The organism is Streptomyces sp. NPDC001157 (genome assembly GCF_053598255.1).
This window is the reverse complement of the sequence record NZ_JBSFJW010000009.1, coordinates 113,992-169,901: the sequence shown is the minus strand read 5'-3', so window position 1 is coordinate 169,901 and position 55,910 is coordinate 113,992. Positions and strand designations below refer to the sequence as shown.

Here is a 55,910-nt window from a genome sequence, read left to right as displayed (position 1 = left end):
TTCCGCGAGGTGCACGGCCTCGTGGCCGCCGCTGTCGAACTCGTGGACCTGGGTGCGGCAGCTGAAGCCGTCGGCGAGCACCACGGTCGAGTCGTCCGCCTCCCGCAGCCGGGGCAGCAGGACGCGTTCCGCGCAGGCCTCGCTGACGTCCAGGTGCCCGCGTTCGAAGCCGAAGTTGCCGGCCAGCCCGCAGCAGCCGGACTCCAGTTGCTCGGCGTCGACCCCGGCCCGGCCGAGCAGTTCGCGGTCGGCGTCCCAGCCGAGCACCGCGTGCTGGTGGCAGTGCACCTGCGCGAGCGCCCGCGCGGAACGGTCCGGCACCTGCGGCGGCTCATAGCCCGGGGAGTGCTGGGTGAGCAGTTCGGACAGCGTCACCGTCTGCTCGCTGAGCCTGCGCACGTCACGGTCGCCGGGGAAGAGCTCGGCCATGTCCGAACGGAACACGGTGGTGCAGCTCGGCTCCAGGCCGACCACCAGCCCGCCCGCCCGGACATGCCCGGCGAGACGGCGCACCGTGCGGCTCAACACCCGCTCGGCGACGGCGAGTTGCCCGGTGGAGATCCACGTCAGCCCGCAGCACAGCGGTTCGCGGGGCATCTTCACCCGCCAGCCCGCGTGTTCCAGCAGCTCCACGGCCGCCTGTCCGATGTGCGGGTGGAAGAAGTTGGTGAAGGTGTCCGGCCAGAGCATGACGGTGCCGCGCCCCCCGTCGCCGTAGGTCTCCCGGCGGCCCGCGAACCACTGCTGCAGCGTCCGCCCCGCGAACAGCGGTACCTCCCGGTTCTCGACCCCGGCCACCGCCACGGCCGCCCGGGACAGCGGCGGGGTGTGGGTGAGCGCGTTGACGAGCGGCCCGAGCCTGGCTCGGCCGACGGCCTGGGCGACGGCCGGCAGCCAGCCCATGGACAGGTCGGAGCGGGGCCTGCGCCAGGGCCGGCCCGCGTAGTGGTGGGACAGGAACTCCGCCTTGTAGGTCGCCATGTCCACATCGGCCGGGCAGTCCTTCTTGCAGCCCTTGCAGGCCAGACAGAGGTCGAGCGCGTCCCGCACCGCCTCCGACCGCCAGCCGTCCCGGATCGCGCTGTCGCCGTGCCCGTCGAGCATCTCGAACAGCAGCCTCGCCCGCCCCCGCGTGGAGTGCTCCTCCTCCCGGGTCACCTGGTACGAGGGACACATCACCGCGCCGCCCTTGTTGGTCAGCTGCCGGCATTTGCCCACGCCGACGCACCGGTTGGCGGCCTCGGCGAACGACCCGCCGTCGTCCGGGAAGCGGAAGTGCAGGTCACGAGGGGCGTACGGGGCCCAGTCGCCGCCCAGGCGCAGGTTCTCGTCCAGCCGGTACGGTGCCACGACCTTCCCGGGGTTCATCCGGTCGAGCGGGTCGAAGACCGCCTTCAGCCGCCCGAAGGCCTCCACCAGTTCCTCGCCGAACATCCGCGGCAGCAGCTCACCGCGGCTCTGCCCGTCCCCGTGCTCCCCGGAGAAGGACCCGCCGAACTCGGCGACCAGATCCGCCGCCCGTTCCATGAACCGCCGGTAGGCGGCCACCCCGTCGGCCGAGTACAGGTCGAAGGGGATCCGGGTGTGCACACAGCCCTGCCCGAAGTGGCCGTAGAGACTGGGCCCGGTGTCGCTGAGGTACCCGAACTCGTCGTAGAGGCGGCGCAGTCGGCGCAGATAGTCGCCGAGCCGCTGCGGTGCCACCGCCGAGTCCTCCCAGCCCTCGAAGGTGTCGGGCCTGCCCGGGATGTGCGCGGTGGCGCCGAGGCCGGCCTCGCGCACCTGCCACAACTCCTCCTCGTGGGCGGGGTCGTCGAGGAAGGCGACCTCGGCGTCATGCTCGGACTCGTGCAGGCCGTCGAGCATCCGGTGCGCCCGCTCGTCCGCCTCCTCGACCGTGTCCCCGCCGAACTGCACCATCAAGAAGGCGTTGCCTTCGGGCATCTGGGCGCGGGCCTTCGGATTGAGGTGCTTGATCCGCTCGTCCTTGACGAGCCGCGCGTCGACGCCCTCCAGCGCCATCGGCTCGTACGGCAGGATCGCCGGTACGGCGTCGGCGGCCACGGAGATCTCCGGGAACCCGAGCACGACCAGCGTCCGTTCCTTGACCACGGGCACCAGCTCCAGTTCCGCCCGCAGGACGGTGACCAGCGTCGACTCGCTGCCGACGAGCAGCCCCGCGATGTCGAAGCCGTGCTCGGGCAGCAGCGAGTCCAGGTTGTAGCCGGAGACCCGGCGCGGGATGTCCGGGTAGCGGCGGCGGACCTCGTCGCCGTACCGGTCCCGCAGGGCGCGCAACTGCCGGTGGAGGGCGGCCCGCAGATCACCCTGCCGCTCGATCTCGGCGTACTCCTCGTCGCTGGTCTCGCCGCACCACAAGCGGGTGCCGTCGTAGAGCAGCACCTCCAGCCGGGCGATGTTGTCGACGACCTTGCCGGTCGCCTGCGCGGTGGCGCCGCAGGAGTTGTTGCCGATCATGCCGCCGATGGTGCAGTTCATGTGGGTGGCGGGTTCGGGGCCGTAGCGCAGTCCGGTCGGGGCGAGCTGCCGGTTGAGTTCGTCGAGGACGATGCCCGGCTGGACGATGCAGGTGCGGGCGTCAGGGTCCACGGACTCCAGCCGGTGGCAGTACTTCGACCAGTCGATCACCACGCCCGCGTTGGTGCACTGCCCGGCGAGGCTGGTCCCGCCGCCGCGCGACAGGACGGGCGCCTCGTACTCGCGCGCGACGGCCACCGTCTCCGCGGCCGCCTCCGGGGTGCGGGGCACGACGACGCCGATCGGGGTCTGCCGGAAGTTGGAGGCGTCGGTGGAGTACGCGGCCCGGCTCCCGGCGTCGAAGCGGACTTCGCCGTCGACCCGCTCGCGCAACGCGGCCTCCAGTCCCGCCACGTCGACCGGCGGGGCGGCTCCGCTGCGGACGACGGGTTCGGGCAGGTCGAGTGCGCCCATGGAGCCCTCCTGCGATCGCCGGCACGGGACCGCCGAGTACCCAGGAGCGGGTGGGTCACCCCGCGCTAGGGCTGCTCGGACTCCTCGGCGAGCGCGGACTCCCTGGCGCGTTCTGCCTCCTTGGCCAGCTCCGGCAGCAGGCCGCACATCGCCTCTTGCTGGTCCGGGCCCATGACGTGGGTCAGCGCCCGGGTGACCGTCGAGGCGAGGCTGCCGGAGGCCTCCTCCAGGAGGCGGCGGGCCTTGTCGGTGAGGGCGACCTCGATGCCCCGCTTGTCGCCGCAGACCGACTTGCGGGTGACCAGCCCGGCGTGCTGGAGACAGGCGATCTGATACGTGAGCCGGGTCTTGGGGCGGCCGAGGAGTTCCGCGATCCGCGTCATGCGCAGACCCGTCCTCGGCTGCTCGGCGAGCAGGCACAGGATCAGGAACTCGTCGTGCGAGACGTCGAGGCGCTCCTTCACGACCGACCGCAGTTCCTGCTCCACCGCCCCCACTGCCCCCAGCATCACCATCCAGGCACGCAGTTCCCCGGGCAGCAGTCCGCCACCCTGCGCGGACGGGCATTCGGGCAGGTCGGTGGGGTGCTCCTCTGGGTCGGCCATGGTGTTGAGTCTACCTGTTGTTCAAATTTGGACTGGAGGGTTGTCCAGATTTGGATAATGGTCTACGGTCATAGTCATCCAAATTTGAAGTACTTGCGTCCCTCGAATCCCCCGGATCCCTCGGACTTCCGCTCAACGCTCACCGATACTGGAGAAGATCATGACCGTCGCCGTCGAAACCGGTGTCTGGCAGCTCGACGCCGCCGCTTCCACCGTCGCCCTGCGCCACAAGACGATGTGGGGCCTCGTCACCGTCAAGGGCACCTTCGGCGCCGTGGGGGGACAGGGCGAGGTGCAGCCCGACGGCTCCGCCACCGGCACCCTGACCCTGGACGCCGCCACCCTCGACACCAAGAACAAGAAGCGGGACGAGCACCTGCGCTCGGGCGACTTCTTCGACACCGCGAACCACCCCGAGATCACCTTCGCCGTCCGCAGTGCGAAGGCCGGTGCCGGCGACACCGTCGAGGTCTCCGGTCAGCTGACCGTGCGCGGCATCAGCCGTCCGCAGACCCTCACCGCGCGCCTGGCCGGCGCGGACGACGACGCGCTCACGCTCGACACGGAGTTCACCGTGGACCGCGGCGAGTTCGGCCTGGGCTGGAACCAGCTGGGCATGATCCGTGGCCTGACCACGGTCGCCGCCACGCTCCGCTTCGTGCGTACGGCGGCCTGACGCCTCTCAGCCGAACCGGCCGGCCCGCCCGCCGGTACCGCCCACCCACAGGTGGAGGTCCGTGCTGGACAGCGTCTGCGGTGTGGGCGTGAAGGCCCGCAGCCGAAGCCGGGCATGCGGCCCCGGCAGGGTGTACTTCCCGTGGTCCGGCGGTCGGATCACATAGTCGGCCGAGGCGTGCGCGGGCAGGGTGGCCGGTCCCTTCAGGACCGTCCAGTACTGGCTCAGGCCCTGGCCGACGGTGAGCATGAAGTGCGGTTCCAGGGCGCTGCCGTCCGTGTTGGTGACCCGCAGGGTCAGCCGACTGAGGACGTTCGCGTCCGCCGCCGTCCGGCGCACGGAGGCGATCTCCATCCTGAGCGGCGGCTTCCCGGTGACCGCCACGACGGCGCTCACCAGCGCCGGGGCGACCAGCAGCGTGGCCGCCGCGACCAGCGCCGGACGCCGGTGGGGGCCGGTCAGCAGACGCGGACGCGGCTGCCAGGCCCGCGCGAACTCGGACGGCGGCGCGGTGATGGCGGTCGCCAGCCACAGCGGCGTCATCATCAGGTAGTAGCCGTCCTGGGACCGGGTCGCCAGAAAGAAGGCGCACCAGGGCAGGACGGTCGCCGCCGGCCCCAGCCGGCGCATGAACAGGATCAGCAGACCGAGCAGGGCCGCGGCCAGCAGCATGCTCGCGTGCCCGTACCAGTCGACCCGGTCGCTGCCGTTCGTGTAGTACAGGGACACACCCACGATGCCCTGCCCGTGCAGCGTCGCCCCCTGGGTCAGCGGCAGCGCGATGCCACCGATCCAGGTGCCCGGCTCGCTCACGACGAAGTACGTGTCGATCAGCAGCCACACGGTCGCGGCGACCCCGGCGATCCGCGCCACCACCAGCGCCGCGGCCCGTCCGCCCAGCTCACCGCGGCGCACCGCGTAGATGCCCGCCAGCAGGAACGGCGTCAGGAACCAGGGCAGTTGCTGTGTGGCACACGCGGCACCCAGACATGCGGCCCGCGCCACACCGGCCGCCCCGAGCCGTCCGCCCTGTCCGATCCGCGGCCAGCGCACCACCACCGGGATCAGCAGGGCCAGCGCGGTGATCGCCGGGTAGCCCTCACGGCCGTAGGTCGGCAGGAACCCGAAGCCGAGGCACGCCATGGTGGCCGCCGACCGCCACTGCACCGGCAGCATCCGCCACAGCACGACGGTGCCCAGGATCAGCGCGCCCGTGCTCACCGCCGTCGCCGGGGCGCCGCCGTGGCCGATCCACAGCAGGGGGGCGGTCAGCAGCGGGGCGAGCGGGGGATAGCCGTAGGTGTAGTCGTAGCCGCCGTCGAAGGTCGTGGTGAGGGCGATGCCCCTCTGGAAGAGCCATGGCCACGCATGCCCGTAGACGGGGTGGCCGGCGACCAGCTCCTTGGCGGCCTGGGTGGTCAACACCGCCTCGTCCGAGCCGCCGTGGTTCATGGCCCACGCGCACAGGGCGAGGACCACGGCGGTCACCAGCACGACCGCGTCCAGCCGTGCGAGCGAGCGGGTCCGGCGCACCACGAGCGCCAGCACCCCGCACACCAGGATCGAGGCGTAACACAGCGAGATGACGGCGGCCACGGCCGGCCGGTGACTGGCCGCCTGCGCCCACACCGTGCGGGTGCCGATGAACAGGCTGACGTTCGCCAGCGAAGTCAGTACGCGATGCCATTGCGCGGGGGGTTCCGGTGCGGCGGACACCGCCGACTGCGTCCGCCGGCCGGGCGTCACCGGCTGGGTTTCTGCCAAGTGCACGTCAGGGGACGCTAGCCGCACGCGGTGAGCAGTACGTGGCCGGAGGTGAAGAGTCCGGTGTGAGGCGGGTAAGAAGCCTTGTTCGGGCAGGAACCGGACCATATCTGGCCGCTGCTGGTCGCCGCCGAAACGGTTGTGACGGTCGCGGACCGTGTCGCTGTTGGGCCGAACGGGTGACTTGGCGTAAGAATTGGCTGGTGCAGGCAATGAGTGCGAGTCAGTTCGAGGGGGAGCCGGTGAACAGCCACGACGTCACCGATGAGCAGTGGGAAGGGCTCGCCCAGGTTGTGCCGCTGCGGGGACGCGACGCCTGGCCGTCCGCGGTGGACCATCGCGCGCACCCGGAGGCGGTGACGGAGGCCCGTCGCCGTTTCGTGGTCCTCAGGGTCAATGTCTTCGCCGACGCCCGCGAGGTCGCCGAGACCCTGATGGCGGGCATACCCGTCCTGCTCGACCTGAGCGGTGCGGACAGCGACGTGGCCAAGCGCGTCCTCGACTTCAGCACCGGAGTCGTCTTCGGCCTCGGGAGCGGCATGCACCGCGTCGACCGCAACGTCTTCCTGCTGGCCCCGGAGGACACCGAGGTCACCGACCTGGTGGAGAGCGCCGGAGCGTCCGGCTCCTGACCCCGGTCCCCCGATCGTAGGAAGCTCCCGACGCCGTAACGGTTCACCTTCCGGGCAAAGCCCTACGGTCCCGACATGACCGTGTCATCCGTGTCGCCCGAGGCGACCGCTACCTCGTCCCCGCTCCGTACCGTCGCGGACCGCCCGCGCCCGGACCGGCCCTGTGTCACCGAGCTGCGCCTGTCCGCCTTCGCCGGGCACCGGCGGGCCGGGTTCGCGCTCGGGCCGGTCACCCTCTTCGCCGGGGGCAGCGGCTGCGGGAAGACGAGTGCGCTGCGGGCGTACGAGGCGCTGGCCCGGCTCGGCGGTGGTGCCGACGTCGGGGAGGTGTTCCCCGACGCGGCCGACTGTGTGCCGCAGCGGGCGCGGCCCGATGCGCAGCGGCGGCGCGGGTTCCGTATCGGCTGTACGGCCGACGGGCCCGAGGGGCCGGTCCGGCTCGACGTCGCCGTGCAGGCCGAGCCCGAACTGCGCATCGTGGGCGAGCGGTTGACCGCGGGCGGTCTGGTGCTCCTGGAGACCGCCCTGCGCGACCCCTCCCGCCGCACCGTGCAGGCCGCCTGGCACACCGCGGGTTCGGCGCCCGTGACGCGGGCGCCGCTGCCCGACGACCGGCTCGGCACCGCGCTGCTGCCGCTGCGCGTGGCCGGCAAGACAGACGGACAGCGCCGGGTGCTCGCCGCCGCGGAGCAGATGGTCGTCGCTCTGCGGTCCGTCTTCGCCTGCGATCCGCACCCCGCCCGTATGCGCGCGCCCGCCCTGCTCGGCTCCGGTCTGCTCCTCGGCGGCTGCGACAACCTCGCCGACGTCCTGTGGCGCACCCGCGCCGAGTGCGGACGCCGGCACGCACAGCTCGTCGAGGTGGTGCGCGCCGGATGCGCGGGGCCGGTGGCCGACGTGCTCGCCGAGCCGCTGGGTGACGGCACCGTGCAGGCACTGCTCGACCGCGGCGACGGTTTCCGGACAGCTCTGCGGCGCCTGGGCGAGGGCGAGTTGAGATACCTCGCCCTCGCGCTGGTCCTGCTGACCGGGCCGGGCGTCCTGGAGGTGGACGCCGCCGGGGAGGTGCCCGCGGCCATGCAGACCCTCACCGTCCTCGCCGACGGCTTCGACCGCTCGCTCGACCCACGGCAGCGACGGGAACTGCTGCGGCTGGCCCTGCGGACGGTCGGCCGCGGCCACATCCGTCTCGTGGCCGCGGTCAGCGACGCCTCATGGGTCGCCGGGGTGGCCGGGCCGGATCCCGTCACGGTGGTACACCTGGAGCCGTGACCGATCCTCTCGACGTGGCGAAACTGCAGCGCAGGCTGGCCGACTTCGCCGCCGCCCGCAACTGGCAGCCCTACCACACCCCCAAGAACCTCGTCGCCGCGCTCAGCGTCGAGGCCTCCGAACTGGTCGAGATCTTCCAGTGGTTGACGCCGGAGGAGTCGGCCCGGGTCATGGACGACCCGGACACCGCGCACCGGGTGACGGACGAAGTCGCGGACGTGCTCGCCTACCTGCTGCAGCTGTGCGACGTACTCGACATCGACCCGCTCGCGGCGCTCGACGCGAAGATCGACCGCAACGAACGGCGGTTCCCGGCGCCGTAGTCGGTCGGGGGAGATGCCGGGAGTGGTTCAGTCCACTTTCACTCTCCGGAGTCAAAAACCAGCCTGAAATCGATTTGTTGTCCACAGATTTCGGTCTTCCTCTGGCTTTTCGTCCCGCACGCCCTCACTCTGGGTAGTGGACAGCGGAGTTCGGGCGGACGTGCGGGCAGCGCGTCCAGACAGACGGGGGCAGCGGCATGGACGCTGTGCGGCTCATCGTGACGAGCAGACGTGCCCTTGCAGGGAGCGGCGGCGCTCCGGAGACCATGACCGAGGTGTGGCAGGCGCAGGCCCTGGCACAGGCGATAGGCAGCCGCCTCGCGGTCTCCGGCCCACCCGAACTGCGCGGCGAGGCACTGGGGTTGACGGAGCTGGCGGGCCGCGGCTGCGGTGTCCTCGACACCCCGCACCTCGCCACCGAGGACCTGCGCGCGGCCCAGCTCACCGACCTGGGCGACGCCCGCCAGGCCCTGCTCTGTCTCGGCGGCCTCCTGGGCGAGGTGGGCATCGCGCTGGTGGGACTCGCCTGCGCCGCGGACGACGAGAGCACCTACTGGCAGTGCATGGAGGCCATCGACGCGGCGGACGAGTCCAGGGACCGGGTGCGGGAGATGCTGCGCAGACTCGCGGACCGGGAGGAGGCCTTACCCGAGAGGGAGGCGGGTTAGAACAGGCCCCAGGGGCCCGGTCTCAGCCGGCCTCGCTCTCCTCCACACCCCGCCCCGCGGACTGCAGATCCGCGTCCAGCGCCGACAGATCCGCGTTCAGCGCCGCCATCAGCTCCTCCATCTGCTGCAGCAGGCCCTTCGGCCGGCTGGTGCCCCCGCCCTGCTGCGGCACGGACTCTTCGGACATGACGGCCTCCTCGGCCCCAGGCCCCCGCGGGGAGGCCGATCGGGTGTCGTCCCGGCGACGGCCGCCGGCGCGGGTGCCGGGCGGTCCGGCTCCGCACGAGCCAACGACCACCACCAGAACCGGTCACTGGCCCAGGGTTGCCCCCAGCCGGGCGACCACGGATTTTCACCCGACCGTGGACGGGAGTGCCCGGAGGGACCGGTGGGGTTGACCGGCACCCTGGCGTGCAGGATGGAGGTATGGATCTTCGCATCTTCACCGAGCCCCAGCAGGGGGCCTCCTACGACACACTGCTCGCGGTGGCCAAGGCCACCGAGGACCTGGGTTTTGACGCCTTCTTCCGCTCCGACCACTATCTGCGCATGGGCTCCGTGGACGGCCTGCCCGGCCCCACCGACGCCTGGATCACCCTCGCCGGACTGGCCCGCGAGACCAAGCGCATCCGCCTGGGCACCCTCATGACCGCCGGCACCTTCCGCCTGCCCGGCGTGCTCGCCATCCAGGTCGCGCAGGTCGACCAGATGTCCGGCGGCCGCGTCGAACTCGGCCTCGGCGCCGGCTGGTTCGAGGAGGAGCACAAGGCGTACGGCATCCCGTTCCCGAAGGAGAAGATCGGCCGGCTGGAGGAGCAGCTCGAGATCGTCACCGGCCTGTGGCAGACCAAGGTCGGCGACACCTTCGACTTCCACGGCAAGTACTACGACCTCACCGACTCGCCCGCGCTGCCCAAGCCCGCCCAGGACAAGATCCCGGTCCTGATCGGCGGCCACGGCGCGACCCGCACCCCGCGGCTGGCCGCCCGGTACGCCGACGAGTTCAACATGCCGTTCGCCTCGATCGAGGACAGTGAGCGCCAGTTCGCCCGGGTGCGCGCCGCCGCCGAGGAGACCGGCCGGCGGCCCGAGGACCTCGTCTACTCCAACGCCCTGGTCGTCTGCGTCGGCAAGGACGACCAGGAGGTGGCCCGCCGGGCCGCCGCGATCGGCCGCGAGGTCGACGAACTGAAGACGAACGGCCTGGCGGGCACCCCGGCCGAGGTCGTCGAGAAGATCGGCCGCTATGCGGAGATCGGCGCCCGTCGCGTCTACCTCCAGGTCCTCGACCTGGACGACCTGGACCACCTGGAGCTGATCTCGTCCCGGGTACAGGCACAACTGTCGTAGCCGCCCGGCCCTCCGCCCCGGCCTCAGGGTCGGGGCGGTTCCATTTCCGGACGCGTCTTGATTGCTTACACCGCCCGTAAGGAAAAATTGCTCCGACGCAATTCAGGGCCTTCTGGGCCGTAATGTAACGGGCGAGTTGCGGAAATGCGGGATTGAGTTGCCGATGCCGCACTCTCCCGCCCGTTCCGGTTTTTCTTCCGCATTCCCAGGGTCCTTTGACAAGCCGGTGTGCCGGTTTCTATTCTCGGCGGGTATTCAGAGCCCCGGCGTCGTGGCTCTCGGCACTGACCTGGTCGGTGGGGGACGATGTACAGGTACTTGCCCAGTGTTCCGGAACGCTCGATCTCTCTTGTCGGGGTTCCGTCGTAGCCTGCGCGTGCGCTGTTCGGGTGTGCTTTTCCGGAAATTTTCGCGGCCCGGCCTCCCCAGTTGAACGGTGCGTCGCGCGCCGTTGAGTACAGGCCCCCGCATGCCATTCGACCCGCCGTATCGCCACGGCGTCGCGGCCACCACCCGTGGCCGTCATCCGTGCCCCACCCGTCAACGGCCACCACAACCCGGCCACCGACGCGACAGGAAGAGAAGGCATCGACATGACCACAGCCGTTTCGACCACACGGACCATCGTGGATCTGCTGCGCGACGCCGCCCGGAACCACCCGGCATCCGGGCTGCGCTACCCCCGGGGCGCGACCGACCCCGACGCGCCCTTCCAGAGCTATCCCGAACTCCTCGACGCGGCCCGCTCCGTGCTCGGTGGCCTGCGCGGACACGGTCTCGCCGTCGGGGACAAGGTCGTGCTGCTCCTTGAGAAGCCGAAGGAGTTCCTCGCCGCGTTCTGGGCCTGCCAGCTGGGCGGCTTCATACCCTGCCCGATGGCCGCGCTCGGTGGCGACCCGGAGCGCTGGGCCGCGCAGCTCGCCCATGTCGACACCCTCCTCGACCACCCGCTGATCGTCACCAGCGAGACCCTCGCCGCCGAACTCCCGCGCACCGAGGGCCTGTCGGTGGCCGCCCTGGAGCAGCTGTACGCCGAGACGCCCGACGGCACCTGCCACCAGGCCGACCCCAAGGACACCGCCGTCCTGGTGCTGACCTCCGGCTCCACCGGCAACTCCAAAGCAGTGATGCTCTCGCACGCCAACCTGCTCGCCTCCATGGCCGGCAAGAACGGCTACCACCGGCTGACCGCCGAGGACACCACCCTCAACTGGGTCTCCTTCGACCACGTCGCCGCCCTGCTGGAGTGCCACATGCTCCCGCTGTACGCCGGCAGCACCCAGCTGCACGTGGAGGCGCCCGTCATCCTCCAGGAGCCGCTGAACTTCCTGCGGATCGTCTCCCGCTTCGGCGTCACCATGACCTTCACGCCCAACTTCCTGCTGGGGCTGATCAATGCGCAGGCCGACCGGCTCGACGAGGGGGAGGGTGAGGCCCTCGACCTGTCCCGGCTGCGGCACATCATCAGCGGCGGCGAGGCCGTCGTCCGTACCACCGGCGAGACGTTCCTCAGCCGCTTCGCCGCCCATGGACTGCGCGCCGACGCCCTGTGGCCCGCCTTCGGCATGTCGGAGACCTGCGCCGGCAGCATCTACTCCAAGGAGTTCCCGGCGGCCGACCAGGGCCAGGAGTTCGCCAACCTGGGCCGGCCCGTCGAGGGTCTGCGCATCCGGATCGCCGACGAGGAGGACCACCATGAGCTGGGCGAGGGCGAGGTGGGCGAACTCCAGCTCAACGGCCCGATGATCACGGCCGGTTACTACAACAACGAGCAGGCCACCCGGGACGCCTTCACCCCCGACGGCTGGTTCCGCAGCGGCGACCTCGGTCGCATCGACGACGGCCGGCTCACCCTGGTGGGGCGCAGCAAGGACAGCATCATCGTCAATGGCGTCAACTACTTCAGCCACGACATCGAGTCGGTCCTCGAAGGCCTTGACGACGTGGCCCGCTCCTATGTCGCCGCCTTCCCCACCCGCGCCCCCGGCAGTGACACCGAGCAACTGGTCATCGCCTTCCACCCGGAGTGCGCGGCCGGCGACGAACTCGCCCTCTACCGGGTGCTGACCGCCGTCCGCAGCAGCGTCGTCATGCACTGGGGCTTCAGGCCCGCCCTCATCCTGCCCCTGCCCGAGGACGCCTTCCCCAAGACCAGCCTCGGCAAGATCCAGCGCTCCCTGATGCGCAGGCGCCTGGAGACGGGGGCGTACGACGAGATCCGGGCCGCCGTCGACGACCTGGTGCTGCGCCGGCTCGGCGGCTACAACGCGCCCGAGGGCGACACCGAGAAGGTCCTCGCCGGCATCTACGCCGAGATGTTCGACACCGACCCGGAGCGGCTGAGCGCCACCGCCAACTTCTTCGACCTCGGCGGCACCTCGCTGGACATCCTGCGGCTGCGCTCGCTGGTGGCCCGGCGCCTCGGCGCCGCCGACCTCCAGATCATCACCGTGCTGCGGTCCCCGACCGTGCGTGCCCTCGCCGCCCACCTCGACGGTGCCGCGAGCGGCGAGCAGGAGTACGACCCGATCGTGCCCATGCAGGTCAGTGGCGACAAGACACCGCTGTTCTGCGTCCACCCCGGCGTCGGCGAGGTCCTCGTCTTCGTCAACCTCGCCAAGTACTTCGTCGGCGACCGGCCCTTCTACGCCCTGCGCGCCCGCGGCTTCAACCCCGGCGAGACGCCCTTCACCAGCTTCGCCGAGATGGTCGACACCTACGTACAGGCGATCCGCGAACGCCAGCCGCACGGCCCGTACGCCGTCGCCGGATACTCCTACGGCGGTGCCGTCGCCTTCGAGATCGCCAAGGTGTTCCAGGACCAGGGCGAACGCGTCGACTTCGTCGGCAGCTTCAACCTGCCCCCGCACATCAAGTACCGCATGGACGAACTGGACTTCGTCGAGACCGCCGCCAACCTGGCCTTCTTCCTGGAGCTCATCGACAAGAAGCAGTCCCTGGAACTCCCGGACCTGCTGCGGCCGTTGACCAGGGACGAGCAGCTGGCGTACTTCATCGACCACGCGCCCGAAGACCGGCTCGCCGAACTCGACCTGACCTTCGAGAAGTTCAAGGCCTGGGCCGAACTGGCCGACAGCCTCACCGACCTGGGCCGCAGCTACGCGCCCAGCGGCAAGGTCCGCTCGATGAGCGTCTTCTACGCCATCCCGCTGCGCGGCACCAAGGAGGACTGGCTGGAGAACGAGCTGCGCCGCTGGGACGAGCACACCACCGAGGAGAACCGTTACATCGACGTACCCGGTGAGCACTACACCCTGATGGGCCCGCAGCATGTGGCGGCCTTCCAGTCCATCCTCCGCAGGGAACTCGACCGCGCCCTCGGCGACGCCTGACCCCTAACACTCTCCAGGAGAGCATCCAGTGAACGGCAAGAAGATCCTGGTCACCGGCGCGACCGGACAGGTCGCCGGACCGGTGGCCAAAGCCCTCGCCCAGGGCAACGAGGTATGGGCACTGGGCCGCTTCGGCAGCCCCGGCGCCGAGGAGGACCTCACCCGGCACGGCATCCGCACCTTCCGCTGGGACATGGACGACACCGGCGAGGGCTCCCTCAAGGGCCTGCCGGAGGACTTCACCCATGTCTTCCACTCGGCCGTCCGGCGCGGCGAGGACGGCGACTTCAACGCGGCCGTCGAGGTCAACTCGGTCGCGGCGGGCCGCCTGATGACCCACTGCCGTACCGCCGAGGCGTTCCTGTACGTCTCCACGGGCGCCCTCTACGCCCGGCAGACCCTCGACCACAAGTACACCGAGACCGACCCGCTGGACGGCAGGGCCGACTGGCTGCCCGCCTACCCCGTTGTCAAGATCGCCGCCGAGGGTACGGTCCGCGCCTTCGCCCAGACGCTCGGCCTGCCCACCGTCATCGCCCGCCTCAACATCGCCTACGGGCCCGGCGGTTACGGCGGCGTCCCGATGCTCTACTTCAAGCGGATGCTCGCCGGCGAGCCCATCCCGGTTCCCGTCGAGGGCCAGAACTGGTGCTCCCTGCTGTACACCGACGACCTCGTCGAGCAGGTCCCGCACCTGTGGAACGCGGCGAGCGTCCCGGTGACCCTGACCAACTGGGGCGGCGACGAGCCGGTCGGCATCACCGACTGCGTCCGGTATCTGGAAGAGCTCACCGGGGTGACGGCGAACCTCGTCCCGAGCGAGGTCACCCGCGAGACCTATCAGTTCGACCCCACCCTGCGCCGCTCCCTCACCGGCCCCTGCAAGGTGCCCTGGCGCGAGGGCATCCGACGGACCCTGGCCGCGCTGTATCCCGAACACCTCAAGGGGTGACACACATGACCGACAGCACCGATCCGCTGGCCCCGATCCATGCCGCCTACGCCGCCTTCGCCGCCCGGGACGTGGGCGCGCTGCTCGACGCCTTCGACCCGGACATCGAGTGGGTGCACCCCGAGGGCATGGCCGAGTACGGCCTCGGCGGCACCAAGCACGGGCACGCCGGCGTCAAGGAGTTCCTGGCGCACGTACCGACCGTGCTGGGCGGGATGAAGCTGCACCCCGAGGAGTTCGTCCGCGAGGGCGAGCGGGTGGTCGTCTTCGGCCACCGGGACATCACCTCGCTGCGCGGCCACACCGAGACCCAGCCGTTCGTCCACTCCTGGGTGCTGCGCGAGGGCCGTGCCGTGCGGATGGAGGACATCTTCGACACCGTCGCCTTCCACCGCGTCATCGAGAGCTGACGCCCCTCGACGACCTACGGCTGTCTCGGCCCCGAGGGGACCTTCGTGCAGGCGGCCTTACGCCGGCTGCTGTCGCTGGTCCCCCCCGGGGCGGCGGCCGCCTGGGAGGCCGTCGCGGCACTGGCCGCCGCCGAGCTGTACGGGTGGCAGCTGTTGGCTGGGTTGTTGGCCATAGTCGGCCAGCCCATCCCTCGTACGAGTGAACGGGTTCCCTTTCCGTGATCGTGCAGCTGCTCGGAACGCATGATCGATGGTGGCAGCTGAGTTCGCATGGGAAAGGGGTGGCCGGTGGCGCGCAAGCGTGGGAGGAAACGTGAACTGCGTGCCCTGCAAGCCCCGTTCACCGTGGCTGCGCCCTCTGGCGCCCGGATCCGGGACCGGCTGCGTCTGACGGTGGCCGACGAGAAGGTTCTGCGCCTGGCAGGGGAACACCTGGGGCGCCACCAGCGGGCCGATCTGGCCGAGCGGGTCCGGATCGGCCAGGTCCCGGCGAAGGAGCACGCGGCGGGCGGAGCGGAAGGAGAAGCTGACCGCGGTGTCCTCCTCCCGCTGGGCAGGAGCGATGACCCGGGCCAGCGAAGACCAGTACCAGCTGTCCATGCGCTGCCTGTACGACGAGCGGGCCGGGCTGCACCGGGCCATCCGCACCATCAGCCGCCGCCTGGCCGCCCCCTGCGGCAAACGCTCCAAAGACGGCGCTCGCGGCTACGCCGACCAGGGCGAGCGGGCCCAGAAACAGCGCCGGATGCAGGTGCTCAAGGCCCGGCTCGCGGCCGTGGAGAAAAAGATCGCCTCCGGGCAGCCGTCCATCACGGCCGGGGGCCGGCGCCTGGCCAGGGTCCGGCACCACCTGGCCGACGCGCAGCTCACCGAGCGCGAGTGGCACCGGCGCCGGCAGGCGGCACGGCTGTTCCTGCACGCCCACCCAGGGCGACAAGACCCGACTGGGCCAAGGTGACCAGCTCGCGCTGTTCCACGGCCCCCAAGACCGTTCGGGGGGCCACCGGACCGCGCGTCCGGATTACGGCGAGTTGGCCAGTACCGGCCAACAACCCTAGGAACGGTCCTGATGTTCCGTCAGTGACCTGCTCAGCTCCGCCGCTGCCTCCCGCACGGCCGGCAGCAGCGCCGCCACCGGCGGGGTCTGCAGGGCGCCCTCGCGCACCACGAGGGTGATGCGACGGAAGAGTTGGGGTCCCTCCAGCGTGACCCGGGCGACCGGATGGCCCGGCCGGCCGGGCACCAGGTCGGGGACGAGCGCCACGCCCCAGCCCAGCGAGACCAGCCCGAACACCGCCTGCATGTCGCCGATGTCGGAGACGATGTCGGGCACGAAACCGGCGCCGGCGCAGGCGTGCAGGGCGAGCCGGCCGAGCCGCGAGGTGCGGTCGAGCAGCCATGGTTCCCCGGCGAACTCCTCGATACGGCGCGGGCGTTCACCGGTGGCCAGCGGATGGCCGGGGGCGACGACGAGGCGGAGGCGGTCGCTGAGCACCTCCTCCTCGTACAGCCCGGGCACCCGTGGCTCGGGCACCTGCGGATAACCGGCGGCCAGCACGGCGTCCAGCCGGCCGAGCCGCACGGTCTGCCGCCCCTCGTCGGGGGCCACGCCGTGCAGGGTGATGCGCAGCCCCGGATGGTCCTGGCGCAGCCGGTTCAGAGCCGGTACCAGCAGCGCGGGCCCTTCGTGCAGGGGCACGCCCACCCGCAGCTCACCGCTGATCCGCCCGTCGCGGGCACGCAACTGAGCCTCGGCGGCCTCCAGTTGGGCCAGGATCCGGTCGGTGTGGGACACCAGCAACCGCCCGGCCGGGGTGAGTTCGGCCCGCCTGCTGCCGCGGTCCAGCAGGGCGGTGCCGGTCTCCGCCTCCAGGGCGGAGAGCTGCTGGGAGACCGCGGAACGGGTGTAGTTGAGGGCCTGCGCGGCCGCGGCGATGGATCCACGGACGCCGACCTCGCGCAGCAGTACCAGTTTCCGTACGTCCAGCACCGTCATCCTCGCTAACGCTTCAAGTTACAAACTGTCACGCCAGATTACGGGACAACGGTTTCGCCGGGACTTTCAATGGAGCTCGGCCCGACCCGGACCACGGCTCTCGGCCCGACCCGAACGACCTGATCAGACAGGGGAACTCCACCATGCCGACGCTGCTCCACCTCGACTCCAGCCCGCGCGCGGGTTCCGTCTCCCGCCAGATCTCGGGCGAGTTCGCCGAGGCCTGGCGCAAGGCCAACCCCGAGGGCACCTACGTCTACCGCGACCTGGCCGCCGACCACGTTCCGCATGTCGACGACGCGCAGATCGGGGTGATGCACCGCCTGGAGACGGAGGGCGTGCGCGACCTCGCGGTCGCCCGGGCCGCGGCGCAGACGCCCGAAGAGAAGGCGAGTTGGGCGGTGACCTGGCCGCTGATCGAGGAGCTTCTCGCCGCCGACACCATCCTGCTCGGTGTGCCGATGTACAACTTCTCGGTGCCGTCGACCTTCAAGGCGTGGTTCGACCGGGTCCTGATCGCCCCGCTGATCGCCGACCCGGCCACCGGTCAGGGCCCGCTCTCGGGCAAGAAGGTCGTCGTGGCCTCGGCGCGCGGCGGTGCCTACGGCCCCGGCACGCCCCGCCACGACAGTGACCACCAGGAGCGGTATCTCAAGGCGGCCCTCGGCATGGTCGGCCTCGCGTCCGACCTCACCTTCCTGCACGCTGAGCTGACCAAGTCGGCGCATGTGCCGCGGCTCGCCCAGTTCCAGGAGATGGCCGCCGCGTCGTACCAGGCGGCGCTGGAGGGCGCCCGTACCCACGGGGCCGCCTGAAATCCCTTACCGCAGCGGGAAGTTGCGGTCGAAGACGTTCTCCGGGTCGTACCGGTCCTTGAGCCCGCGCAACCGGGTAAGGGTCGGCTCGGGGAACGCCTCGCGCAGCACGTCCGGGGTGCGCCGGGTGTCGAAGCTGAGGTACATGCCGTTCAGGTGCGGGGCGAGCTCGGCCCAGTGCGCGTCGAGCTCCTGCTCCAGCTCCGGGACGGTCGCGGAGAGCAGCGAGAAGTTCTGGGTGCGGTGGGCGTAGGCGGTCGCCGCCGGATCCAGGTCGTTGACCGCCCCGCCCACCGAGCGGAACTGCTCCATCAGCACCTGCCCGGACTCCAGGGCGTCCGCCACCGCCCGCGCCGCGTCGGCAGTGAGGTGGTCCAGCAGGCCGGAGCGGGTGGCGCCGAGCTGCTGTTGACCGTGGTGCGGGGCGCCGCTCACCGGCACCAGACCCGAGTACGGCGCGAGCACCGCGCGCTGCCGCAGCAGCGGTCCCACCCGGAGCAGCGGGGCCAGCACCCGCTCGGCGGCGCTGTGTTCGCCCGCGTACACGGCGGAGACATGGGCCAGACACGGACGGCCCGGCCCGGCGGGCATGAAGGTCAGGAAGCTGGTCAGCTCGCGGGGCGCCGCCTCCAGGACCGCGCCCCACTCCTCGATCAGCGCGGCCGCGTCCCGCGCGTCGAAGACGAGGTCGGCGAAGACCACGTCACCCGCCTCGTACGCCTCCAGCTCCACCGCGGTGAGGACGCCGAAGTTGCCGCCGGCGCCGCGCACCGCCCACAGCAGATCGGGCTCCCGCTCGGCGTCCGCCCGTACCGACTCGCCGTCGGCCAGGACGAGTTCGACCGCCGTGACATGGTCGACGGTCATCCCGTGCAGTCGCGCGAACCAGCCGATGCCGCCCGCCGTGACCAGCCCGCCCACCCCCACGTCTCCGGTGTCCCCGGAGCCGATGGCGAGCCCGTGCGCATCGAGGGCCTGCGCCACCCGCCCCCAGCGGGCGCCCGCCCCGATCCGTATCCGTCGCCGGGCCCGGTCCAGGACCCGCACCCCGTTCAGGCGCGACACGTCGACGACGACACCTCCGTCGTTGGTCGAGCGGCCGCTGATGCCGTGCCCGCCGCTGCGCACCGAGACCACCGAGCCCAGCGCACGCGCGTACCTCAGCGCCTCGGCGGCCTCCTGCGCGGTCTCGGGCAGCAGTACCGCGGCGGGGGAGCCCCGGTGCACATAGCAGTGCCGTACCCGCTCGTACCGTGCGTCGTCCGGCACGACGATCCGCCCGGCCAGGGACTGCGGCACCGGCGGCAGCGTGGACGTCATGACGGGGATCTCCCTCGGTGGGCTTCATCGGACTCTTCGGCTTCACCGGGCACGTCCGCTTCGTCGAGCGGCTCCAGCGCGCAGCGCAGGGCCCGCGTCAGATAGCGCACCAGCCGCTCCGGCGCCATCTCCGCCACCGGCCCGCTGCGCAGCACGTACCGGTTGAAGGCGACCCCGATGAGCTGCACGCCGACCAGGTCGATGCGCTCGTCCGCGTCCGGCCCGGTCAGCACCGTGCGGTACGCCGCCATGCTGCTGTCCCGCATCGCCGTGTACAGCGCGGTCGCCGCGCCCTCGTCGGAGGCGGCGCTGCGGATCAGCGCGAGGAACGGATCGCTGCCGTCGGCGCGCTCCATGCGCTCGACGAACGCCCGGGCGATCCGGTCGGGCAGTGTGCCGGGCGGCCCGGGCACCAGCTCCGGCAGGTCCCGGGTGCCGGGCACGGCGGCCAGGAACAGGCGCTCCTTCGAGCCGAAGTGGCGCATGACCAGGCCGTGGGTGACCCCGGCCCGGCCGGCGATCTCCCGGATGGTGGCGCGCGCGTAACCCCGCTCGGCGAAAGCGGCACGTGCCGCGGCGAGGATCGCCTCCCGATGTGCCTCGGGGGCCCGTACTCGCTTCCGGGCCGAGGCGGTGCCCAGCGGCCCGGAGGCCGTGATCTCCTTGCTCACGCGCTTAATGTACATCTGGTCATTAGCGTTCCGCAGGGCTACGCTCGGGGCAATGACCAGTCGTTCACCGGGGTTCGCGGAGTTCGGAGAGCCGTTCCTGCGCGGCCGGCACGTGCTCGTCGTCGGCGCGACCGGCGGCATAGGGGAGGGCATGACGCGGGCGCTGCTGAAGCTGGGTGCCACCCTGGTCGCGGCCGGCCGGGACGGGGGCCGGCTGCGCCTCCTCGCGGACTACGCGGGCGACACCGGGCCCGGCGTCCTGCGCACCCATGTCATCGATGTGTCGGACCCCGACAGCGCCGCCGTGCGCGCCGAACTCGCCCAGGAGTACGGCCGGTTCGACGGCGCCGTGCTCGCCATCGGCAACTGGGGACCGCCCGGGCGCACCGCCCTCCTCGACGTGTCCGACGAGGTCTGGGACGCCATGGTCGCCGACAACCTCACCAGCCACTTCCGGGCGCTGCGCGCGATCACCCCGCTCCTCGCCCCCGACGGCGCCCTGGTCCATCTCACCGGCTTCAGCGCCGAGATCCCGTATCCGGGCAACGCCCTCGTGGGCGCCACCAACGCCGCCAAGAAGTCCCTGCTGCGCACGCTGACCGCCGAACTCGGCGGCAAGGGCCCGCGCATCCACGAACTCGTCATCGGTCCGATCCGCACCCGCCCGCGCGCCGCCATGGGCGCGGACAGCCCGAGCTGGCTCAGCGCCGAGGACCTCGGCCACCACGCCGGACAACTCATCGCCGGGCGCGGCCCGTGGACCGCCGAACCGCTGCAGTACCTGCTCGACCGGGCGACGGACGTCCTCACCGCACTGCCGCAGTGAGGCATCCGCCGGACGGGGAAAACCAGTGGTCACAGTCGGGGTACAGCCGGGAGACTCGGACATGTGTTCCTGACGATCTCCACGCGCGGCACCGCCGCCTCACCGGCCACCGACCTCGGCTACCTGCTCCACAAGCACCCTGACAAGGCGCAGGCGTTCTCCACCTCCTACGGCACGGCGCACGTCCTCTACCCCGAGGCCGATGCCGAGCGCTGCACGGCGGCGCTGCTGCTGGAGGTCGATGCTGTGGCGCTGGTGCGGCGGGGGAAGGGCAAGGGACGCGGCGGGGCGCCCGACGCGGCACTCGCGCAGTACGTCAACGACCGCCCGTACGCGGCCTCCTCGCTGCTCGCGGTGGCGCTGAGCGCGGTCTTCTCCAGCGCCATACGAGGCGTGTGCAACGCCCGCCCCGAGCGCGCGGCCCAGCCGCTGCCGCTGCGCATCGAGGTGCCCGCGCTGCCCGCCCGCGGCGGCCCGGAGCTGGTACGACGTCTCTTCGAGCCGCTGGGCTGGACCGTCACCGTCGAACCGGTGGCGCTGGACACCGAGTTCCCCGAGTGGGGCGACTCGCGGTACGTGCGGCTCGTCCTGGAGGGCGAGACCCTCACCCTCGCCGAGGCCCTGCGCCACCTCTACGTCCTGCTGCCGGTCCTCGACGACGCCAAGCACTACTGGGTGGCCCCCGACGAGGTCGACAAGCTGCTGCGGGCCGGTGAGGGCTGGCTGCCCGAGCACCCGGAGCAGAAGCTGATCACCAGCCGTTACCTCTCGCGCCGCTGGTCGCTGACGCGCGAGGCGATGGAGCGGCTTGAGCTGGTGCGGCTCGCGGAGGCGGACGACAGCGAGGTCGAGGACATCGACAACGCCGTCGAGGCGGAGACCGAGACGGAGGAGAAGCCCACCCCGCTCGCCGTGCAGCGACGCGAGGCGATCATCACCGCGCTCGGCGCGTCCGGCGCCGCCCGGGTGCTCGACCTCGGCTGCGGACAGGGCCAGTTGGTGCAGGCACTGCTCAAGGACCCCCGGTTCACCGAGATCGTCGGCGTCGATGTGTCGATGCGCGCGCTGACCATCGCCTCCCGGCGGCTCAAGCTGGACCGCATGGGGGAGCGGCAGGCCTCGCGCGTCACGCTCTTCCAGGGCTCGCTCGCGTACACCGACAACCGGCTCAAGGGGTACGACGCCGCCGTGCTCAGCGAGGTGATCGAGCACCTCGACCTGCCGCGGCTGCCCGCCCTGGAGTACGCGGTGTTCGGCTCGGCCCGCCCGAGGACCGTCCTGGTGACGACGCCCAACGTCGAGTACAACGTCCGCTGGGAGTCCCTCCCGGCCGGCCACGTCCGGCACGGCGACCACCGCTTCGAGTGGACGCGGGAGGAGTTCCGTGCCTGGGCCGGGACGGTGGCCGGACGGCACGGGTACGACGTGGAGTTCGTGCCCGTCGGCCCCGACGACCCGGAGGTCGGACCGCCGACCCAGATGGCTGTTTTCCGTATGAGGACCGAGAAGGAGGCGAAGGCGGCATGACCGAGAACCAGACCAAGGGGCGCGTCCTGCCCGTCACCGACCTCTCCCTCGTGGTCCTCGTCGGCGCCTCCGGCTCCGGCAAGTCGACCTTCGCCCGGCGGCACTTCAAGCCGACCGAGGTGATCTCCTCCGACTTCTGCCGCGGCCTGGTCTCCGACGACGAGAACGACCAGAGCGCGACGAAGGACGCCTTCGACGTCCTGCACTACATCGCCGGAAAGCGCCTGGCGGCCGGCCGCCGTACCGTCGTCGACGCGACCAGCGTGCAGTCGGACTCCCGACGCCAGCTGATCGACCTGGCCAAGCAGTACGACGTATTGCCCATCGCCATCGTCCTGGACGTCCCGGAGGAGGTGTGCGCCGAGCGCAACGCGGCCCGCACCGACCGGGCCGACATGCCGCGCCGGGTGATCCAGCGCCACATCCGTGAACTGCGCCGCTCTGTAAGGCACTTGGAGCGCGAGGGCTTCCGCAAGGTGCACGTCCTGCGCGGAGTGGAGGACATCGAGAACGCTTCCGTCGTCACCGAGAAGCGCTTCAACGACCTGACCCACCTCACCGGCCCCTTCGACATCATCGGCGACATCCACGGCTGCGCCTCGGAACTGGAGTCGCTGCTCGGCAAGCTGGGCTACGTCGACGGTGTGCACGCCGAGGGCCGTACGGCCGTCTTCGTCGGTGACCTCGTCGACCGCGGCCCGGACAGCCCGGGCGTGCTGCGCCGCGTGATGTCCATGGTCACGTCCGGCAACGCGCTGTGCGTACCCGGCAACCACGAGAACAAGTACGGCCGGTACCTCAAGGGACGCAAGGTCCAGCACACTCACGGCCTGGCCGAGACCATCGAGCAGATGGAGGGCGAGAGCGACGAGTTCCGCGCGCGGGTGAGGGAGTTCATCGACGGGCTGGTCAGCCACTACGTCCTCGACGGCGGCCGGCTGGTGGTCTGCCACGCCGGTCTGCCCGAGAAGTACCACGGCCGCACCTCCGGCCGGGTCCGCTCGCACGCGCTGTACGGCGACACCACCGGCGAGACCGACGAGTTCGGGCTGCCGGTGCGCTACCCGTGGGCGGAGGACTACCGGGGCCGGGCCGCGGTCGTCTACGGCCACACACCGGTCCCCGAGGCGACCTGGCTCAACAACACCATCTGCCTGGACACCGGTGCCGTCTTCGGCGGCAAGCTCACCGCGCTGCGCTGGCCGGAGCGGGAGCTGGTCGACGTACCGGCCGAGCAGGTCTGGTACGAGCCTGCGCGCCCGCTGCGGACCGAGGCACCCGGCGGGCACGACGGCCGGCCGCTCGACCTGAACGACGTGCACGGCCGCCGGGTGGTGGAGACGCGGCACGCGGGCCGGGTGTCCGTCCGTGAGGAGAACGCGGCGGCGGCCCTGGAGGTCATGAGCCGTTTCGCTGTCGACCCGCGCCTGCTGCCGTACCTGCCGCCGACCATGGCGCCGACAGCCACCAGTCACGTGGAGGGCTACCTGGAGCACCCCGCCGAGGCCTTCGCACAGTACGCGGCCGACGGCGTCACGAGAGTCGTGTGCGAGGAGAAGCACATGGGTTCGCGGGCGGTGGCGCTGGTGTGCCGGGACGCGGAGGCCGCGCGCAAGCGGTTCGGGGTCGACGGCCCGACGGGCTCGCTGTACACCCGTACCGGGCGGCCGTTCTTCGACGACGAGTCGGTCACGGAGGAGATCCTCGGGCGGGTCCGCACAGCCGTCACCGAGGCCGGTCTCTGGGACGAACTCGCCACTGACTGGCTTGTGCTGGACGCCGAGCTGATGCCGTGGTCGCTGAAGGCCTCCGGGCTGCTGCGGTCCCAGTACGCGGCCGTCGGCGCCGCCTCCGGCGCGGTGTTCCCCGGTGCGCTCGCCGCGCTGGAGGGTGCCGCGTCCCGGGGCGTCGAGGTGGCCGAGCTGCTGGCACGCCAGCGGGAACGGGCGTCGAACGCGGCCGCGTTCACGCAGGCGTACCGCCGCTACTGCTGGACGACCGAGGGCCTGGACGGCGTACGACTCGCCCCCTTCCAGATCCTGGCCGTCCAGGGCCGCAGCCTCGCCGGACTGCCGCACGACGAGCAGCTCGCCCTGCTCGACCGGCTCGTCGAGCACGACGGCAGCGGCCTGCTGCAGCCCACCCGGCGGCTCTACGTCGACACCGGCGACCCGGAGTCGGTGCAGGCCGGCGTCGACTGGTGGCTGGAGATGACCGGTCGCGGCGGCGAGGGCATGGTCGTGAAGCCGCTGGGCGCGCTGATGCGCAGCACCGAGGGACGGCTCGTGCAGCCCGGCATCAAGTGCCGGGGTCGCGAGTACTTGCGGATCATCTACGGTCCGGAGTACACCCGCCCCGACAACCTCACCCGGCTGCGCAGCCGCTTCCTGAACCACAAGCGGTCGCTGGCGATCCGCGAGTACGCCCTGGGCCTGGAGGCCCTGGACCGGCTGGCGGAGGGGGAGCCGCTGTGGCGGGTGCACGAGGCCGTGTTCGGGGTGCTGGCGCTGGAGTCGGAGCCGGTGGACCCGCGGCTTTGAGCCAATGGTGTGGCTGCGCTTCTGGCGACGGTGCCGGTCGGCGCGCTGGGCGGCGGGGCGCCGGCGGCGGCGCTGGGGGAACGTACCGGTGCTGGTGGCGGCAGCGGTGATCGCGCCGGCCTCCCGTGCGACGCTGCGGGCGCCGATGCGGGCGCGGCAGGCGCGGGAGCTGCCGCTACCCGACCAGGCGCAGTGACGTCCCCGCCACGCCCACCCGCACGGACTGCCCCCAGGTCAGCTGCAGCGCGTCCCCCTCCATCCCGTCACCGAAGGCGATCAGCCGCTCGGACTCGACGGTGAGGGTGAGACGGGCCGAGGCCGCGAGCTCACCCGCGACCAGGGACGTCCCCGTGGCCGGCGACGGCCATGCCTCCCGTACGAACCACAGCAGCCGGTCGTCGGTCGGGCGGGGCAGTGACAGGGCGGTCAGGGCGGCGCCCCGCTCCTGCCACACCGACCGGATCCATCCCGTCGCCCCCGTCCCCGTCCCCACCAGCACCCCGGACGAAGCCTGGGCCTCGACGACACCCCCGTCGTTCTCGAGGCCCAGGCGGTATCTGGCCGTCTGATGTCCGGCGGCGCCCAGGTAGATCTCGTTGAGCGCGACGATCCGCTGAGTGTCGTCGGCGACCGCCTCGACCATGGTGAGTTCGTCCACGGCGCTCGTGCGGACCGCCGGGAGCAGCGCCGCCGCGTCCGCGGGCCGGTGCCGCACCAGGACGCCCGGGTTGCGCCCGGGGTCCGAATCGATGCCCACCACCGGCTGCCCGGCGAGGTACTTGGCGACGTTCGCCACCAGCCCGTCCTGCCCGACGACCACCACGACGTCCTCCGGCGCGAACAGGAAACGGTCCAGATCGCCCCGCTCGACGATGGTCTGACGCCATGTCAGCGGAATCGCGGAGGTCACCTCGGCCAGCGCCCGCCGGGTGCGCCGGTGCCGCTCGGCGACCTCCCCGATGTCCCGGCCCCGGGAGGAGAGGAAGAAGGCGGCCTGCCCGTGCGTACCGTGGTGGGCCACCAGCTCCTCGTACTCCGTGGTCCGATGGACCAGCACGACCCGCGGCGCAAGGCTCACGCGACACGCTCCGCGGAGAGGCCGTGCCGGACGAGCGCCCCCGTCGACCCGACCACGGCCGACGGCTGCCCGGCAGGACGGGCCGACGTCAGACCGACCACCGTCGCTCGGCGGAGTCCGGTCTGTCCGGCTGTGGGCTTCGCGGTCGCTCCGGGTTGCCGGGTGAGTGGGTGCGTCGGCGCGACGGTGGACGGCGGTTGTCCGGTGTTCGTGCTCGTGCTGTGGGGTGCGGCGGGGCCGGTCGGTGGCAGGCCGATCGCCCTCGCTCCGCGGGGTCGGGTCCTTCCGGCTCCCGCCCTCACGCCCGCTCCTGCACGCCCAGCTTGGCCAGCAGCCCCGTCAGCACGTCCGGCGAGACGGTCACGCTGTCGATGTTCGGCAGGTTCTCCGCCAGCCGGGTGCCGGTGAGGGCGTGCAGGGTCGCGACGTCCACCTCGGCGTGCACCCGTAGCCAGGCCGCCTGTGCCTGAGCTCGCGCTTCCCCGACTTCGCGTGCGCCCTCGGCCTCCGCGCGGGCGAGCCGTACGGAGCGAGCCGCCTCCGCCTCCGCCAGTCGCTCGGTGCGCCGTGCCTCGGCGTCCGCGAGCTGCACGGACCGCGTGGCTTCCGCGTCGGCCAGCCGAAGCGAGCGGTCCGCCTCCGCCTGAGCCAGCTTCACCGTCCGTGCGGCCTCCGCCTCGGCCCGTACCGCATCCGCCGCCGCGTGCTCCTCGGCCTCCCGCCGAGTGTTGGTTCCGCGCTGCTCGACCAACTGCTCCTCGCGGCGGGCGAGTTCGATCTGGCTGGCCAGTTCGTTCTCGGCGATGGCCCGCTCCCGCTCGACGGCCACGGCCCGCCGCTCGTACGTCGCCCGGTCGGCCTCCTGCTGGATCTGCTCACGGGCGGGCGTGCGCAGGGCCCGCTCCACCTCCGGCTCCGGACGCAGCGCCACCACACGGACGGCGACCACTTCGATGCCGGTGGCCGGCAGCCGCGGTTCGGCACCCAGCCCCGCCGCGACCCGCTCCCGCACCGCCGCCACCCCGTCCACCAGGGCCGAGGACAGTGACGTACGGGCGAGGACGTCCAGCGCGTGCTGCTGGGCCGTCTCCGTCAGCAGCGTCCCCAGCTGCTCCAGCGGTGCGCCCCGCCACACCCCCGTGTCCGGGTCCACGGAGAAGTCCAGCCGCGCAGCGGCGAGCGCCGGGTCGCTGATCCGGTACGTCACCGTCGCCTGCACCGCCACGTCCTGGAAGTCGGACGTACGGGCATGGAAGGTCATCGCCAACTCCCGGTCGTCGACCGGGACTTCGGAGAGCGCCGCGGTCAGCGCACGGAACCAGAAGCTGAGCCCCGGGCCGTCGTGCAGCAGCTTCCCCGCGCGGTGGTGCCGGATGTGCGCCGTCGGCGCCCCCCGCAGATGGCGCCAGCCCAGACGCCGTGTGATGTCGGCCATCGAACCCCCTCATTCTCGTCCGTTCGACGATAACGGTCTCGACTGTTTATCGTCAAGGGGACGAAAATAAGAGTGCGAATAAACCGTCGACCGGCGGGTCAAGAGCCCCCCCGATGGTCAGGATGGAGGCATGGGAATGCATGTCGACTCCGAGGCCGGGCGGCTGCGCCGCGTCATACTCCACCGGCCGGATCTCGAGCTCAAAAGGCTCACCCCCAGCAACAAGGACGCCCTCCTCTTCGACGACGTGCTCTGGGTGCGCCGCGCCCGCGCCGAGCACGACGGTTTCGCCGACGTCCTGCGCGACCGCGGGGTCGCCGTCCATCTCTTCGGCGACCTGCTCACCGAGGCCCTGGAGGTCCCGGCGGCGAGAACGCTCGTCCTGGACCGGGTCTTCGACGAGAAGGAGTACGGCGTCCTCGCCACCGACCACCTCAGAGCCGCCTTCGAGACCCTCCCCGCGCAGGAGCTGGCCGAGGCCCTGGTCGGCGGCATGACCAAACGCGAGTTCCTGGAAGCCCACGCGGAGCCCACCTCCGTCCGCTTCCACGTCATGGACCTCGACGACTTCCTCCTCGCCCCCCTCCCCAACCACCTCTTCACCCGTGACACCTCCGCCTGGATCTACGACGGTGTCGCCGTCAACGCCATGCGCTGGCCGGCCCGGCAGCGCGAGACGGTGCACTTCGAGGCGATCTACCGCCACCATCCCCTCTTCCGCGACGAGACGTTCCACGTCTGGTCCGAGGGGCAGGCCGACTACCCGTCCACGATCGAGGGCGGGGACGTCCTGGTCATCGGCAACGGGGCCGTCCTGATCGGGATGAGCGAGCGCACCACCCCGCAGGCGGTGGAGATGCTGGCGCACAAGCTGTTCGAGGCCGGTTCCGCGCAGACGATCGTGGCCCTCGACATGCCGAAGCGGCGCGCCTTCATGCACCTCGACACCGTGATGACGATGGTCGACGGCGACACCTTCACCCAGTACGCGGGCCTCGGCATGCTCCGCTCGTACACCATCGAACCCGGCGTCGGCGACAAGGAACTCAAGGTCACCGACCACCCGCCGGAGCACATGCACCGCGCGATCGCCGCCGCCCTCGGTCTGAGCGAGATCCGCGTCCTGACCGCCACCCAGGACGTGCACGCCGCCGAGCGCGAGCAGTGGGACGACGGCTGCAACGTCCTCGCCGTCGAACCGGGCGTCGTCGTCGCCTACGAACGCAACTCCACCACCAACACCCACCTGCGCAAACAGGGCATCGAGGTCATCGAGATCCCCGGCAGCGAGCTGGGTCGGGGCCGGGGCGGCCCGCGCTGTATGAGCTGTCCCGTCGAACGGGCTGCCGTATAGAAATGCAATTCTTCGTATAGACTTCCATCCGTATACGTCCCCGCATTCCTGGAGCGCCCCCATGGCGACAGTCCCGACCGCCCTCGCCGGCCGCCACTTCCTCAAGGAGCTCGACTTCTCCCAGCAGGAGTTCCTCGGCCTGATCGAGCTGGCCGCCGAGCTGAAGGCCGCCAAGAAGGCCGGGACCGAGACGCAGTACCTGCGGGGCCGGAACATCGCGCTGATCTTCGAGAAGACCTCGACACGCACGCGCTGTGCGTTCGAGGTCGCAGCCGCCGACCAGGGCGCCTCGACGACCTATCTCGACCCCGCGGGCTCGCAGATCGGGCACAAGGAGTCCGTGAAGGACACCGCGCGTGTGCTGGGGCGGATGTACGACGCGATCGAGTACCGCGGGCACGGGCAGGGTGTCGTCGAGGAGCTGGCCGCATACGCCGGGGTTCCCGTCTACAACGGCCTCACCGACGAGTGGCACCCCACCCAGATGCTCGCCGACGTGCTCACCATGACCGAGCACAGCGACAAGCCGATCGGTGAGACGGTCTTCGCCTACCTCGGCGACTCCCGCTACAACATGGGCAACTCCTACCTGGTCACGGGCGCCCTGCTCGGCATGGACGTCCGTATCGTCGCGCCCCGGGTGCTGTGGCCGGACGAGACGATCGTCGAGGTGGCCGAGCAGCTCGCCGCCGCCTCCGGCGGCCAGGTCACGCTCACCGAGGACATGAAGGAGGGCGTGCGGGGCGCCGACTTCGTCGCCACCGACGTCTGGGTGTCGATGGGGGAGCCGAAGGAGGTCTGGGACGAGCGCATAGCGCTGCTCGGCCCCTACGCCGTGACCATGGACGTGCTGCGCGCCACCGGCAACCCCGAGGTGAAGTTCATGCACTGTCTGCCGGCTTTCCACGACCTCGGCACGCGCGTCGGCCGCGAGGTCCACGAGCGGCACGGTCTGACGGAGCTGGAGGTCACCGACGAGGTGTTCGAGTCGGAGCACTCCGTGGTCTTCGACGAGGCCGAGAACCGTATGCACACGATCAAGGCGGTCCTGGTCGCGACCCTGGCGTGACGCCCGGCGCCGTACTCAGGCGGAACGCCGCTGCCGGGGCACCACCGGCAGGCGGAACCACACGGCCTTGCCGGTCGTCGTCGGCCGGTGACCGCAGGACGAGCTGAGCGCACGGATCAGCAGCAGCCCGCGCCCGTGCTCCTGCCAGGGGTCGGGCATCTGCGCGCCCGGCCAGGTGAGATCGAACGGCGGCACCGGGTCCGGGTCGTGCACCTCGACCTGGCAGCCGCCCGGCAGCAGCTCCACCACGAGCTCTATCGGGCAGTCCCCGACGACGGTGTGCTCCACGGCGTTCGCGACCAGCTCCGCCGTGAGCAGTTCCGCGGTGTCGCAGTCGGCCCCGTGCTCCAGCTCGGCGAGCGCCGTGCGCACGAGTGCACGGGCCACGGGCACGGCCGCGGCGGAGTGCGGCAGTGCGATGCGCCAGGAGGCGGCGGACGACGAGGGGCGGTCGTACAAGGCGGGTCCGTTCATGAGCAGGCTGTCCTGCTTTCAACTTTTACGAATGGTACGGCGCCGCCCGACGAGACGCCCGACGGGCACCGTGCGGAGCCTTCGGCCCCGCTGACGGGCGGCTTACCCGTAGCAACGGCTTGCTCCGCATCGCCGCTCCCACCGTTGCCCTCCTGTCGACGAGCCGTGACGAAAGTGACCGCCCCGGGTCGGATCCGCGGTGATGTCCGCCCGCCCCGGAGAGTTCTATCGCGCTGTCGTGACGACAGTCACGGATGGGTGATAGCTTCGAAGGGTAGAGCTCAGTGAGGCAGTGCCCGCCCCCCGAGGAGGCCGCACGTCATGAGTCCCTTCACCGGCTCCGCCGCCCGCACCTCCGACTGGCGGCATCTGCGCCTGGAGCACGCCGACGGGGTCGCCACGGTCACCCTCGCCCGCCCCGAGAAACTCAACGCGCTCACCTTCGGCGCCTACGCCGACCTGCGCGACCTGCTCGCCGAGCTCTCCCGCGAGCGGTCCGTACGGGCCCTGGTCCTGGCCGGTGAGGGCCGCGGCTTCTGCTCGGGCGGCGACGTCGACGAGATCATCGGCGCGACCCTGTCCATGGACACCGCCCAGCTCCTCGACTTCAACCGGATGACCGGCCAGACCGTGCGGGCGATACGGGAGTGCCCGTTCCCCGTGATCGCTGCGGTGCACGGGGTGGCGGCGGGCGCCGGGGCGGTCCTCGCCCTGGCGGCGGACTTCCGCGTCGCGGACCCCTCCGCCCGCTTCGCGTTCCTGTTCACCAGGGTGGGCCTGTCCGGCGGCGACATGGGCGCGGCGTATCTGCTGCCGAGGGTCGTCGGCCTGGGCCACGCGACCCGCCTGCTGATGCTGGGCGAACCGGTCCGCGCTCCCGAGGCGGAACGCATCGGCCTGATCAGCGAACTGACCGACGAGGGCGGCGCGGACGGGGCCGCACAGGCGCTGGCCCACCGCCTGGCCGACGGCCCGGCACTGGCGTACGCCCAGACGAAGGCACTGCTGACGGCCGAGCTGGACATGCCGTTGGCTGCCTCCGTCGAACTGGACGCCTCGACGCAGGCCCTCCTGATGAACGGTGAGGACTACGCGGAGTTCCACGCGGCGTTCACGGAGAAGCGGCCGCCGAAGTGGCAGGGGAGGTGAGACTGCGATGCGTGTCGCGATCATCGGCGGAGGCCCCGGTGGACTGTACGCCGCGGCCCTGCTGAAACGACTCGACCCGGCCCGCGAAATCACCGTGTGGGAACGCAACGCCCCCGACGACACCTTCGGCTTCGGAGTCGTCCTCTCCGACGAGACCCTGGGCGGCATCGAACACGCCGACCCGGTCGTCTACGAGGCCCTCCAGAAGGACTTCATCCGCTGGGACGACATCGACATCGTCCACCGGAACACCCGCCAGACCTCCGGGGGGCACGGTTTCGCCGCACTCGGCAGAAAACGCCTCCTGGAGATACTGCACGACCGCTGCCGGGACCTGGGCGTCGAGCTGCGCTTTTGTTCGGAAGCCCCGTACCCCGACTGGCTGGCACAGTCGTACGACCTGGTCATCGCCGCCGACGGAGTCAACAGCACCACCCGTGAGGCCTACGCCGACGTGTTCCGCCCTCGGGTGGCCACCCACCGCTGCCGCTACATCTGGCTCGCCGCCGACTTCGCCTTCGACGCCTTCCGCTTCGAGATCGCCGAGACAGAGCACGGCGTGATGCAGCTGCACGGCTACCCGTACGCCCCCGACGCCTCCACCGTGATCGTGGAGATGCACGAGGACGTGTGGCGCGCCGCCGGTTTCGAGGAGCTCGACGAGACGGAGTCCGTCGAACGCTGCGCCAAGATCTTCGCGGAGGCGCTCCGCGGACGCCCGCTCCGCTCCAACAAGTCGGCGTGGACGACCTTCCGCACGGTCGTCAACGAGCGCTGGTCCCACGGCAACGTGGTCCTGCTCGGCGACGCCGCCCACACCGCCCACTTCTCCATCGGCTCCGGCACCAAGCTCGCCGTCGAGGACGCCCTCGCACTCGCCGCCTGCCTGGAGGAACAGGCCACCCTGGCCGAGGCGCTCGCGGCCTACGAGGGGGAACGCAAACCCGTCGTCGCCTCCACCCAGCGTGCGGCCCGCGCCAGCCTGGAGTGGTTCGAGAACCTGGGGCTGTACCTGGACCAGCCGCCCCGCCAGTTCGCCTTCAACCTGCTCACCCGCAGTCGCCGCGTCACCCACGACAACCTGCGGCTGCGCGACGCCCGCTTCACCGCAGCCGTGGAGCGCGAGTTCGGCTGCCCGCCCGGTACGCCGCCCATGTTCACCCCGTTCCGGCTGCGCGGCCTGACCCTGCGCAACCGGGTCGTCGTCTCGCCCATGGACATGTACTCGGCGGCCGACGGCGTCCCCGGCGACTTCCACCTCGTCCATCTGGGCGCACGGGCGCTCGGCGGCGCCGGCCTGGTGATGACCGAGATGGTGTGCGTCAGCGCGGAGGGCCGGATCACCCCCGGTTGCGCCGGCCTCTACACCGGACGGCAGGCCGAGTCCTGGAAGCGGATCACCGAGTTCGTGCACGCCCAGTCGCCGGGCACCGCGATCGGCGTGCAGCTCGGCCACTCCGGCCGCAAGGGCTCGACCAGGCTGATGTGGGAGGGCATGGACGAACCGCTGCCCGACGGCAACTGGCCCCTGGTGGCCGCATCCCCGCTGCCGTACAAGCCGGGCAGCCAGACCCCACGTGAGCTGACCCGTGCCCAACTCACCGATATCCGCGAGCAGTTCACCTCCGCCGCCTGGCGGGCCGCCCGCGCGGGCTTCGACCTCCTCGAACTCCACTGCGCCCACGGCTATCTGCTCTCCGGCTTCCTCTCCCCGCTCACCAACCGCCGCACCGACGCCTACGGCGGCTCGCTGGAGAAACGACTCCGCTTCCCCCTGGAGGTCTTCGACGCGGTGCGGGGTGTGTGGCCCGAGGAGAAGCCCATGACCGTCCGTATCTCGGCCACCGACTGGGCCGAGGGCGGTACGACCGCCGAGGACGCCGTCGAGATCGCCCGCGCCTTCGCCGCGCACGGCGTCGACGCCATCGACGTCTCGACCGGGCAGGTCGTGGCCGACGACCACCCGGAGTTCGGGCGCTCGTACCAGACGCCGTACGCCGACCGCATCCGCCACACCACCGGCCTCCCGGTGATCGCGGTCGGCGCGATCTCCTCCTGGGACGATGTCAACTCGCTGATCCTGGCCGGCCGTACGGACCTCTGCGCCCTCGCCCGCCCCCATCTCTACGACCCGCACTGGACCCTGCACGCGGCAGCCGAGCAGGGCTACGAAGGCCCCGGCGTCGTCTGGCCGGCCCCGTACCGCGCAGGCAGCCGCCGCCCACAGACGGGCCGCACGGACGCTCCCAAGCCCCGCCTGACGCTGGAGACCTGAGTCCTGCGGCAACGGAGAGAACGCCGTTGCGTGCGAGGGCCTCGGGGGTCACACGCCCGCGAATTCGGCCCCCGCGTCCCTCAGCCGCGCATGCAGGTCCCGGAACACGGCGGCCGAGCGGACGCCGGGCCAGTCCTCGGGGAGGAGGCGGGCGGGCAGGCCGGGGTCGGTGTAGGGGAGGTGGCGCCAGGAGTCGAGGGCGAGGAGGTAGTCGCGGTAGGCCTCCTCGGGCGGGGTGTCCGCCCGGTGCTCCCACCCGTGCAGCACGGGCGCGTGCCGGTCGAGGAACGCCTCGTGCTCCTTGGCGATCGCGGCCAGGTCCCACCAGCGGGCGACCGCCTCCTCGGTCGCGGCGAACCCGAGGTGCTCGCCGCGGAACAGGTCGACGTACGGGTCGAGGCGCAGACGTTCGAGGGTGTGCCGGGTCTCCTCGTACAGCCGGGCGGGAGCGATCCACACCCCGGGTGTCGCCGTGCCGAACCCGAGCCCGGCCAGCCGGGAGCGCAGCACATGCCGCTTCTGCCGCTCCGACTCCGGCACGGAGAACACGGCGAGCACCCAGCCCTCGTCCTCGGGCGGCGCGGTGGCGTAGATGCGCCGGTCGCCGTCGTCGAGCAACTGGCGGGCGTCCAGCGACAGTTCGTACCCTGCGGCACCCTGCGCCGTACGGGCCGGCAGCAGCAGTCCGCGGCGTTTGAGACGGGAGACCGACGAGCGCACGGAGGGTGCGTCCACGCCGACCGCGGCGAGCAGCCGGATCAGTTCCGCGACGGGCACGGGGCCCGGCGCGAAGCGGCCGTACGCGCCGTAGAGCGTGACGATGAGAGACCGTGGTGCATGCTGGTCGGACACGTTGATCATCTTAGGTCTTCGGCATCAGTGCTGGTCACCTTCGGTGTCACGGTCGGGGCGCAGTCTGAAGCGCTGCAGCTTGCCGGTCGCCGTGCGGGGCAGGGCGTCCAGGAAGACGATCTCGCGGGGGCACTTGTAGGGCGCCAGCTCGGACTTGACGAAGCTGCGCAAGGGCTCCGCCTCCCGCTCGGCGCCCTCCTTGAGGACCACGTAGGCCACGACGACCTGCCCGCGCGCCTCGTCGGCCCGTCCCACGACGGCCGCCTCCACCACGTCCGGATGGCGCAGCAGGGCGTCCTCCACCTCCGGTCCGGCGATGTTGTACCCGGCCGAGATGATCATGTCGTCGGCGCGGGCGACATAGCGGAAGTAGCCGTCGCTCTCCCGGACGTATGTGTCACCGGTGACGTTCCACCCGTCGCGCACGTAGACGCGCTGGCGCGGGTCGGTGAGGTAGCGGCAGCCGACGGGCCCGCGTACGGCCAGCAGCCCCGGCTGTCCGTCCGGCACGGGCTGCCCGTTCTCGTCCTGCACGCGCGCGTGCCAGCCGGGTACGGGTACGCCCGTCGTGCCGGGTCTGATGTGCTCGTCGGCCGCGGAGATGAAGATGTGCAGCAGCTCGGTGGCGCCGATGCCGTTGATGATGCGCAGCCCGGTCCGCTCGTACCAGGCCTGCCAGGTGGCGGCGGTGAGGTTCTCGCCGGCCGAGACGCAGCGGCGCAGGGACGAGGTGTCGTGGGTGTCGAGCTCGTCGAGCATCGCGCGGTAGGCCGTCGGCGCGGTGAACAGCACGGAGACCCGGTGCTCGGCGACCGCCGCCAGCAACTGCCGGGGATGGGCCTGTTCGAGCAGGAGCGCACTGGCGCCGACCCGCATCGGGAAGACGACAAGACCGCCGAGCCCGAAGGTGAAGCCGAGCGGGGGGCTGCCCGCGAAGACGTCGTCCTCATGTGGTTGCAGCACATGCTTGGCGAAGGTGTCGGCTATGGCGAGCACATCTCGGTGGAAGTGCATGCACCCCTTGGGGCGGCCGGTCGTGCCCGAGGTGAACGCGATCAGCGCGACGTCGTCGGCAGCGGTGGGGACGGTCGGGTACGGGGTGTCGGGCGCCGGCCGGTGCAGGAGGTCGTCCGGGGCGTCGCCGCCGTACGTCGTGATCCGCAGGCCCGGTATCTCGGCCTTGGCGAGGTCGTCGACGGCGCGTATGTCGCAGAGCGCGTGCCGGATCAGTGCCATGTCACAGATGGCTTCCAGCTCGTGCGGCCGCTGCTGCGCCAGCACCGTGACCGCCACCCCGCCCGCCTTCAGCACCGCCAGCCAGCAGGCCGCGAGCCAGGGCGTGGTCGGGCCGCGCAGCAGGACGCGGTTGCCCGGGAGGATGCCGAGGTCCCCCGTCAGGACATGGGCGATGCGGTCGACGCGGGCGCGCAGTTCGCCGTACGTCCACGAAGGCCCGGCAGGGGTGTGGAACACCGGGCGGCCCGGGTCGGCGTGGTCCAGCAGTTCGGCGGCGCAGTTCAGCCGATCGGGGTAACGCAGGTCCGGCAGGTCGAACCGGAGCTCCGGCCACTCCTCGGGCGGCGGGAGGTGGTCACGCGCGAAGGTGTCGACGTGGGCCGAGACGTTCATGGCGGTGCGCCCCCTTGCCGTTGTGGGCGTCCTGGTGGGCTCGTTCGAGCGTATCGTGTTGGTGACGACAGTCAACGGTGCGCGATATCGTCGAAGGGTCATGTCGAGAGAGGGGACCGCCAATGCCCGCATTCTCGCTCGATCCCGTACAGACCGCCTGGTGTGCCGAGCTGCGCGCCCTCGCCGCCGACCGGCTGCGCCCGCTCGTGGAGAAGGCGGAGAAGAGCGAGCCGGGGCACGTCAACCGCCCCCTGGTCGCCGAGCTCGGCCAACTCGGCCTCCTGGAGCGGCTGTTCACCTCGGGGGCTCTCGACCTCTGTCTGATGCGGGAGTCGCTCGCGTACGCCTGCACGGAGGCCGAGACCGCCCTTGCGCTGCAGGGGCTGGGCGCCCATCCCGTCCATGCGTACGGCACCCCGGCCCAGCGGGAGCGCTGGCTGCCCCGGGTGAGCGACGGGAGCGCGGTCGCCGCGTTCGCGCTGAGCGAGCCGGGGGCGGGCTCGGACGCGGCGGCGCTGTCGCTGACCGCCCGTCCCGACGGCCCCGACCGCTGGCGGCTCACGGGGGAGAAGTGCTGGATCTCCAACGCTCCCGAAGCCGACTTCTACACCGTCTTCGCGCGCACCACCCCCGGCGCAGGCGCTCGCGGCGTGACCGCCTTCCTCGTACCGGCCGACCGTCCCGGCCTGACCGGCAGGCCTCTCGACATGCTCTCCCCGCACCCCATCGGCGCCCTCGACTTCGACGCCGTACCCGTCACGGCGGACGATGTGCTCGGTGAGGCCGACCGCGGGTTCCGGGTCGCCATGGGAACCCTCAACCTGTTCCGCCCCAGCGTCGGCGCGTTCGCGGTCGGCATGGCCCAGGCGGCGCTGGACGCCACCCTCGCCCATACATCCCGGCGGGACGCGTTCGGCGGCAAGTTGAAGGACCTGCAGACCGTCGCCCACCAGGTCGCCGAGATGGCGCTGCGCACCGAAGCGGCCCGCCTCATGGTGTACGCGGCGGCCACGGCGTACGACGAAGGCGCTCCGGGTGTCCCGAAGCGCGCGGCGATGGCGAAGCTGCTCGCCACCGAGACCGCACAGTACGTCGTCGACCAGGCCGTCCAGCTGCACGGCGCCCGTGCCCTGCGCCGCGGCCACCTCCTCGAACACCTCTACCGAGAGGTGCGCGCCCCCCGCATCTACGAGGGCGCGAGCGAGGTCCAACGCGGCATCATCGCCAAGGAGTTGTACGCGGACGCGGAGAACCTGGAGGCACCCCGGTGAGCACCGAGCGCGTCAACCCGCCCGACCTCTCCCCGCCCGCCGGCTTCTCCCACGCCGTCGTCGCCACCGGCACGCGCGTCGTCTTCCTGGCCGGTCAGACCGCACTCGACACGGACGGCAAGGTCACCGGCGACACCCTCCCCGCCCAGTTCGAGCGGGCCCTCACCAACCTCCTCACCGCCCTGCGCGCGGCGGGCGGCACCCCCGCGGACCTCGCCCGCGTCACGGTCTACGCCACCGATGTCGCCGCCTACCGCACCCACGCCCCCGAACTGGGGCGCCTCTGGCGGGAGTTGGCAGGCCGTGACTACCCGGCGATGGCGGTCGTGGAGGTCGTACGCCTGTGGGACGAGGAGGCGATGGTGGAACTCGACGGGCTCGCCGTACTGCCCTAGCCCCGCACGAGTCCCGCACGCTCATGTCCGGTCAGGCGGCGACGGCCAGTCGCTCCGCCGGTGCCCGGTGCGGTGCGACGGCCCTGCCGTCCGGTGTCAGCTCGCCGCTGTCGTCGAACACGATCGCGCCGTCGCACAGGAGGCTCCAGCCCTGCTCGGGGTGGGCGGCGACGACGTGCACGGCGTTGGTGTCGAAGGAAGGGCACGAGGACTGGTGGGAACACATGGCGCACCTCCGCGTCGGTCGGGACCATCCGCAGGTCCCTATGGACAGACGATGCTCCCGTTCCCCACTCATCGGAACGGCCGGACGTGAAGCGTGACAACACGCGGACAACTCCAGGACGGTCCCACGACCGTCGGTGCGGACTCGCCACCGAGTGGGTGACGGTCACGGCCGGGAACGTGCCCGCCGGGTACCAGTGGAAGCCCCACCTACAGGAGGTTTCCGATGTCCAAGCGACCCGCCCTGGCCCTCGCCGCCGGTGCCGCCCTTCTCCTGCTCGCCGCTCCCGCCGTGACCGCGGCCCCGTACCACGCCCCGGAGCTGGAGGAGACGGTGACCGTCGACCCGACGGGCCACGTCTCCGCCGACGGTACCGTCACCCTCTCGGGCACCTACCGCTGCACGGGCAGCACGGGCGCGGCCTTCGTCAGCTCTTCCGTGAGCACCACGAAGTCCTCCCCGACCCACGGCACCTCGACCCTGATCCAGGGCATCGGCGGCACGGTCGCCGTGTGCGACGGGGTGACACACCGCTGGGAGAACACGAGCAGACCGTCGCCCGCCATCGGCCCGGGCAAGGTCAGCGTCGAGGCCACGGTCGCGGAACTCCGCTTCGAGGGGATCCTGCCGCTGCCCCGCATCCACGCCGACGAGCGGCACGAGGTCACCCTGACCAAGGCCTGACCGCCGCCTGAGCGCGCCGCCGGACCCGACCGGCGGCGCGCAAGGGCCCGACACTCTACGGATAAGTCGCGCCACGAGATGAAGGTGAGCCGGGAGTGCTCGGCGGCGTCCTCCGTTCCGTTCCGGGTCTCGTTCGTGAACTTGCAGAAGTTCACCCTCCACGCGTGCGGGGAGGCCGCGAGCATCCGGATGTGCGCCCCGGCGCAGAAGACCTTCTCCTTGGCGCTGGTCACCACCACCGCCCGCACCTGAGGGTGCTCGAACCGCAGCCGCTGCGGGTACCGATACCTCGATGGTCGCCGATCGAGGTGTGGCTTCTCAGGCCGGGTACGCGTGCGTCTGGGCCGCCTTCACCGTCGCCCAGACCGTGGCTCCGGGGCGCAGGTCGAGTTCCGCCGCGGCGACCGTGGTGAGGTCGGCCGCCAGGGGGAGGGCCCCGGTGAGCGCGACGCGGATCTGGTCGCCGTGGGTCTCCAGGCCGGACACCTCGCAGCGCCACAGGTTGCGTGCGCTGGAGCCCGTGGGACGGTCCCGGTGCAGGGTGACCGCGCTCGGCGGGAAGGCGACGAAGACCGGGCCGGTGAGGTCCTCCGTCGTGGTGACCGCCGACCCGCCCTCGACATGGACGGCATGTCCCTCGGCCTCGCCCCGGTAGAGGTTGAGGCCGACCAGGTGGGCGATGTAGTCGGTGCGCGGGTGGCGGGCGATGTCGGCGGGGGTGCCCTGCTGGACGATGCGGCCGTCCTCGACGACGACGAGGTGGTCGGCCAGGACCATGGCGTCGAGCGGGTCGTGGGTGACGAGTACGGCGACCGCCTCGAAGTCGGCGAGGTGGTGGCGGAGTTGGGCGCGTACGTCGAGACGGGTGCGGGCGTCGAGTGCGGCGAGGGGTTCGTCGAGGAGCAGCAGCCGGGGGTTGGTGGCGAGGGCGCGCGCCAGCGCGACGCGCTGGGCCTGGCCGCCGGACAGCCGCCGGGGCTTCACGGACCCGTGCTCCGCCAGACCCATGCGCTCCAGCCATACGGCGGCCTCGGCGCGGGCCTCCGCCTTCGTGGCCCCGTGGCAGCGCGGCCCGAAGGCCACGTTGTCCAGGGCGGACAGATGGGGGAAGAGCAGGTAGTCCTGGAAGACCACCCCGATCGGCCGGAACTCAGGCGGCGTACGGTCCAACTCCGCGCCGTCCAGGCGGAGATGGCCGCCGGTGAGCGGGACGAGGCCGGCCAGGGCGCGCAGGGCGGTGGTCTTGCCGGCGCCGTTGGGGCCGAGGAGCGCGACCACGTCACCCGGTGCCGCGGAAAGGGTCACATCGAGGCGGAAGGAGCCGCGCTCGACCACCAGCCGGGCGTCGAGCCCCTGAGAGCCGGTGTCATATCCCCGGCCGGGCGCGCGACGCCTGGCACGCACGCTCGCGGCGTTGCCGAAACGCCCTAGTAGCTCCGACACGAGGGCGCTCCGGCGCCTTGCGATCGCACGCACCAGACGCCGCGCGCTGATCCGACCGGGGATATGGCACCGGCTCTGACCGGCCAGGGCGGGAGCGGTGCCGGCGGACTTCTCGGTGTCGGTCATGAGGCGGTCATCCAACGGTCACGAAGCCCCGCCAGGACCGCGATCGACACGGCCAGCAGGACCAGGCTGAGGGCGATCGCCGCCTCCGGGTCGTTCTGGAGGGCCAGGTAGACGGCGAGGGGCATGGTCTGGGTGCGGCCGGGGAAGTTGCCGGCGAAGGTGATCGTCGCGCCGAACTCGCCGAGCGCCCGGGCCCAGGCCAGCACCGCGCCCGCCGCGATGCCGGGCGCGATCAGCGGCAGGGTGACCCGGCGGAAGGCGGTGAAGCGGGAGGCGCCCAGCGTCGTGGCCGCCTCCTCGTAACGTGGGTCGGCGGCCCGCAGGGTGCCCTCCACGCTGATGACCAGGAACGGCATCGCCACGAACGCTTCCGCGACCACGACTCCCCAGGTGGTGAAGGGCAGCGTGATGCCGAACCAGCTGTCCAGCCACTTCCCGACGACGCCGTTGCGGCCCAGCGCCATCAGCAGCGCCACACCCCCGACCACGGGCGGCAGGACCAGCGGGAGGGTGACCAGCGCCCGTACGAGACCGCGCCCGGGGAACTCGACCCGGGCCAGCAGCCAGGCCAGCGGAACGCCGAACACCAGACACACCGCGGTGGCGGCGGTCGCGCAGACCAGGGACAGCCGCAGCGCCTGCCAGACCTCGGTGCTGGTCAGCAGGTCGGGCATGCTGCGCCAAGGGGCCCTGATCAGCAGGGCGATCAGTGGCAGCACCAGGAAGGCCAGGGCGAGCAGCGCGGGCAGCAGGAGGGGCAGCGGGGCGCCACCGCGGACGCCCCTGAGGACGCGGCGGCGCCGCGGGCCACCGATGAGGGTGTCCGCGGCGTCGGCCTGGTCCGAGGAGAAGGAGGTCACGGCTTGAGGAACCCGGCCTCGGTCAGGACCTTCTGGCCCTCGGCGGACTGTACGAGCGCGATGAACGCCTTGGCGGTCTCGGTGTTCTTCGAGCTCTTGAGGAGGGTGATCGGGTAGTCGTTGACGGCGCCGGCGGACTCGGGGAACTGCACGCCCTGCACCTTGCTGCCCGCGGCCTTCACATCGGTCCTGTAGACGACCGCGGCGTCGGCCTCCTTGAGCACGACCTTGTTGAGGGCGGCCTTGACGTCCTCCTCGTAGGAGACCGGGGTGAGCTTGAGCCTGCCGGCGTCCAGGGCCTTCTGGGCGGCGGCGCCGCAGGGCACCGTCTTGTCGCACAGCACGACCTTCAGCGAGGACTTGGTGAGGTCCTTCAGGGAGGAGACCTTGTCCGGGTTGCCCGGCAGGGTGGCGATCTCCAGCTGGTTGCGGACGAAGGTCGCGGGCGTGCCGGTCGCGTCGCCCTTGTCCGTGACGATCTTCATCGTCTTGGCGCTGGCGGCGGCGAACACGTCGGCGGGGGCGCCACCGTTGATCTGCGCGGCGAGGGTGTCGCTGCCGCCGAAGCTGAAGGTGACCTTCGTGCCCGGGTGCTCCTTCTCGAACTCCTTGCCCAGCGTCGTGAAGCTCTCCTTCAGCGACGCGGCCGCGAACACGGTCACGTCACCGGACAGCTTCGGCGAGGACGAGGACGAGGCCGACGCGGAGGAGTCCGACTTCGTGGAGTTCGAGTCGGAGTCGGACGACGAGCAGGCACTCAGGGCCAGCAGCGCGGCGGCGCTCACGCCGGTCACCTGCAGCATCCGACGGCTCCGGCGCTCGGAACGGGTCATCACGGGTCCACTCCCTCAAGGTCCTGACGGACTCGACTACGGCCTCACGGCCAGTTCTACGGTCTCTCGACGACCACGTTGGTCGACTTGATCACGGCAACCGCCGGAACACCGGGCTCCAGCTTCAACTCCTCAGCCGACTCCCGGCTGACCATCGCCACCACCCGGAACGGCCCGGCCTGGACCTCCACCTGCGCGGAGACGTCCCCGAGGATCACATCGGGGACGATGCCGGAGAACCGGTTGCGGGCCGAGGAGCCGGTGGACTCCCGCTCCGCCCGGTGCATCTCGCGGGCGTACGCCGCGAGCGCCGGCCCCGGAATGATCCGACGGCCCAGCTCGTCCCGCTCGGCGGTGAGTTTCCCGCCGTCGACAGGACGCCGCACGGTGTCGGGGCTCACGCCGAGCAAGGCGGCGGCATCCCCGATCCGATAGGTGTGCATGTCCCGATGATAGTGCCGCAGATGCAAGGGCAAAGTCTTCTGTCACATCGCATGAGCCGGACCTTCTTTCTGTCGGCATGGCATGTGCGTTTGCACGGGACGATGGTCCGGGTACGGTCCCCCGGGAGGTGGTAGCCAGTGAGTCAGACCCTCGCAGCTGCCCGTACGGGCGCCGGACCGGCGGCGGAACTCGTCCTCACCGGAGACCTGGACCGACCGGCCCGGCTGACGGTGCCCGACCTGCTCGCCTGGCCCCAGCACCGGGCCGAGGTCGCCTTCGAGTGCGCCACCAGCGGCGGCCGGCACCACCGCTTCACCGGCCCGCTCCTGCACGACGTGCTCACGGACGCGGGCCCGCTCTTCGACCCCGCCCGCCGCAAGGACCGACTCCGCTTCCTCGTCGCCGTGCACGGCACGGACGGCCACCACGCCCTGCTGACCTGGGCCGAGACAGACCCCGACTTCGGCCGTGCTCCCGTTCTGCTCGCGGTCACCCTCGACGACACCCCGCTCGACCGTGCGGGCTCCCAGCTCGTCCTGCCCCAGGACCGCTGCGGCGCCCGGTACGTCAGCGGCATCGACGCCATACACGTCGACGGCGGCTACAGCGCGTGGACCGCCCCTGCACCCGGAGGCCGAGGGCCTGTTCGGTGACGGGCGGTGGCCTCCCCGCCGACCTTGGAAATCCCGTTGCCGCAGACGATCCGGCTGGTTAGCTTCGGCCCCATGGCGGACGACGAACCCATGCGCGCGGCACGGCTGCTGGACGCCCAGGCGAAGGCCGAGCGGCTCTTCGTGGAGATCGAGGAGCGCGGGCTCATCACGCCGGGCGAGGGGGAGCGGGCGGTCAGCGACCGCGTCCGGGATCTGGCCGACGAACTGTTCGGCACCACCCGGCACTGGCACAAGCGGATCATCCGCTCCGGCCCCAACACGCTCAAGCCGTACCGGGAGAACCCGCCGGACCGCGTGATCGGCACGGACGACATCGTCTTCGCCGACTTCGGGCCCATCTTCGAGGAGTACGAGGCCGACTTCGGGCGGACCTTCGTCCTCGGCGACGACCCGCTCAAGCACCGCCTCCGCGACGACCTGCCGAAGATCTTCGCGGCAGGCAAGCGGTACTTCGCCGAGCAGGGCGACATCACCGGCAAGCAGCTGTACGCCGAGGTGGAGCGGCTGGCCGCCGAGGCCGGCTGGCAGCTGGGCGGCTGGCACGCCGGGCACCTCGTCGGCGAGTTCCCCCACGAGAAGATCGACGGCGCGGACGTGGAGTCGTACATCGCCCCCGCCAACGACACCCCACTCCGCCGCACCGACAAGGCCGGCCGCACCTGCCACTGGATCCTTGAGATCCATCTCATCGACCCGGAGCGGGAGTTCGGCGGCTTCTACGAGGAACTGCTCACCCTCTGACATCCATAATCGATCTATGGGCTCTGTGGCAGCGTTGTACCGGTACCCGGTGAAGTCCATGCTGGGTGAGGCCGTGATCGCCGTGGCCGTCACGGAACGCGGAGTCTCCGGCGACCGGGTCTACGCCGTACTCGACGAGGCGGGCGCGGTGGGCAGCGCCAAACACCCGCGCAAATGGGGGGAGCTGCTGCGCTGCCGGAGTCGTCTGGACGACTCCGGCGTGGTGCGTGTCGTCCTGCCGGACGGGGCCACTTTCTCGGTGGAGGACCCCGACCTGGACATGCAGCTGTCCGAGCTGCTGGGCCGCCAGGTGTGCGTCACGGCCGCCGTACCGGAACACAGCAGGCTGGAGCGGGCCGTGCCCGACTACGAAGGCGGTGTTCCGGATGCCGTGAGGGTGACCGCTTCCGTCGACGCGACAGGGGCGAGCATCACGACGGGCAGCGTCGCCCCCGGGACGTTCTTCGACTTCGGCCGGGTCCATCTCGTCACCACGGCCTCCCTCGACCGGATGCGAGCCGTGTATCCCGCCGGGGACTTCGACGCCCGTCGCTTCCGGCCGAACCTGGTCGTGGACACCGATGAAGTGCCGGGCTTCCCCGAGGACGCCTGGCCGGGATCGCGTCTGCGCGTGGGCGAGGCGCTGTTCCGGGTCGTGGTCCCCACGCCTCGCTGCGTGGTACCCACGCTCGGGCACGACGAACTGCCGCCGGATCCCGGCATCATGCGTGCGGTCGCCCGGGATCACCGTGTTCCGGTGTTCGACCTGGGCCGGCTCTCGTGCCTCGGTGTCTACCTCGACGTACTCGAAGCCGGGACGGTCCGGGTGGGCGACCTGATCACCTTGCAGGAGGCTGCCTGACCACGGGCGATGGGCGGCATCCCTCGCTCAGATGTCCCGGAAGATCTCGATCTGCGCCCCCACCGAGTTCAACCGCTCCGCCAGATCCTCGTAACCCCGGTTGATGACGTACACGTTCCGCAGCACGGACGTGCCGTCGGCCGCCATCATCGCCAGCAGGACGACGACGGCGGGTCGCAGGGCGGGCGGGCACATCATCTCGGCCGCGCGCCAGCGGGTCGGGCCCTCCACCAGCACCCGGTGCGGGTCGAGGAGTTGGAGGCGGCCGCCGAGGCGGTTCAGGTCCGTCAGGTAGATCGCGCGGTTGTCGTAGACCCAGTCGTGGATCAGTGTCTTGCCCTGCGCCACGGCGGCGATGGCCGCGAAGAACGGGACGTTGTCGATGTTCAGACCGGGGAACGGCATCGGGTGGATCTTGTCGATCGGCGCCTCCAGCTTGGAGGGCCGCACGGTGAGGTCCACCAGCCGGGTGCGGCCGTTGTCCGCGAAGTACTCGGGCGTGCGGTCGTGGTCGAGCCCCATCTCCTCCAGGACCGCCAGCTCGATCTCCAGGAACTCGATGGGCACGCGACGCACTGTCAGCTCCGACTCCGTCACCACCGCCGCCGCCAGCAGGCTCATCGCCTCGACCGGGTCCTCGGAGGGGGAGTAGTCGACGTCGACGTCGATCTGCGGCACGCCGTGCACGGTGAGGGTCGTCGTACCGATGCCCTCGACCTTGACGCCGAGCGCCTCCAGGAAGAAGCACAGGTCCTGGACCATGTAGTTGGAGGACGCGTTGCGGATGACGCTGACGCCGTCGTGGCGGGCGGCGGCCAGCAGCGCGTTCTCGGTGACGGTGTCCCCGCGCTCGGTCAGCACGATCGGCCGGTCGGGCCGCACCGTCCGGTCCACCAGGGCGTGGTACTGCCCCTCGGTGGCGGTGATGTCGAGCCCGAACCGGCGCAGCGCGATCATGTGCGGCTCGATGGTCCGCGTGCCGAGGTCGCAACCGCCCGCGTACGGCAGCTTGAAGTTGTCCATACGGTGCAGCAGCGGGCCGAAGAACATGATGATGGACCGCGTCCGTACGGCCGCGTCGGCGTCGATCGCCGCCATGTCCAGCTCGGCGGGCGGCACGATCTCCAGGTCCACACCGTCGTTGATCCAGCGCGTGCGCACACCGATGGAGCCGAGCACCTCCAGGAGCCGGTAGACCTCCTCGATCCGCGCCACCCGGCGTAGCACCGTGCGGCCCTTGTTGAGCAGGGAGGCGCAGAGCAGCGCGACACATGCGTTCTTGCTCGTCTTGACGTCGATGGCGCCGGACAGCCGACGGCCGCCCACCACCCGCAGATGCATCGGGCCCGCATAGCCCAACGAGACGATTTCGCTCTCCAGAGCTTCACCAATTCGGGCGATCATCTCAAGGCTGATGTTCTGGTTGCCGCGCTCAATGCGGTTGACGGCACTCTGGCTGGTGCCGAGCGCCTCCGCGAGCTGGGCCTGTGTCCAGCCCCGATGTTGCCGGGCGTCACGGATGAGCTTGCCGATGCGTACGAGGTAGTCGTCTGCCATGGGGTTGAGGCTATCTCAGATATGAGATGAGGCGAGCGAAGGGGGTCCATTCGGGTGACGGGCCGTCAACGTCGCCTCATGGAAGGTCGGTGGGCAGGTGCCTCCCTTCACGCCGGACGGACTTCCCCGTGGCCGAGCGGGTACCCAGACTCGGCGCAGTGATGGGCGCCCGCGCCGTATGTCCTGTTTCGCCGGATAATCGCCTGGCAGGGTCCAGTCGTGTGGGGCGTCGCAAACGGAGGCCGGGCATGACCATCCCGTCCCCGTGTACTAGAGTTATCTCGACATCGAGATATCTGCCGAGGCGCACCGCAGTCGCACACCTCACCGGTCCGGCAGTAAGGCTTGCCTAACTTAGCCTTACCTTAGCGGATCGGCCGAGACGGCGTGGCGGCAGGATTGCGGTGAGGTACGCGCACATCAATGAAGGAGACTGTCGTGTCGGCGAACAGCTTCGACGCCCGCAGCACGCTGCAGGTGGGCGACGAGTCGTACGAGATCTTCCGGCTGGACAAGGTGGAGGGCTCGGCCCGACTGCCGTACAGCCTCAAGGTCCTGCTGGAGAACCTGCTCCGCACGGAGGACGGCGCGAACATCACCGCCGACCACATCCGCGCCCTCGGCGGCTGGGACTCCCAGGCGCAGCCCAGCCAGGAGATCCAGTTCACGCCCGCCCGCGTGATCATGCAGGACTTCACCGGCGTGCCCTGTGTCGTCGACCTCGCCACCATGCGTGAGGCCGTCAAGGAGCTCGGCGGCGACCCGGCGAAGATCAACCCGCTGGCCCCGGCCGAGCTGGTCATCGACCACTCCGTCATCGCCGACAAGTTCGGCACGAACGACGCCTTCAAGCAGAACGTCGAGCTGGAGTACGGCCGCAACAAGGAGCGCTACCAGTTCCTGCGCTGGGGCCAGACCGCCTTCGACGAGTTCAAGGTCGTCCCGCCCGGCACCGGCATCGTCCACCAGGTGAACATCGAGCACCTGGCGCGTACGGTCATGGTCCGTAACGGCCAGGCGTACCCCGACACCCTCGTCGGCACCGACTCGCACACCACGATGGTCAACGGCCTCGGTGTGCTGGGCTGGGGCGTCGGCGGCATCGAGGCCGAGGCCGCGATGCTCGGCCAGCCGGTCTCGATGCTCATCCCGCGCGTCGTCGGCTTCAAGCTGACCGGTGAGCTCACCCCGGGCACCACCGCCACCGACCTCGTGCTCACGATCACCGAGATGCTCCGCAAGCACGGCGTCGTCGGCAAGTTCGTCGAGTTCTACGGCGAGGGCGTGGCCGCCACCTCCCTCGCCAACCGCGCCACCATCGGCAACATGTCGCCGGAGTTCGGCTCCACCGCCGCGATCTTCCCGATCGACGACGAGACCCTCAACTACCTGCGCCTGACCGGCCGCTCCGACCAGCAGGTCGCGCTCGTCGAGGCGTACGCCAAGGAGCAGGGCCTCTGGCTGGACCCGAAGGCCGAGCCGGACTTCTCCGAGAAGCTGGAGCTCGACCTGTCGACGGTCGTGCCCTCCATCGCCGGCCCGAAGCGTCCGCAGGACCGCATCGTCCTCGCGAACGCCGCCGAGCAGTTCAAGTCGGACGTACGCAACTACGTCGACGTCGTGGACGAGGCGGGCCAGGAGTCCTTCCCGGCCTCCGACGCCCCGGCCGTCGCCCCGAACGGCGCCCCGTCCAACCCGGTCACCGTGACCGCCCCCGACGGCTCGACCTACGAGATCGACCACGGTGCGGTGACGGTCGCGGCCATCACCTCCTGCACCAACACCTCGAACCCGTACGTCATGGTCGCCGCCGCCCTGGTGGCCAAGAAGGCGGTCGAGAAGGGCCTGACCCGCAAGCCGTGGGTCAAGACCACCCTCGCCCCGGGTTCCAAGGTCGTCACCGACTACTTCGACAAGGCGGGCCTGACCCCGTACCTCGACAAGGTCGGCTTCAACCTGGTCGGCTACGGCTGCACCACCTGCATCGGCAACTCCGGCCCGCTGCCGGAGGAGGTCTCCAAGGCCGTCAACGACCACGACCTCGCGGTCACCTCGGTCCTCTCCGGCAACCGGAACTTCGAGGGCCGTATCAACCCCGACGTCAAGATGAACTACCTGGCCTCCCCGCCGCTGGTCGTCGCGTACGCCCTCGCGGGCTCCATGAAGGTGGACATCACCCGTGACGCCCTGGGCACCGACCAGGACGGCAACCCGGTCTTCCTGAAGGACATCTGGCCCTCCGAGGCCGAGGTCAACGACGTCGTGGCCAACGCCATCGGCGAGGACATGTTCAACAAGTCCTACCAGGACGTCTTCGCGGGCGACGCCCAGTGGCAGGCGCTGCCGATCCCGACCGGCAACACCTTCGAGTGGGACCCCGAGTCGACCTACGTCCGCAAGCCCCCGTACTTCGAGGGCATGACGATGGAGACCACCCCGGTCTCCGACATCACCGGCGCCCGCGTGCTCGCCAAGCTGGGCGACTCGGTCACCACCGACCACATCTCCCCGGCCGGTGCGATCAAGGCCGACACCCCGGCCGGCAAGTACCTCACGGAGCACGGCGTCGAGCGCCGCGACTTCAACAGCTACGGCTCCCGCCGCGGCAACCACGAGGTCATGATCCGCGGCACGTTCGCCAACATCCGCCTGCGCAACCAGATCGCGCCGGGCACCGAGGGCGGCTACACCCGCGACTTCACCCAGCCCGACGCCCCGGTGTCGTTCATCTACGACGCCTCGCGCAACTACATCGAGCAGGGCATCCCGCTGGTCATCCTGGCCGGCAAGGAGTACGGCTCCGGCTCGTCCCGCGACTGGGCCGCCAAGGGCACCGCGCTCCTCGGCGTCAAGGCCGTCATCGCCGAGTCGTACGAGCGCATCCACCGCTCGAACCTCATCGGCATGGGCGTCCTGCCGCTCCAGTTCCCGGAGGGCGCCAACGCCGAGTCCCTCGGCCTGACGGGCGAGGAGACCTTCTCCTTCACCGGCGTCGAGGAGCTCAACAACGGCACCACGCCGCGCACGGTCAAGGTCACCACCGACACGGGCGTCGAGTTCGACGCGGTCGTCCGCATCGACACCCCCGGTGAGGCCGACTACTACCGCAACGGCGGCATCATGCAGTACGTGCTGCGCAGCCTGATCCGCAAGTAAGCGGCGCAGCAAGGCAGTTGAGGGCCGCATCCCCGGTATGCCGAGGATGCGGCCCTCGCCGCGTCCATGCCGGGAAACCCAGGTCATCACCCACCCTCAGGTGGAACACAGGGTTCCCTCAGCGGACCGGGACAGTATCGAGACATGTCAGGCACCTCCGCGTCCCGAACCGGCCGGGTCCGCGTCCTCATCGCCGACGACGACGGGATGCTGCCCGACCCGGACGGCATCCAGGTACTGCGCCGGCTCCGGTACGAGAACCCGAAGCTCCCCGTCGTCATGCTCACCGCCCGCGACGCCCTGGAGCACCGCATCGACGGCCTCCACAACGGCGCCGACGACTACGTCACCAAGCCCTTCTCCCTGGGGGAGGTCGTGCTCCGGCTGCACGGCCTGCTGCGCCGGGCCGGCACCGAGGGCTCCCGGGCCGACGACTCCGTACGCGTCCTCGGCGACCTCGTGCCGAGCGAGGAGACCCCTGAGGCGCACCGCGCGGGGCGGCCGATCCGGCTCACGGCCAGGGAGTTCGACCTGCTCCGCCTCCTCCTCAACCACCCGCGCCGGGTGCTCGGCAAGGGTCGTGCGCCGGTGATCCACACCGTGCGGGGGATGGGGTACACCTTCAGGTCCACGGAGGACGGCAGATGACCGCCCGCCCGCTCGTCCGCTCCCTGCGCGCCCGCCTGCTGCTCTTCGTCGGCGCGACGCTCGTCGTCGTGTGCGCGGCGATGACGTTCACCACCGCCGTGGTCCAACGGTCCTCCCTCATGGGCGAGTTGGACGGCCGCGTCGCCAACGCGGCCGAGCGCAGCCTGGGCGAGGCCGCTCTGCACCCGGACGACAAGGCCAACCTCTCCTTCCTCACCGAGAACGGCCACCCCGTCGGCATGCTCGCCGCCCGGCTCGACGACCACGGCAGGGTCCTCTCCGCCGCGATCGTCAGCCAGGACGCCCCGCCGCTGAACCTGAGCACCACCCAGCGCACCGCCCTGAAGGGCACCCCGACCGACGGCTCCCGACACACCGTCACCGTGCCCGGCCTCGGCACCTACCGGATGGCAGGGCTCGACTCGGACGGGCTCCGCGTCCTCGCCGGGCTCCCCATGGACGACGTACGGAACATGATCGACGGTCTGGTCGAGGCCGAGGCGGTCGTCGCGGCCGTCGCCCTGGCCGCCGCGGGCATCGTCTGCGCCCTGGTCATACGTCGCCAGCTGCGCCCCCTCGGCCGGGTCGCCGCCACCGCGGTCGAGGTCTCCCGGGCCCCGCTCGGCCGCGGCGACGTCACCGGCCTCACCCGTGTCCCCGCGCGGGACACCGACCCCGCCGGCGAGATCGGCCAGGTCGGCGCCGCCCTCAACCGGATGATCGACCACGTAGAGTCCTCCCTCGCCGAACGCCGACGCAGCGAGGAGCGCATGCGGCGCTTCCTGGCCGACGCGAGCCACGAACTGCGCACCCCCCTCGCGTCCATCGCGGGCTACGCGGAACTGATGAACCGCGGCACGGACCGCGTCGAGCCGGCGCTGGCCTGGCGCCGCGTCTCGGCGGAGTCGGCCCGGATGACAGGCCTGGTGGAGGACCTGCTCCTGCTGGCCCGCCTCGACGAGGGCCGGCCGCTCCAGTCCGCCGAGGTCGACCTCGCGGCCGTGGCCTCTGAGGCCCTCTGGGACGCACGGGTGGCAGGCAGTGGCCACGACTGGCAACTCGCCCTGACCCTCGCCGAGACCCCGGCCCTGGTCACCGGCGACGAGGCCCGCCTCCACCAGGTGGTGGCCAACCTGCTGGCCAACGCGCGTGTGCACACGCCCGCGGGCACGACGGTGGTCGCGGAGGTGGAGGCAACCCCGCAGCGGTGTGTCATCCGGGTGCGGGACAACGGGCCCGGCATCCCACCGGACCTGCTCCCGAAGGTCTTCGAACGCTTCACCCGCGCCGACCGGTCCCGCTCACGGGCGCCGGGGACCGCGGGCGGGTCGGGGCTGGGGCTGGCCGTCGCGGCGGCGATCGTCGGGGCGCACGGCGGGCGCATCGAGGTGCAAAGCCGCCCCGGGCGCACGGAGTTCACCGTCGACCTGCCGACCACGGATGCGGCGGACGCGGGCATGCTGCTCGCCTCAACCCGCCAATGAAAGGCGGTACTTGAGCCAACCGAAGGACAACGAGGTTGCCCCGGGTAGAGGTTGGGAATGCGAACGTAGTGGGCTGCTCGGCGTGGGCTGCGCCGCTCGCATTGGCGTACGGCATATGGACCGGATCGGGTATGGCTGCGGAGATGCGGCTCCTCTACGCTGAGTATGCAGTAGCCGTATGTAGTCGTTCGGGTGCCGCGTGTGGTTCCTGGCCCTGACGTTTGGGGGTACTTGCCTGCGGTGGTGCACAACCGTCCACTAACATGGACGGGCACTGCTCAGGCGCATCGGGGGAGCAGGAGGGCTGAGGTGGTGCATAAGGGGCAACCCTTGTGGCGCAGGAGCAGCATGTGTGGCAATGAGAGCGAGTGCGTGGAGGTCGCCGTGGGGGAGGACCGAGTGCTCGCACGTGACTCCAAAAGGCCCGGGCGCTCGCATCTGCGCTTCACCGCCGTTGCTTGGACGGATTTCGTCCGCGCGGTGATGCAGGGGGAGTTAGAGGGCCCGTGACGTCATTGATCAGCCATCGGCAGTAGGTAGGGGGCCTCTATGGGTGCCGGGGCATCAGCGGTGCAGCATTCGGGGAAGAGGACACGGAAACGGTCCGCGGTCGTGGGCGGGGCCGTCACTTACGCGCTCAGCGCCGGCGCGGCGGCGACCATGGCCGCTGCCCTCGCGTCACTCCTCGTCGACAACGTGCTCGCCAAACGGATTCTGTGGGTGGTCGTGGCACTGTCCGTGGCCGTCGGCACAGGAGTGTGGCGGGCGGGGTACACGACTATGTCGTCCCCACCTGATCCGGATCGCCCGCCTGAGGATTCTCGGACTGCGCGGAGGCCTGAGGGCGCGTCAGGACCTTCTTCCTCACCCGCCACCCCACCAGGCCGCTGACGCCTGACGAGCCGAGCAGTGTGCAGACGACGGTGGCTATCGGATGCCAGGGAAACTTGAGGTGAGCGGCCGCTCGGAGGGCGACCACCAGCGCCACGACCAGCACGATCAAGGCGATCAGCCCCAGGCCGCCGACGGCGAGCACCAACTTCAGCTTCATCGAGCCCCGGGCCTGCTCTATGGCTATGAGGTTCTGCGACTTCTTCTCGTCCTGGATGGCCTGCGCTTTCAGTTCCTCGTCGGACAGCCCGGCCGCTTCGGTACCGGGTCCTTCGCTGCGGGCCCACGGCTGTTGCAGGCCCTGCCATATCGACCTGAAGACCACGTCGGTCCTCCCCCTGGCTCCACCACCAGCCGTCGGTGCCGCAGAACTAGCGGCCACCGAGGTCTTGCTTGATGTGATCGATCAGGTCGAGAGACTCGGTGGCGCCGAGTGCCAGATCCGTGATCGTTTGAAAGCACTCCTGGTAACGGGCCAGCAGTTCCAGGTCTTCGCCACCGGTCATGCTGCCTGCGGCGTGCTCCAAATACAGCAGGTCGTCGTCGTCGGAGAAGCCCAATAGGACGAAGCTGCCGAGGGTGCTGTAGTGCGCTCCGGCCTTGAAGGGCAGTACCCGGATCGTGACGTTGTCGCGCGCGCTGAAGTCGAGCAGCTGCTGGAGCTGCCCGGCGAGCACCTCCACCCCTCCGATCTGTCGCCGTAGCGCAGCCTCATCCAGGACAAAGGTGGTGACGGGGCCGCCGGCGGAGGCGTCGAACATCCTCTCCTGCCGCTCCATCCTCAGATCCACGACCCGGCCCGCCCGTTCGGGACTCAGGCCGCGGGGGGCGAGGAGTGCCTCCGCGTAACCACGTGTCTGGAGGTGGCCGGGAACGACGATGGGGTGATAGGTGTGCAGAGACGTAGCGGCACTCTCATATCCCAGGTACTGGGCGAACTGGGGCGTGGCGACGTCGTGGTACTTGGACCACCAGCTGGGCCCCTTGCTTCCCCGGGCCGCGTCCTCGAGTTCGCGCCGGGTGGCGTCGTCGGTGATGTCGTACAACCCCATGAGGGCCCTCAGATCGCTGACGGAGACACTGACCGTGCCTGTCTCCACCCGGATGAGTTTCGACTGGGACCACTCCACCCGCTCAGCGGCCTCACGCTGGCTCATCCGGGCGCGCTCACGCGCCTGCCGCAGGGCAAGGCGTAGCTTTCGCCGGTTGAGGCTGGGGTCCACGGGGGGTGTCATCGCCGCTCCTTAGACGGTGCACGTACCCTGAACCTGAGCGGCCATGCACAGAAAGTTCCTAGCTCTTAGACCCAACCATTATGCATCGGCCAAAGAGAATAGAGCTGATAGGCATTGGCATGATCGCGCCATGGTGGTCATGAGGCGTGGACGACCCGACGAACCCACCGTGATCAGCGCTCCTGTCACCCTTCCCGTTGTTGAAACAACGCAGGACCGGTCGTACTTTCTCCGAAGTTGCATGACGGGCTTCCGAGTTGTGGAAGCAGGGAGCGCGGTCGGCGCGCGAAATTCATAACGGCGCACGGAAAGGCGCCGGGGCGCGCGAAAGAAGTGGCCTGTGTTCCTCAAGTTCCTTCAGAACCTGCCCGACTGATCGCGTGTCGTTCCGCTGTGGCCCCCGACGGGCCACTGCGCCAGTCGTTTACAAGTGAGCCAAGCGGCGCTACTTTCCACCTGGCGGGGTGGGAGCGCTCCCATGTGACGACGGACCGGAACCCGCCGCCCCTGAGTCGCCCCCACCCCGTTCATACCCGCACCCCCGCATCCACCGGCTGTACCTGTGTACCCGAAGGGTCGAATGTCATGATCCTGACAAAAACCGCCGCGCATCGACCGACGCGCCGATTAACGACCAGGGCTCTCCTCTTCGTCCTCGTCTCGCTCCTTGCCACCATCCCCGCCTTCGCCCTCGTCGTCACGGCAGGCGGCAAGGCGGAAGCCCACGGCACCCCCATGAAACCCGGCAGCCGCACCTTCCTCTGCTGGCAGGACGGCCTCACCAGCACCGGTGAGATCAAACCGATCAACCCGGCCTGCAAGGCGGCCCAACAGGTCAGTGGCACCACGCCGTTCTACAACTGGTTCTCCGTGCTGCGCTCCGACGGCGCCGGCCGCACCCGCGGCTTCGTCCCGGACGGTCAGCTGTGCAGCGGCGGCAACCCCAACTTCACCGGGTTCAACCTCCCCCGCAACGACTGGCCGCTCACCCATCTCACCTCGGGCGCGACCGTCGACTTCTCGTACAACGCCTGGGCGGCGCACCCGGGTTGGTTCTACGTCTACATCACCAAGGACGGCTTCGACCCGACCAAACCCCTCACCTGGGACGACATCGAGGACAGGCCCTTCCTCTCCGTCGACCACCCGCCCCTGAACGGCACCCCGGGCACGGTCGAGGCCAACTACTCCTGGACCGGGCAGCTCCCCGCCAACAAGTCCGGGCGCCACATCATCTACATGGTCTGGCAGCGCTCGGACAGCGCGGAGACCTTCTACTCCTGCTCCGACGTCGTCTTCGACGGCGGCCACGGCGAGGTCACGGGCATCCACGACCCGGGCAACCCGACCGACCCCGTACCGGGCAAGTGCGAGGCCGCCCGCAGGACCACCAACAGCTGGAGCGGCGGCTACCAGTCCGAGGTGACCGTCACCAACACCGGCGACGTGCCGATGCTGGGCTGGATGGTCGACTGGACGCTGCCGAGCGGCCAGAAGGTCGACAGTCTGTGGAACGGCAACGCGACCTACAGCGGGCGGGACGTGATGGTCCACAACGCCGACTGGAACGGTTCGCTGGATCCGGGGAAGAGCACGACCTTCGGATACGTCGTCGCGGGCGACGGCGGTGACACGGCGACGAGCCTGCCCTGCCGGGTCGGCTGAAACGCCGCTCAGGGCGGACCCGGTGGTGATGGGTCGTTCCACCGGGTCCGCGAGCCGGTGCAGGCCGGGGGAGTACCTGCCCGGGTGGTGCTGGCTTGTGGCGACACCGAGTGCGACGACAACGTTGTCGCATGGCCTGCACCAAACCCTACCGCCTCAACCGAATGCCCTGTCAAACCAGTTGACGCGGGCAGCCCCCAACGCTGCTGCTCAGGCGAGCAGTTCGAGCTCCGACACCACCGCCTCGCCGTCGAGGACCAGCCGGTACTTCCCGTATGTTCCCGGGGACCCCACCGTGAACGCGCGTGTCTGCCGGTCCCAGGTGAAGGACTCGCCGGACCGCTTGTCCAGGGTCCGCCAGGTGGTGCCGTCGTCGTCCGAGCCCTGGAGCGTCCAGCCGGTTGGCGCCGACGCGCGGTCGGACGACGAAGTCACCGTGTACTGAAGGCCCTTGACCGGCCCGGAGACCGGCAGGTCCACGGAGGTCACCGTCGCGTCCGTGGCCGAGGTGTTGTCGAACAGCGGCCCGGCACCCTTCAGCACGTCCGCCCGCGGCGTCGGCACCTTGTCGTCCTGGGTGATCGACACGGGAGCCGCGTTCCTGCCGGTGCCCCAGGAGGAGGGCTTCGAGCTCATGTCGAACTCCAGGACCCCGCCCTGCGCGAGCAGCGCGTGCGGAAGTGAAGTCGACGTCCAGGTACGGCCGTTGACCCGCAGCCCGTGCACGTACACGTTCCTCGTGCTGTTC

General features: G+C 70.9%; 50 protein-coding genes (2 of these 50 only partly in view). 29 read left to right on the top strand and 21 right to left on the bottom strand.

Translation table 11 applies throughout. The annotated features are described in order from the left end of the window. Together ACWDAG_RS19075 and ACWDAG_RS19070 are read right to left on the bottom strand one after the other, a co-directional pair. Positions 1-2,952: the 5' portion of an FAD-binding and (Fe-S)-binding domain-containing protein gene (locus ACWDAG_RS19075; protein ID WP_450696756.1), read on the bottom strand. Its footprint begins 168 nt before the window's first position; the window shows 2,952 of its 3,120 coding nt (coding positions 1-2,952); the start codon lies at positions 2,950-2,952; the stop codon falls past the left edge of the window. 65 nt (positions 2,953-3,017) lie between these two features. Then, positions 3,018-3,557 (bottom strand): MarR family winged helix-turn-helix transcriptional regulator, encoded by a 540-nt coding sequence (locus ACWDAG_RS19070; RefSeq protein WP_450696755.1) that lies wholly within the window; start codon positions 3,555-3,557, stop codon positions 3,018-3,020. A gap of 160 nt (positions 3,558-3,717) precedes the next feature. Between ACWDAG_RS19070 and ACWDAG_RS19065 the strand changes: the two genes are divergently transcribed. Continuing rightward, positions 3,718-4,233, top strand: a complete 516-nt coding sequence (locus ACWDAG_RS19065; RefSeq protein WP_450696754.1) for a YceI family protein — start codon at positions 3,718-3,720, stop codon at positions 4,231-4,233. A 6-nt stretch (positions 4,234-4,239) separates the two neighbouring features. Here the strand turns inward: ACWDAG_RS19065 and ACWDAG_RS19060 are convergent, their stop codons facing one another. After that, positions 4,240-6,003 carry a hypothetical protein gene (locus tag ACWDAG_RS19060; protein WP_450696753.1) on the bottom strand — a complete coding sequence of 588 codons (1,764 nt, stop codon included), beginning with the start codon at positions 6,001-6,003 and terminating at the stop codon, positions 4,240-4,242. A 236-nt stretch (positions 6,004-6,239) separates the two neighbouring features. Here ACWDAG_RS19060 and ACWDAG_RS19055 point away from each other — a divergent pair, with 236 nt between their 5' ends. From ACWDAG_RS19055 to ACWDAG_RS19040, 4 genes are all read left to right on the top strand, one after another. After that, on the top strand, positions 6,240-6,629 hold the full coding sequence (locus ACWDAG_RS19055; RefSeq protein WP_450696850.1) for a cell division protein SepF: 390 nt from the start codon (positions 6,240-6,242) through the stop codon (positions 6,627-6,629). 75 nt (positions 6,630-6,704) lie between these two features. Next, on the top strand, positions 6,705-7,901 hold the full coding sequence (locus ACWDAG_RS19050) for an ATP-binding protein (RefSeq protein WP_450696752.1): 1,197 nt from the start codon (positions 6,705-6,707) through the stop codon (positions 7,899-7,901). Beyond that, positions 7,898-8,224, top strand: coding sequence for a nucleotide pyrophosphohydrolase (locus tag ACWDAG_RS19045; protein WP_450696751.1), 327 nt, complete (start codon positions 7,898-7,900; stop codon positions 8,222-8,224). Before ACWDAG_RS19050 ends, ACWDAG_RS19045 begins: the two co-directional genes overlap by 4 nt. A 197-nt stretch (positions 8,225-8,421) precedes the next feature. After that, positions 8,422-8,892 carry a DUF6099 family protein gene (locus ACWDAG_RS19040; protein ID WP_450696750.1) on the top strand — a complete coding sequence of 157 codons (471 nt, stop codon included), beginning with the start codon at positions 8,422-8,424 and terminating at the stop codon, positions 8,890-8,892. 22 nt (positions 8,893-8,914) lie between these two features. On the opposite strand, the gene ACWDAG_RS19035 is transcribed toward ACWDAG_RS19040, so the two are convergent. After that, positions 8,915-9,079 (bottom strand): hypothetical protein, encoded by a 165-nt coding sequence (locus ACWDAG_RS19035; protein WP_450696749.1) that lies wholly within the window; start codon positions 9,077-9,079, stop codon positions 8,915-8,917. Positions 9,080-9,318: 239 nt separating this feature from the next. On the opposite strand from ACWDAG_RS19035, the gene ACWDAG_RS19030 reads away from it, so the two are divergent. From ACWDAG_RS19030 to ACWDAG_RS19010, 5 genes are all read left to right on the top strand, one after another. Then, on the top strand, positions 9,319-10,242 hold the full coding sequence (locus tag ACWDAG_RS19030; protein WP_450696748.1) for an LLM class F420-dependent oxidoreductase: 924 nt from the start codon (positions 9,319-9,321) through the stop codon (positions 10,240-10,242). A 593-nt stretch (positions 10,243-10,835) separates the two neighbouring features. Then, a complete protein-coding gene (locus ACWDAG_RS19025; RefSeq protein ID WP_450696747.1) occupies positions 10,836-13,595 on the top strand; it encodes an alpha/beta fold hydrolase in 2,760 nt (919 codons plus the stop codon). Positions 13,596-13,623: 28 nt separating this feature from the next. Further along, the gene (locus ACWDAG_RS19020; RefSeq protein WP_450696746.1) at positions 13,624-14,547 is read left to right on the top strand and encodes an NAD-dependent epimerase/dehydratase family protein; all 924 of its coding nucleotides are present in this window, start codon (positions 13,624-13,626) and stop codon (positions 14,545-14,547) included. Between the two features lie 5 nt (positions 14,548-14,552). Continuing rightward, positions 14,553-14,957, top strand: coding sequence for a nuclear transport factor 2 family protein (locus ACWDAG_RS19015; RefSeq protein ID WP_450696745.1), 405 nt, complete (start codon positions 14,553-14,555; stop codon positions 14,955-14,957). 562 nt (positions 14,958-15,519) lie between these two features. Then, on the top strand, positions 15,520-15,915 hold the full coding sequence (locus ACWDAG_RS19010) for a hypothetical protein (RefSeq protein WP_450696744.1): 396 nt from the start codon (positions 15,520-15,522) through the stop codon (positions 15,913-15,915). 96 nt (positions 15,916-16,011) lie between these two features. Here ACWDAG_RS19010 and ACWDAG_RS19005 read toward each other — a convergent pair whose 3' ends face one another. Further along, a complete protein-coding gene (locus tag ACWDAG_RS19005) occupies positions 16,012-16,953 on the bottom strand; it encodes a LysR family transcriptional regulator (RefSeq protein WP_450696743.1) in 942 nt (313 codons plus the stop codon). Positions 16,954-17,096: 143 nt separating this feature from the next. Between ACWDAG_RS19005 and ACWDAG_RS19000 the strand changes: the two genes are divergently transcribed. After that, positions 17,097-17,768 (top strand): FMN-dependent NADH-azoreductase, encoded by a 672-nt coding sequence (locus ACWDAG_RS19000; RefSeq protein ID WP_450696742.1) that lies wholly within the window; start codon positions 17,097-17,099, stop codon positions 17,766-17,768. A gap of 6 nt (positions 17,769-17,774) precedes the next feature. On the opposite strand, the gene ACWDAG_RS18995 is transcribed toward ACWDAG_RS19000, so the two are convergent. Further along, a complete protein-coding gene (locus ACWDAG_RS18995; RefSeq protein ID WP_450696741.1) occupies positions 17,775-19,088 on the bottom strand; it encodes an FAD-binding oxidoreductase in 1,314 nt (437 codons plus the stop codon). After that, positions 19,085-19,759, bottom strand: a complete 675-nt coding sequence (locus tag ACWDAG_RS18990; protein ID WP_450696740.1) for a TetR/AcrR family transcriptional regulator — start codon at positions 19,757-19,759, stop codon at positions 19,085-19,087. Before ACWDAG_RS18990 ends, ACWDAG_RS18995 begins: the two co-directional genes overlap by 4 nt. 52 nt (positions 19,760-19,811) lie before the next feature. Here ACWDAG_RS18990 and ACWDAG_RS18985 point away from each other — a divergent pair, with 52 nt between their 5' ends. The 3 genes from ACWDAG_RS18985 (at position 19,812) to ACWDAG_RS18975 (ending at position 24,652) form a co-directional block, all read left to right on the top strand. Next, a complete protein-coding gene (locus tag ACWDAG_RS18985; protein WP_450696739.1) occupies positions 19,812-20,585 on the top strand; it encodes an SDR family NAD(P)-dependent oxidoreductase in 774 nt (257 codons plus the stop codon). A 63-nt stretch (positions 20,586-20,648) separates the two neighbouring features. Continuing rightward, entirely contained in the window at positions 20,649-22,112 is a 1,464-nt protein-coding gene (locus ACWDAG_RS18980) for a 3' terminal RNA ribose 2'-O-methyltransferase Hen1 (RefSeq protein ID WP_450696738.1), read from the top strand. Then, positions 22,109-24,652, top strand: coding sequence for a polynucleotide kinase-phosphatase (locus ACWDAG_RS18975; RefSeq protein WP_450696737.1), 2,544 nt, complete (start codon positions 22,109-22,111; stop codon positions 24,650-24,652). The genes ACWDAG_RS18980 and ACWDAG_RS18975 overlap by 4 nt, the downstream gene beginning before the upstream one ends. A gap of 175 nt (positions 24,653-24,827) precedes the next feature. Here ACWDAG_RS18975 and ACWDAG_RS18970 read toward each other — a convergent pair whose 3' ends face one another. Together ACWDAG_RS18970 and ACWDAG_RS18965 are read right to left on the bottom strand one after the other, a co-directional pair. Continuing rightward, positions 24,828-25,730, bottom strand: a complete 903-nt coding sequence (locus ACWDAG_RS18970; RefSeq protein ID WP_450696736.1) for a hypothetical protein — start codon at positions 25,728-25,730, stop codon at positions 24,828-24,830. Between the two features lie 298 nt (positions 25,731-26,028). Then, a complete protein-coding gene (locus ACWDAG_RS18965; RefSeq protein ID WP_450696735.1) occupies positions 26,029-27,165 on the bottom strand; it encodes an SPFH domain-containing protein in 1,137 nt (378 codons plus the stop codon). Between the two features lie 130 nt (positions 27,166-27,295). Here ACWDAG_RS18965 and ACWDAG_RS18960 point away from each other — a divergent pair, with 130 nt between their 5' ends. Beyond that, on the top strand, positions 27,296-28,519 hold the full coding sequence (locus ACWDAG_RS18960) for an arginine deiminase (protein WP_450696734.1): 1,224 nt from the start codon (positions 27,296-27,298) through the stop codon (positions 28,517-28,519). 61 nt (positions 28,520-28,580) lie between these two features. After that, entirely contained in the window at positions 28,581-29,588 is a 1,008-nt protein-coding gene (gene argF / locus ACWDAG_RS18955; RefSeq protein WP_450696733.1) for an ornithine carbamoyltransferase, read from the top strand. Between the two features lie 15 nt (positions 29,589-29,603). Here argF and ACWDAG_RS18950 read toward each other — a convergent pair whose 3' ends face one another. Further along, on the bottom strand, positions 29,604-30,062 hold the full coding sequence (locus ACWDAG_RS18950; RefSeq protein ID WP_450696732.1) for an ATP-binding protein: 459 nt from the start codon (positions 30,060-30,062) through the stop codon (positions 29,604-29,606). A gap of 321 nt (positions 30,063-30,383) precedes the next feature. Here ACWDAG_RS18950 and ACWDAG_RS18945 point away from each other — a divergent pair, with 321 nt between their 5' ends. Beyond that, entirely contained in the window at positions 30,384-31,211 is an 828-nt protein-coding gene (locus tag ACWDAG_RS18945) for an enoyl-CoA hydratase family protein (protein WP_450696731.1), read from the top strand. A gap of 7 nt (positions 31,212-31,218) precedes the next feature. Further along, positions 31,219-33,486, top strand: a complete 2,268-nt coding sequence (locus tag ACWDAG_RS18940; protein ID WP_450696730.1) for a bifunctional salicylyl-CoA 5-hydroxylase/oxidoreductase — start codon at positions 31,219-31,221, stop codon at positions 33,484-33,486. 48 nt (positions 33,487-33,534) lie between these two features. Here the strand turns inward: ACWDAG_RS18940 and ACWDAG_RS18935 are convergent, their stop codons facing one another. Beyond that, entirely contained in the window at positions 33,535-34,347 is an 813-nt protein-coding gene (locus tag ACWDAG_RS18935; RefSeq protein WP_450696729.1) for a PaaX family transcriptional regulator, read from the bottom strand. Positions 34,348-34,362: 15 nt separating this feature from the next. Next, the gene (locus ACWDAG_RS18930) at positions 34,363-35,967 is read right to left on the bottom strand and encodes an AMP-binding protein (RefSeq protein ID WP_450696728.1); all 1,605 of its coding nucleotides are present in this window, start codon (positions 35,965-35,967) and stop codon (positions 34,363-34,365) included. A gap of 122 nt (positions 35,968-36,089) precedes the next feature. On the opposite strand from ACWDAG_RS18930, the gene ACWDAG_RS18925 reads away from it, so the two are divergent. Beyond that, positions 36,090-37,238: an acyl-CoA dehydrogenase family protein gene (locus tag ACWDAG_RS18925; protein WP_450696727.1), complete on the top strand. Its 1,149-nt coding sequence runs from the start codon at positions 36,090-36,092 to the stop codon at positions 37,236-37,238. Beyond that, complete coding sequence (locus ACWDAG_RS18920) at positions 37,235-37,633, top strand: RidA family protein (RefSeq protein WP_450696726.1); 399 nt, start codon at positions 37,235-37,237, stop codon at positions 37,631-37,633. The genes ACWDAG_RS18925 and ACWDAG_RS18920 overlap by 4 nt, the downstream gene beginning before the upstream one ends. Before the next feature lie 31 nt (positions 37,634-37,664). On the opposite strand, the gene ACWDAG_RS18915 is transcribed toward ACWDAG_RS18920, so the two are convergent. Further along, entirely contained in the window at positions 37,665-37,859 is a 195-nt protein-coding gene (locus ACWDAG_RS18915; protein ID WP_450696725.1) for a DUF5999 family protein, read from the bottom strand. A 225-nt stretch (positions 37,860-38,084) separates the two neighbouring features. On the opposite strand from ACWDAG_RS18915, the gene ACWDAG_RS18910 reads away from it, so the two are divergent. Then, the gene (locus ACWDAG_RS18910) at positions 38,085-38,543 is read left to right on the top strand and encodes a DUF6299 family protein (RefSeq protein ID WP_450696724.1); all 459 of its coding nucleotides are present in this window, start codon (positions 38,085-38,087) and stop codon (positions 38,541-38,543) included. A 318-nt stretch (positions 38,544-38,861) separates the two neighbouring features. Here the strand turns inward: ACWDAG_RS18910 and ACWDAG_RS18905 are convergent, their stop codons facing one another. From ACWDAG_RS18905 to ACWDAG_RS18890, 4 genes are read right to left on the bottom strand one after another with little or no spacing between them, the layout of a single operon-like run. After that, complete coding sequence (locus ACWDAG_RS18905; RefSeq protein ID WP_450696723.1) at positions 38,862-40,112, bottom strand: ABC transporter ATP-binding protein; 1,251 nt, start codon at positions 40,110-40,112, stop codon at positions 38,862-38,864. After that, the gene (gene modB / locus ACWDAG_RS18900; RefSeq protein WP_450696722.1) at positions 40,109-40,972 is read right to left on the bottom strand and encodes a molybdate ABC transporter permease subunit; all 864 of its coding nucleotides are present in this window, start codon (positions 40,970-40,972) and stop codon (positions 40,109-40,111) included. Before modB ends, ACWDAG_RS18905 begins: the two co-directional genes overlap by 4 nt. Continuing rightward, positions 40,969-41,805, bottom strand: coding sequence for a molybdate ABC transporter substrate-binding protein (gene modA, locus ACWDAG_RS18895; RefSeq protein WP_450696721.1), 837 nt, complete (start codon positions 41,803-41,805; stop codon positions 40,969-40,971). The genes modB and modA overlap by 4 nt, the downstream gene beginning before the upstream one ends. 56 nt (positions 41,806-41,861) lie before the next feature. Next, the gene (locus ACWDAG_RS18890) at positions 41,862-42,248 is read right to left on the bottom strand and encodes a TOBE domain-containing protein (protein WP_450696720.1); all 387 of its coding nucleotides are present in this window, start codon (positions 42,246-42,248) and stop codon (positions 41,862-41,864) included. A 138-nt stretch (positions 42,249-42,386) separates the two neighbouring features. On the opposite strand from ACWDAG_RS18890, the gene ACWDAG_RS18885 reads away from it, so the two are divergent. From ACWDAG_RS18885 to ACWDAG_RS18875, 3 genes are all read left to right on the top strand, one after another. Beyond that, positions 42,387-42,902 (top strand): molybdopterin-dependent oxidoreductase, encoded by a 516-nt coding sequence (locus ACWDAG_RS18885; RefSeq protein WP_450696719.1) that lies wholly within the window; start codon positions 42,387-42,389, stop codon positions 42,900-42,902. A 72-nt stretch (positions 42,903-42,974) separates the two neighbouring features. Then, complete coding sequence (locus tag ACWDAG_RS18880) at positions 42,975-43,664, top strand: M24 family metallopeptidase (RefSeq protein WP_450696718.1); 690 nt, start codon at positions 42,975-42,977, stop codon at positions 43,662-43,664. Positions 43,665-43,680: 16 nt separating this feature from the next. Continuing rightward, positions 43,681-44,526, top strand: coding sequence for an MOSC domain-containing protein (locus tag ACWDAG_RS18875; protein ID WP_450696717.1), 846 nt, complete (start codon positions 43,681-43,683; stop codon positions 44,524-44,526). Positions 44,527-44,553: 27 nt separating this feature from the next. On the opposite strand, the gene ACWDAG_RS18870 is transcribed toward ACWDAG_RS18875, so the two are convergent. Then, positions 44,554-46,083: a helix-turn-helix domain-containing protein gene (locus ACWDAG_RS18870; RefSeq protein WP_450696716.1), complete on the bottom strand. Its 1,530-nt coding sequence runs from the start codon at positions 46,081-46,083 to the stop codon at positions 44,554-44,556. A gap of 438 nt (positions 46,084-46,521) precedes the next feature. Here ACWDAG_RS18870 and acnA point away from each other — a divergent pair, with 438 nt between their 5' ends. From acnA to ACWDAG_RS18850, 4 genes are all read left to right on the top strand, one after another. Beyond that, positions 46,522-49,239, top strand: a complete 2,718-nt coding sequence (gene acnA / locus ACWDAG_RS18865) for an aconitate hydratase AcnA (protein WP_450696715.1) — start codon at positions 46,522-46,524, stop codon at positions 49,237-49,239. 144 nt (positions 49,240-49,383) lie between these two features. After that, positions 49,384-49,887, top strand: coding sequence for a response regulator transcription factor (locus ACWDAG_RS18860; RefSeq protein ID WP_450696714.1), 504 nt, complete (start codon positions 49,384-49,386; stop codon positions 49,885-49,887). Beyond that, the gene (locus ACWDAG_RS18855) at positions 49,884-51,371 is read left to right on the top strand and encodes a HAMP domain-containing sensor histidine kinase (RefSeq protein ID WP_450696713.1); all 1,488 of its coding nucleotides are present in this window, start codon (positions 49,884-49,886) and stop codon (positions 51,369-51,371) included. The genes ACWDAG_RS18860 and ACWDAG_RS18855 overlap by 4 nt, the downstream gene beginning before the upstream one ends. A 192-nt stretch (positions 51,372-51,563) precedes the next feature. Continuing rightward, the gene (locus ACWDAG_RS18850; RefSeq protein ID WP_450696712.1) at positions 51,564-51,881 is read left to right on the top strand and encodes a DUF397 domain-containing protein; all 318 of its coding nucleotides are present in this window, start codon (positions 51,564-51,566) and stop codon (positions 51,879-51,881) included. A gap of 268 nt (positions 51,882-52,149) precedes the next feature. On the opposite strand, the gene ACWDAG_RS18845 is transcribed toward ACWDAG_RS18850, so the two are convergent. Next, entirely contained in the window at positions 52,150-52,587 is a 438-nt protein-coding gene (locus ACWDAG_RS18845; protein WP_450696711.1) for a hypothetical protein, read from the bottom strand. 46 nt (positions 52,588-52,633) lie between these two features. Continuing rightward, positions 52,634-53,497 carry a helix-turn-helix domain-containing protein gene (locus tag ACWDAG_RS18840; RefSeq protein ID WP_450696710.1) on the bottom strand — a complete coding sequence of 288 codons (864 nt, stop codon included), beginning with the start codon at positions 53,495-53,497 and terminating at the stop codon, positions 52,634-52,636. 585 nt (positions 53,498-54,082) lie between these two features. Between ACWDAG_RS18840 and ACWDAG_RS18835 the strand changes: the two genes are divergently transcribed. Then, positions 54,083-55,162, top strand: a complete 1,080-nt coding sequence (locus ACWDAG_RS18835; RefSeq protein WP_450696709.1) for a lytic polysaccharide monooxygenase auxiliary activity family 9 protein — start codon at positions 54,083-54,085, stop codon at positions 55,160-55,162. A gap of 210 nt (positions 55,163-55,372) precedes the next feature. Here the strand turns inward: ACWDAG_RS18835 and ACWDAG_RS18830 are convergent, their stop codons facing one another. After that, positions 55,373-55,910 carry the 3' portion of a GH92 family glycosyl hydrolase gene (locus tag ACWDAG_RS18830; protein ID WP_450696708.1) on the bottom strand. 3,269 nt of this gene lie beyond the right edge of the window, so only the last 538 of its 3,807 coding nucleotides appear in the window; the start codon falls outside the window, past its right edge — the gene reads right to left on this strand; it ends in the stop codon at positions 55,373-55,375.

Bases quoted from the DNA above. Each gene is read 5' to 3' on its own strand.
- ACWDAG_RS19070 (WP_450696755.1), bottom strand. From the start codon at position 3,557: ATGGCCGACCCAGAGGAGCACCCCACCGACCTGCCCGAATGCCCGTCC.
- ACWDAG_RS19065 (WP_450696754.1), top strand. From the start codon at position 3,718: ATGACCGTCGCCGTCGAAACCGGTGTCTGGCAGCTCGACGCCGCCGCT.
- ACWDAG_RS19050 (WP_450696752.1), top strand. From the start codon at position 6,705: ATGACCGTGTCATCCGTGTCGCCCGAGGCGACCGCTACCTCGTCCCCG.
- ACWDAG_RS19040 (WP_450696750.1), top strand. From the start codon at position 8,422: ATGGACGCTGTGCGGCTCATCGTGACGAGCAGACGTGCCCTTGCAGGG.
- ACWDAG_RS19035 (WP_450696749.1), bottom strand. From the start codon at position 9,079: ATGTCCGAAGAGTCCGTGCCGCAGCAGGGCGGGGGCACCAGCCGGCCG.
- ACWDAG_RS19030 (WP_450696748.1), top strand. From the start codon at position 9,319: ATGGATCTTCGCATCTTCACCGAGCCCCAGCAGGGGGCCTCCTACGAC.
- ACWDAG_RS19025 (WP_450696747.1), top strand. From the start codon at position 10,836: ATGACCACAGCCGTTTCGACCACACGGACCATCGTGGATCTGCTGCGC.
- ACWDAG_RS19015 (WP_450696745.1), top strand. From the start codon at position 14,553: ATGACCGACAGCACCGATCCGCTGGCCCCGATCCATGCCGCCTACGCC.
- ACWDAG_RS19010 (WP_450696744.1), top strand. From the start codon at position 15,520: ATGACCCGGGCCAGCGAAGACCAGTACCAGCTGTCCATGCGCTGCCTG.
- ACWDAG_RS19005 (WP_450696743.1), bottom strand. From the start codon at position 16,953: ATGACGGTGCTGGACGTACGGAAACTGGTACTGCTGCGCGAGGTCGGC.
- ACWDAG_RS19000 (WP_450696742.1), top strand. From the start codon at position 17,097: ATGCCGACGCTGCTCCACCTCGACTCCAGCCCGCGCGCGGGTTCCGTC.
- ACWDAG_RS18995 (WP_450696741.1), bottom strand. From the start codon at position 19,088: ATGACGTCCACGCTGCCGCCGGTGCCGCAGTCCCTGGCCGGGCGGATC.
- ACWDAG_RS18985 (WP_450696739.1), top strand. From the start codon at position 19,812: ATGACCAGTCGTTCACCGGGGTTCGCGGAGTTCGGAGAGCCGTTCCTG.
- ACWDAG_RS18975 (WP_450696737.1), top strand. From the start codon at position 22,109: ATGACCGAGAACCAGACCAAGGGGCGCGTCCTGCCCGTCACCGACCTC.
- ACWDAG_RS18965 (WP_450696735.1), bottom strand. From the start codon at position 27,165: ATGGCCGACATCACACGGCGTCTGGGCTGGCGCCATCTGCGGGGGGCG.
- ACWDAG_RS18960 (WP_450696734.1), top strand. From the start codon at position 27,296: ATGGGAATGCATGTCGACTCCGAGGCCGGGCGGCTGCGCCGCGTCATA.
- argF (WP_450696733.1), top strand. From the start codon at position 28,581: ATGGCGACAGTCCCGACCGCCCTCGCCGGCCGCCACTTCCTCAAGGAG.
- ACWDAG_RS18950 (WP_450696732.1), bottom strand. From the start codon at position 30,062: ATGAACGGACCCGCCTTGTACGACCGCCCCTCGTCGTCCGCCGCCTCC.
- ACWDAG_RS18945 (WP_450696731.1), top strand. From the start codon at position 30,384: ATGAGTCCCTTCACCGGCTCCGCCGCCCGCACCTCCGACTGGCGGCAT.
- ACWDAG_RS18940 (WP_450696730.1), top strand. From the start codon at position 31,219: ATGCGTGTCGCGATCATCGGCGGAGGCCCCGGTGGACTGTACGCCGCG.
- ACWDAG_RS18935 (WP_450696729.1), bottom strand. From the start codon at position 34,347: ATGATCAACGTGTCCGACCAGCATGCACCACGGTCTCTCATCGTCACG.
- ACWDAG_RS18930 (WP_450696728.1), bottom strand. From the start codon at position 35,967: ATGAACGTCTCGGCCCACGTCGACACCTTCGCGCGTGACCACCTCCCG.
- ACWDAG_RS18925 (WP_450696727.1), top strand. From the start codon at position 36,090: ATGCCCGCATTCTCGCTCGATCCCGTACAGACCGCCTGGTGTGCCGAG.
- ACWDAG_RS18915 (WP_450696725.1), bottom strand. From the start codon at position 37,859: ATGTGTTCCCACCAGTCCTCGTGCCCTTCCTTCGACACCAACGCCGTG.
- ACWDAG_RS18910 (WP_450696724.1), top strand. From the start codon at position 38,085: ATGTCCAAGCGACCCGCCCTGGCCCTCGCCGCCGGTGCCGCCCTTCTC.
- ACWDAG_RS18905 (WP_450696723.1), bottom strand. From the start codon at position 40,112: ATGACCGACACCGAGAAGTCCGCCGGCACCGCTCCCGCCCTGGCCGGT.
- modA (WP_450696721.1), bottom strand. From the start codon at position 41,805: ATGACCCGTTCCGAGCGCCGGAGCCGTCGGATGCTGCAGGTGACCGGC.
- ACWDAG_RS18890 (WP_450696720.1), bottom strand. From the start codon at position 42,248: ATGCACACCTATCGGATCGGGGATGCCGCCGCCTTGCTCGGCGTGAGC.
- ACWDAG_RS18880 (WP_450696718.1), top strand. From the start codon at position 42,975: ATGGCGGACGACGAACCCATGCGCGCGGCACGGCTGCTGGACGCCCAG.
- ACWDAG_RS18875 (WP_450696717.1), top strand. From the start codon at position 43,681: ATGGGCTCTGTGGCAGCGTTGTACCGGTACCCGGTGAAGTCCATGCTG.
- ACWDAG_RS18870 (WP_450696716.1), bottom strand. From the start codon at position 46,083: ATGGCAGACGACTACCTCGTACGCATCGGCAAGCTCATCCGTGACGCC.
- ACWDAG_RS18860 (WP_450696714.1), top strand. From the start codon at position 49,384: ATGTCAGGCACCTCCGCGTCCCGAACCGGCCGGGTCCGCGTCCTCATC.
- ACWDAG_RS18855 (WP_450696713.1), top strand. From the start codon at position 49,884: ATGACCGCCCGCCCGCTCGTCCGCTCCCTGCGCGCCCGCCTGCTGCTC.
- ACWDAG_RS18840 (WP_450696710.1), bottom strand. From the start codon at position 53,497: ATGACACCCCCCGTGGACCCCAGCCTCAACCGGCGAAAGCTACGCCTT.
- ACWDAG_RS18835 (WP_450696709.1), top strand. From the start codon at position 54,083: ATGATCCTGACAAAAACCGCCGCGCATCGACCGACGCGCCGATTAACG.